At 63.4% G+C, this 55,250-nt stretch carries 58 protein-coding genes and 1 tRNA gene (2 of these 59 cut by a window edge); 35 read left to right on the top strand and 24 right to left on the bottom strand.

The features are described 5' to 3' along the window. The 4 genes from KRZ98_RS09695 to xth all read left to right on the top strand — a co-directional run. A protein-coding gene (locus tag KRZ98_RS09695; protein WP_217673355.1) for a ferritin-like domain-containing protein crosses the window boundary here: on the top strand, window positions 1-781 show its 3' portion. It extends 20 nt beyond the left edge of the window; 781 of the gene's 801 nt are visible here — the last part of the coding sequence; its start codon lies beyond the left edge, outside the window; it ends in the stop codon at window positions 779-781. Window positions 782-887: 106 nt separating this feature from the next. Beyond that, window positions 888-1,616, top strand: a complete 729-nt coding sequence (locus tag KRZ98_RS09690) for a M23 family metallopeptidase (protein ID WP_217673354.1) — start codon at window positions 888-890, stop codon at window positions 1,614-1,616. Window positions 1,617-1,696: 80 nt separating this feature from the next. Next, on the top strand, window positions 1,697-2,023 hold the full coding sequence (gene erpA / locus KRZ98_RS09685) for an iron-sulfur cluster insertion protein ErpA (protein ID WP_217673353.1): 327 nt from the start codon (window positions 1,697-1,699) through the stop codon (window positions 2,021-2,023). A 50-nt stretch (window positions 2,024-2,073) separates the two neighbouring features. Beyond that, window positions 2,074-2,847: an exodeoxyribonuclease III gene (gene xth / locus KRZ98_RS09680; RefSeq protein WP_217673352.1), complete on the top strand. Its 774-nt coding sequence runs from the start codon at window positions 2,074-2,076 to the stop codon at window positions 2,845-2,847. A 497-nt stretch (window positions 2,848-3,344) separates the two neighbouring features. Here the strand turns inward: xth and KRZ98_RS09675 are convergent, their stop codons facing one another. Then, window positions 3,345-4,313 carry a diacylglycerol kinase family protein gene (locus tag KRZ98_RS09675; protein WP_006963431.1) on the bottom strand — a complete coding sequence of 323 codons (969 nt, stop codon included), beginning with the start codon at window positions 4,311-4,313 and terminating at the stop codon, window positions 3,345-3,347. A 9-nt stretch (window positions 4,314-4,322) separates the two neighbouring features. Next, window positions 4,323-4,817 carry a DUF2141 domain-containing protein gene (locus KRZ98_RS09670; protein WP_217673351.1) on the bottom strand — a complete coding sequence of 165 codons (495 nt, stop codon included), beginning with the start codon at window positions 4,815-4,817 and terminating at the stop codon, window positions 4,323-4,325. A gap of 130 nt (window positions 4,818-4,947) precedes the next feature. Between KRZ98_RS09670 and lptF the strand changes: the two genes are divergently transcribed. After that, window positions 4,948-6,159: an LPS export ABC transporter permease LptF gene (gene lptF, locus KRZ98_RS09665; protein ID WP_217673350.1), complete on the top strand. Its 1,212-nt coding sequence runs from the start codon at window positions 4,948-4,950 to the stop codon at window positions 6,157-6,159. A 3-nt stretch (window positions 6,160-6,162) separates the two neighbouring features. Next, window positions 6,163-7,263 carry an LPS export ABC transporter permease LptG gene (gene lptG, locus KRZ98_RS09660; RefSeq protein ID WP_217673349.1) on the top strand — a complete coding sequence of 367 codons (1,101 nt, stop codon included), beginning with the start codon at window positions 6,163-6,165 and terminating at the stop codon, window positions 7,261-7,263. A gap of 1 nt (window position 7,264) precedes the next feature. Here lptG and KRZ98_RS09655 read toward each other — a convergent pair whose 3' ends face one another. Beyond that, the gene (locus KRZ98_RS09655) at window positions 7,265-8,332 is read right to left on the bottom strand and encodes a fatty acid desaturase (RefSeq protein WP_217673348.1); all 1,068 of its coding nucleotides are present in this window, start codon (window positions 8,330-8,332) and stop codon (window positions 7,265-7,267) included. Window positions 8,333-8,476: 144 nt separating this feature from the next. Here KRZ98_RS09655 and KRZ98_RS09650 point away from each other — a divergent pair, with 144 nt between their 5' ends. Next, window positions 8,477-9,634: an N-acetyltransferase gene (locus KRZ98_RS09650; RefSeq protein ID WP_217673347.1), complete on the top strand. Its 1,158-nt coding sequence runs from the start codon at window positions 8,477-8,479 to the stop codon at window positions 9,632-9,634. Here KRZ98_RS09650 and KRZ98_RS09645 read toward each other — a convergent pair whose 3' ends face one another. Further along, on the bottom strand, window positions 9,635-10,555 hold the full coding sequence (locus KRZ98_RS09645; RefSeq protein WP_217673346.1) for a diacylglycerol kinase family protein: 921 nt from the start codon (window positions 10,553-10,555) through the stop codon (window positions 9,635-9,637). 68 nt (window positions 10,556-10,623) lie between these two features. Between KRZ98_RS09645 and KRZ98_RS09640 the strand changes: the two genes are divergently transcribed. Further along, window positions 10,624-11,487, top strand: coding sequence for a metallophosphoesterase (locus tag KRZ98_RS09640; RefSeq protein ID WP_217673345.1), 864 nt, complete (start codon window positions 10,624-10,626; stop codon window positions 11,485-11,487). A gap of 75 nt (window positions 11,488-11,562) precedes the next feature. Further along, window positions 11,563-12,345 (top strand): DUF4019 domain-containing protein, encoded by a 783-nt coding sequence (locus KRZ98_RS09635; protein ID WP_254798225.1) that lies wholly within the window; start codon window positions 11,563-11,565, stop codon window positions 12,343-12,345. Window positions 12,346-12,366: 21 nt separating this feature from the next. On the opposite strand, the gene KRZ98_RS09630 is transcribed toward KRZ98_RS09635, so the two are convergent. Beyond that, entirely contained in the window at window positions 12,367-13,233 is an 867-nt protein-coding gene (locus KRZ98_RS09630; protein ID WP_217673344.1) for a class I SAM-dependent methyltransferase, read from the bottom strand. Window positions 13,234-13,274: 41 nt separating this feature from the next. Here KRZ98_RS09630 and KRZ98_RS09625 point away from each other — a divergent pair, with 41 nt between their 5' ends. The 5 genes from KRZ98_RS09625 to KRZ98_RS09605 all read left to right on the top strand — a co-directional run bounded on the left by KRZ98_RS09625 (window position 13,275) and on the right by KRZ98_RS09605 (window position 15,758). After that, entirely contained in the window at window positions 13,275-14,024 is a 750-nt protein-coding gene (locus KRZ98_RS09625) for a ComF family protein (RefSeq protein WP_217673343.1), read from the top strand. Between the two features lie 51 nt (window positions 14,025-14,075). After that, window positions 14,076-14,333, top strand: coding sequence for a glutaredoxin 3 (gene grxC / locus KRZ98_RS09620; protein ID WP_217673342.1), 258 nt, complete (start codon window positions 14,076-14,078; stop codon window positions 14,331-14,333). A 5-nt stretch (window positions 14,334-14,338) separates the two neighbouring features. Continuing rightward, window positions 14,339-15,169 (top strand): carbon-nitrogen hydrolase family protein, encoded by an 831-nt coding sequence (locus KRZ98_RS09615; RefSeq protein WP_217673680.1) that lies wholly within the window; start codon window positions 14,339-14,341, stop codon window positions 15,167-15,169. Continuing rightward, complete coding sequence (locus KRZ98_RS09610) at window positions 15,166-15,645, top strand: DUF1178 family protein (protein WP_217673341.1); 480 nt, start codon at window positions 15,166-15,168, stop codon at window positions 15,643-15,645. The genes KRZ98_RS09615 and KRZ98_RS09610 overlap by 4 nt, the downstream gene beginning before the upstream one ends. Before the next feature lie 36 nt (window positions 15,646-15,681). Then, a tRNA-Arg gene (locus KRZ98_RS09605) sits at window positions 15,682-15,758 on the top strand. 10 nt (window positions 15,759-15,768) lie between these two features. On the opposite strand, the gene KRZ98_RS09600 is transcribed toward KRZ98_RS09605, so the two are convergent. Genes KRZ98_RS09600 through KRZ98_RS09580 form a run of 5 tightly spaced genes read right to left on the bottom strand, consistent with a single transcriptional unit; the run spans window position 15,769 to window position 18,623 of the window. After that, window positions 15,769-16,872, bottom strand: coding sequence for a tyrosine-type recombinase/integrase (locus tag KRZ98_RS09600; protein ID WP_217673340.1), 1,104 nt, complete (start codon window positions 16,870-16,872; stop codon window positions 15,769-15,771). Then, window positions 16,869-17,051: a hypothetical protein gene (locus KRZ98_RS09595; RefSeq protein WP_217673339.1), complete on the bottom strand. Its 183-nt coding sequence runs from the start codon at window positions 17,049-17,051 to the stop codon at window positions 16,869-16,871. The genes KRZ98_RS09600 and KRZ98_RS09595 overlap by 4 nt, the downstream gene beginning before the upstream one ends. A 2-nt stretch (window positions 17,052-17,053) precedes the next feature. Beyond that, the gene (locus KRZ98_RS09590; RefSeq protein ID WP_217673338.1) at window positions 17,054-17,734 is read right to left on the bottom strand and encodes a hypothetical protein; all 681 of its coding nucleotides are present in this window, start codon (window positions 17,732-17,734) and stop codon (window positions 17,054-17,056) included. Then, window positions 17,734-18,147: a hypothetical protein gene (locus tag KRZ98_RS09585; RefSeq protein WP_217673337.1), complete on the bottom strand. Its 414-nt coding sequence runs from the start codon at window positions 18,145-18,147 to the stop codon at window positions 17,734-17,736. The genes KRZ98_RS09590 and KRZ98_RS09585 overlap by 1 nt, the downstream gene beginning before the upstream one ends. Beyond that, entirely contained in the window at window positions 18,144-18,623 is a 480-nt protein-coding gene (locus KRZ98_RS09580) for a hypothetical protein (protein WP_217673336.1), read from the bottom strand. The genes KRZ98_RS09585 and KRZ98_RS09580 overlap by 4 nt, the downstream gene beginning before the upstream one ends. Before the next feature lie 433 nt (window positions 18,624-19,056). On the opposite strand from KRZ98_RS09580, the gene KRZ98_RS09575 reads away from it, so the two are divergent. Then, on the top strand, window positions 19,057-19,680 hold the full coding sequence (locus KRZ98_RS09575; protein WP_254798224.1) for a DUF4145 domain-containing protein: 624 nt from the start codon (window positions 19,057-19,059) through the stop codon (window positions 19,678-19,680). A 139-nt stretch (window positions 19,681-19,819) separates the two neighbouring features. On the opposite strand, the gene KRZ98_RS09570 is transcribed toward KRZ98_RS09575, so the two are convergent. The 8 genes from KRZ98_RS09570 to KRZ98_RS09535 form a co-directional block, all read right to left on the bottom strand. Further along, window positions 19,820-21,040, bottom strand: coding sequence for a phage major capsid protein (locus tag KRZ98_RS09570; RefSeq protein ID WP_217673335.1), 1,221 nt, complete (start codon window positions 21,038-21,040; stop codon window positions 19,820-19,822). A 2-nt stretch (window positions 21,041-21,042) separates the two neighbouring features. Beyond that, on the bottom strand, window positions 21,043-21,708 hold the full coding sequence (locus tag KRZ98_RS09565) for an HK97 family phage prohead protease (RefSeq protein ID WP_217673334.1): 666 nt from the start codon (window positions 21,706-21,708) through the stop codon (window positions 21,043-21,045). A gap of 131 nt (window positions 21,709-21,839) precedes the next feature. After that, a complete protein-coding gene (locus KRZ98_RS09560; protein ID WP_217673333.1) occupies window positions 21,840-22,076 on the bottom strand; it encodes a hypothetical protein in 237 nt (78 codons plus the stop codon). Continuing rightward, window positions 22,069-22,488 carry a hypothetical protein gene (locus KRZ98_RS09555; protein ID WP_217673332.1) on the bottom strand — a complete coding sequence of 140 codons (420 nt, stop codon included), beginning with the start codon at window positions 22,486-22,488 and terminating at the stop codon, window positions 22,069-22,071. The genes KRZ98_RS09560 and KRZ98_RS09555 overlap by 8 nt, the downstream gene beginning before the upstream one ends. 128 nt (window positions 22,489-22,616) lie before the next feature. Next, a complete protein-coding gene (locus KRZ98_RS09550; RefSeq protein WP_157742299.1) occupies window positions 22,617-22,775 on the bottom strand; it encodes a hypothetical protein in 159 nt (52 codons plus the stop codon). A 282-nt stretch (window positions 22,776-23,057) separates the two neighbouring features. Further along, entirely contained in the window at window positions 23,058-25,634 is a 2,577-nt protein-coding gene (locus KRZ98_RS09545) for a phage/plasmid primase, P4 family (RefSeq protein ID WP_217673331.1), read from the bottom strand. A 294-nt stretch (window positions 25,635-25,928) separates the two neighbouring features. Further along, window positions 25,929-26,150, bottom strand: coding sequence for a hypothetical protein (locus tag KRZ98_RS09540; RefSeq protein ID WP_217673330.1), 222 nt, complete (start codon window positions 26,148-26,150; stop codon window positions 25,929-25,931). Next, window positions 26,141-27,109 (bottom strand): magnesium and cobalt transport protein CorA, encoded by a 969-nt coding sequence (locus tag KRZ98_RS09535; protein WP_217673329.1) that lies wholly within the window; start codon window positions 27,107-27,109, stop codon window positions 26,141-26,143. The genes KRZ98_RS09540 and KRZ98_RS09535 overlap by 10 nt, the downstream gene beginning before the upstream one ends. Before the next feature lie 183 nt (window positions 27,110-27,292). Here KRZ98_RS09535 and KRZ98_RS09530 point away from each other — a divergent pair, with 183 nt between their 5' ends. The 8 genes from KRZ98_RS09530 (at window position 27,293) to epsC (ending at window position 35,433) form a co-directional block, all read left to right on the top strand. Further along, window positions 27,293-27,820 carry a hypothetical protein gene (locus tag KRZ98_RS09530; protein ID WP_217673328.1) on the top strand — a complete coding sequence of 176 codons (528 nt, stop codon included), beginning with the start codon at window positions 27,293-27,295 and terminating at the stop codon, window positions 27,818-27,820. A 138-nt stretch (window positions 27,821-27,958) separates the two neighbouring features. Continuing rightward, the gene (locus KRZ98_RS09525; RefSeq protein WP_217673327.1) at window positions 27,959-28,675 is read left to right on the top strand and encodes a response regulator; all 717 of its coding nucleotides are present in this window, start codon (window positions 27,959-27,961) and stop codon (window positions 28,673-28,675) included. Window positions 28,676-28,822: 147 nt separating this feature from the next. Continuing rightward, window positions 28,823-29,521: a carbonic anhydrase gene (locus tag KRZ98_RS09520; RefSeq protein ID WP_217673326.1), complete on the top strand. Its 699-nt coding sequence runs from the start codon at window positions 28,823-28,825 to the stop codon at window positions 29,519-29,521. 3 nt (window positions 29,522-29,524) lie between these two features. Beyond that, window positions 29,525-31,021, top strand: a complete 1,497-nt coding sequence (locus KRZ98_RS09515; RefSeq protein WP_217673325.1) for a SulP family inorganic anion transporter — start codon at window positions 29,525-29,527, stop codon at window positions 31,019-31,021. Window positions 31,022-31,288: 267 nt separating this feature from the next. Then, a complete protein-coding gene (locus KRZ98_RS09510) occupies window positions 31,289-32,134 on the top strand; it encodes a TorF family putative porin (protein ID WP_217673324.1) in 846 nt (281 codons plus the stop codon). Between the two features lie 177 nt (window positions 32,135-32,311). After that, on the top strand, window positions 32,312-33,022 hold the full coding sequence (locus KRZ98_RS09505; protein WP_006961535.1) for a response regulator: 711 nt from the start codon (window positions 32,312-32,314) through the stop codon (window positions 33,020-33,022). Beyond that, on the top strand, window positions 33,019-34,341 hold the full coding sequence (locus KRZ98_RS09500; protein WP_217673323.1) for an ATP-binding protein: 1,323 nt from the start codon (window positions 33,019-33,021) through the stop codon (window positions 34,339-34,341). Before KRZ98_RS09505 ends, KRZ98_RS09500 begins: the two co-directional genes overlap by 4 nt. Before the next feature lie 84 nt (window positions 34,342-34,425). After that, window positions 34,426-35,433: a serine O-acetyltransferase EpsC gene (epsC, locus tag KRZ98_RS09495; RefSeq protein ID WP_217673322.1), complete on the top strand. Its 1,008-nt coding sequence runs from the start codon at window positions 34,426-34,428 to the stop codon at window positions 35,431-35,433. A gap of 94 nt (window positions 35,434-35,527) precedes the next feature. Here epsC and KRZ98_RS09490 read toward each other — a convergent pair whose 3' ends face one another. Next, window positions 35,528-37,156, bottom strand: a complete 1,629-nt coding sequence (locus KRZ98_RS09490; protein ID WP_217673321.1) for an alkaline phosphatase family protein — start codon at window positions 37,154-37,156, stop codon at window positions 35,528-35,530. 76 nt (window positions 37,157-37,232) lie between these two features. Here KRZ98_RS09490 and KRZ98_RS09485 point away from each other — a divergent pair, with 76 nt between their 5' ends. From KRZ98_RS09485 to KRZ98_RS09440, 10 genes are all read left to right on the top strand, one after another. Beyond that, window positions 37,233-39,254, top strand: coding sequence for a protein-disulfide reductase DsbD (locus tag KRZ98_RS09485; protein WP_217673320.1), 2,022 nt, complete (start codon window positions 37,233-37,235; stop codon window positions 39,252-39,254). Then, window positions 39,254-39,991, top strand: coding sequence for a TlyA family RNA methyltransferase (locus tag KRZ98_RS09480; RefSeq protein WP_217673319.1), 738 nt, complete (start codon window positions 39,254-39,256; stop codon window positions 39,989-39,991). Before KRZ98_RS09485 ends, KRZ98_RS09480 begins: the two co-directional genes overlap by 1 nt. A gap of 89 nt (window positions 39,992-40,080) precedes the next feature. Then, window positions 40,081-41,124 (top strand): efflux RND transporter periplasmic adaptor subunit, encoded by a 1,044-nt coding sequence (locus tag KRZ98_RS09475; protein ID WP_217673318.1) that lies wholly within the window; start codon window positions 40,081-40,083, stop codon window positions 41,122-41,124. 8 nt (window positions 41,125-41,132) lie between these two features. Next, the gene (locus tag KRZ98_RS09470) at window positions 41,133-44,237 is read left to right on the top strand and encodes an efflux RND transporter permease subunit (RefSeq protein ID WP_217673317.1); all 3,105 of its coding nucleotides are present in this window, start codon (window positions 41,133-41,135) and stop codon (window positions 44,235-44,237) included. A gap of 24 nt (window positions 44,238-44,261) precedes the next feature. Next, a complete protein-coding gene (locus KRZ98_RS09465) occupies window positions 44,262-44,810 on the top strand; it encodes a TspO/MBR family protein (RefSeq protein ID WP_217673316.1) in 549 nt (182 codons plus the stop codon). Between the two features lie 41 nt (window positions 44,811-44,851). Then, window positions 44,852-45,151, top strand: coding sequence for an accessory factor UbiK family protein (locus KRZ98_RS09460; protein WP_217673678.1), 300 nt, complete (start codon window positions 44,852-44,854; stop codon window positions 45,149-45,151). A gap of 42 nt (window positions 45,152-45,193) precedes the next feature. Then, window positions 45,194-45,700, top strand: a complete 507-nt coding sequence (locus tag KRZ98_RS09455) for a YbjN domain-containing protein (RefSeq protein ID WP_006963728.1) — start codon at window positions 45,194-45,196, stop codon at window positions 45,698-45,700. 4 nt (window positions 45,701-45,704) lie between these two features. Then, the gene (locus KRZ98_RS09450; protein WP_217673315.1) at window positions 45,705-46,529 is read left to right on the top strand and encodes a pyrroline-5-carboxylate reductase; all 825 of its coding nucleotides are present in this window, start codon (window positions 45,705-45,707) and stop codon (window positions 46,527-46,529) included. Window positions 46,530-46,548: 19 nt separating this feature from the next. Further along, window positions 46,549-47,052 (top strand): asparaginase domain-containing protein, encoded by a 504-nt coding sequence (locus KRZ98_RS09445; protein ID WP_217673314.1) that lies wholly within the window; start codon window positions 46,549-46,551, stop codon window positions 47,050-47,052. Window positions 47,053-47,128: 76 nt separating this feature from the next. Next, window positions 47,129-47,371: a hypothetical protein gene (locus KRZ98_RS09440; protein ID WP_217673313.1), complete on the top strand. Its 243-nt coding sequence runs from the start codon at window positions 47,129-47,131 to the stop codon at window positions 47,369-47,371. A gap of 71 nt (window positions 47,372-47,442) precedes the next feature. Here the strand turns inward: KRZ98_RS09440 and KRZ98_RS09435 are convergent, their stop codons facing one another. The 4 genes from KRZ98_RS09435 to KRZ98_RS09420 form a co-directional block, all read right to left on the bottom strand. Next, window positions 47,443-47,970 (bottom strand): CarD family transcriptional regulator, encoded by a 528-nt coding sequence (locus KRZ98_RS09435; RefSeq protein ID WP_017182186.1) that lies wholly within the window; start codon window positions 47,968-47,970, stop codon window positions 47,443-47,445. A 245-nt stretch (window positions 47,971-48,215) separates the two neighbouring features. Then, window positions 48,216-48,554 carry a ferredoxin FdxA gene (gene fdxA / locus KRZ98_RS09430; RefSeq protein ID WP_119749816.1) on the bottom strand — a complete coding sequence of 113 codons (339 nt, stop codon included), beginning with the start codon at window positions 48,552-48,554 and terminating at the stop codon, window positions 48,216-48,218. Between the two features lie 95 nt (window positions 48,555-48,649). Continuing rightward, window positions 48,650-48,946 carry an RNA-binding S4 domain-containing protein gene (locus KRZ98_RS09425; protein ID WP_217673312.1) on the bottom strand — a complete coding sequence of 99 codons (297 nt, stop codon included), beginning with the start codon at window positions 48,944-48,946 and terminating at the stop codon, window positions 48,650-48,652. Continuing rightward, on the bottom strand, window positions 48,939-51,545 hold the full coding sequence (locus KRZ98_RS09420; protein WP_217673311.1) for a helicase-related protein: 2,607 nt from the start codon (window positions 51,543-51,545) through the stop codon (window positions 48,939-48,941). The genes KRZ98_RS09425 and KRZ98_RS09420 overlap by 8 nt, the downstream gene beginning before the upstream one ends. 224 nt (window positions 51,546-51,769) lie before the next feature. Between KRZ98_RS09420 and KRZ98_RS09415 the strand changes: the two genes are divergently transcribed. Together KRZ98_RS09415 and KRZ98_RS09410 are read left to right on the top strand one after the other, a co-directional pair. Beyond that, window positions 51,770-53,299, top strand: a complete 1,530-nt coding sequence (locus tag KRZ98_RS09415) for a M23 family metallopeptidase (RefSeq protein WP_217673310.1) — start codon at window positions 51,770-51,772, stop codon at window positions 53,297-53,299. 261 nt (window positions 53,300-53,560) lie between these two features. Next, entirely contained in the window at window positions 53,561-54,352 is a 792-nt protein-coding gene (locus KRZ98_RS09410; protein ID WP_217673309.1) for a nucleotidyltransferase family protein, read from the top strand. A gap of 109 nt (window positions 54,353-54,461) precedes the next feature. On the opposite strand, the gene KRZ98_RS09405 is transcribed toward KRZ98_RS09410, so the two are convergent. Then, window positions 54,462-55,250 carry the 3' portion of a bifunctional diguanylate cyclase/phosphodiesterase gene (locus KRZ98_RS09405; protein WP_217673308.1) on the bottom strand. The gene runs 1,524 nt beyond the window's last position, so the window shows 789 of its 2,313 coding nt (coding positions 1,525-2,313); the start codon falls outside the window, past its right edge; its stop codon occupies window positions 54,462-54,464.

Genomic DNA, 55,250 nt, shown 5'->3' with positions numbered 1-55,250 from the left:
CGGTGCGGCGTGCCGCCATGTTCTGCTGACCGCCGATCCCCATGCCAAGGTCATGGCCGCGCGCGCGGTGGCGCGGGCGTGGCGGCTGGGCCGGTTGGCGCATCGGTTCGATGGGACGATGCCCGACCAGCCAGCGCGCCCAGAAGCGCCGATATTGCTGCATCCCGGCCAAATGCCCCGGCGCGGCAAGATGGGGTCGGAACGGTCCCGCATCGCCATGCTCCACGCGCTCGCCCATATCGAATTTGTCGCGATCGACCTGGCCTTCGACCTGATCGGCCGCTTCGGCGATCAGTTCCCGGCGGCCTTCACGGATGAGTGGATGCAGGTCGGCGCGGAAGAAGCGATGCATTTCGCCCTGCTGGACCGGCGGCTGCGCCAGTGCGGCAGCCATTATGGCGCGCTCCCCGCGCATGACGGATTGTGGCAGGCGGCGGAAGAGACCGCGCATGACGTCCTCGCCCGGCTGGCGATCGTGCCGATGGTGCTGGAAGCCCGCGCGCTCGACATTACGCCTGCGACGGTCGAGCGGTTCGAGGGGGCAGGGGATTTCACCTCCGCCAAATTTTTGCGACGCATCATGGCGGACGAGATTCGCCATGTCGCCGCTGGGACGACATGGTTCCTCGCGGCGACGAACCGATTGGGCCTATCCGCCCCAAATCATTACCAAATGCTTGTGAAAAGGCATTTTCGTGGTTCGGTTAAGCCTCCGTTCAACGACTCAGCGCGTCGACAGGCCGGTTTAACGCGGGAATTCTACGCCGCGCTTGCAACATGACCGGCGATTTGCAGTCTGCGTAACTGCGGGGGCGATCCAAGTCGCCAAAAAGTAACACGGGAAGCTCCGAGGGGCATAAGCCTCCGGTGACACAGTCGGGGTCGGCATGTTTGAACTTGATATGATCAATACTCGTGGTGCGCGTTTGTTCCATTCTGCCTTCAAGGCGACACAGATTTTTGCAGGACTGGGCATTGCAGGCGCGCTCTGCGCCGCTGCCCCGGCCCATGCGACCGAAACAGACGATCCCTATGGCGATGCGTCGGAAATCAACACCAGCGCCCTTGGGCCGCAGGATGTCGGTTTCTCCAATCTCTTCTCCAGCCTCCAGCGCCTGGACGGCAATGCCAAGACCGCAGCCTATATCCCGTCGGGCCGCCCGGTCGAAAAACTGTCGCTGACCTCCAATTTCGGCGTCCGGTCCGATCCCTTCAACGGCGGCGCACGGATGCACAAGGGGATCGATATTCCCGGTCCCACCGGCACCCCGATCCATGCCACTGCCGACGGCATCGTCAACCGCGCAGGCTGGGCCAGTGGCTATGGCAACCTCGTCCAGATCTCGCATGGCAGCGGCATGGAAACGCGCTATGGCCATATGTCCAAGCTGCTCGTGCCAGCCAACAGCTTCGTCAAGCGCGGCCAGATCATCGGCCTGATGGGCTCGACCGGCCGCTCGACCGGCAGCCACCTCCATTATGAAGTCCGTGTCGACGGCGCCGCGATCAACCCGCTGCCCTTCGTCGCCGGTCCCGATTATCTGGTGGCGATGAACAGCAAGCCGCCGATCGCCATGGGCGGCCCGACCAAGGCGGAGGAAAAGAGCGTCGACTGATCGCGCTTTTATCGACATTCGCAAAAGCCCCGGCACCCCATGGGTTGCCGGGGCTTTTGCGTCATCCTATCTAGGGTGCCATGACCGATATTGATCTCACCCCATCTGCCGCTGCCCGTGTCGCCGCGATTGCCGCCAAACAGGGCAAGCCTGCGATCCTGCGGCTGGCGGTGGAGGGTGGCGGCTGTTCGGGCTTCCAATATCGTTTCGGTCTGGCCGACAGCATCGAGGCGGACGACCTGTCGGTCGAGCGCGATGGCGTGACTCTGGTGGTGGATGACGTCAGCCTGGACCTGGTGCGCGGATCGGCGGTGGATTTCGTCTCCGACCTTGGCGGCGCAGCGTTCAAGGTGACCAATCCTAACGCCACCGCAGGCTGTGGTTGCGGCACCAGCTTCTCGGTCTGATAGCCAAAAGCGGTTCTTCCCATTAGGGACATGGGCGAGGAGAATCGTCCATGCGTATCGCCACCTTCAACATCAACGGCACCAAGGCCCGCCTGCCGCGCCTGCTGGAATGGCTGGACGAAACGCGGCCCGACATTGCCTGCCTGCAGGAAATCAAGACATCGGACGAAACCTTCCCGGCCAAGGATATCGAGGACGCAGGCTACGGCGTCATCTGGCACGGGCAGAAGGGGTTTAACGGCGTCGCCATCCTTGCGCGCGGCGAAACCCCGGTAGAGGTGCGGCGCGGTCTGGATGGTGAGCCGGACGATGAGCATAGCCGCTATCTGGAAGCCGATGTGAAGGGCGTGCGCGTCGCCAGCATCTATCTGCCCAACGGCAATCCGCAGCCCGGCCCCAAATTCGATTACAAGCTGCGCTGGATGAAGCGCCTGCGCGCCCGCGCGGCGGAAATTTGGGCGGAGGAAATCCCCGCGATCCTGGCGGGCGACTATAATGTCATCCCGCGCGACGATGACGTCTATTCGGTCAAGGCGATGGCCAGTGACGCGCTGATGCAGCCCGAAAGCCGCGCAGCCTATCGCCGCCTGCTGGCCGATGGCTGGACCGACGCGCTGCGCAGCCGCCATCCGGCGGGCGGGGTGTGGACATATTGGGACTATCAGATGAATGCTTGGCCCCGCGACGCGGGTTTCCGCATCGACCATCTGCTGCTCAGCCCCGCCGCCGCCGACCGGCTGGTCGATGCGCAGGTGGACAAGGAGTTCCGCGGCAGAGAGAAGGCCAGCGACCATGCGCCGACCTGGGTGGAATTGCGGGGGTGAGGGGTGAGGGCGGAAACGGGTGGTTTGGGGGAATGGCAGTTTTCGCTACGTCGGATCGTTAACTTTCGAACCTGTGACGACCACGATCCTACTCTTCCTACCGGTAGCGGAACGCCATTCTGGGCCGAAGGTGACCCGAACGTAGGCAGCATCATTCACGATTTGATCGAACAACGACCCGGTCCAAGCGCCGTCGGCATCTTTGGTATTCAGCGCATTGCGGCAATATGATGGGTTATCGCGTTCGAACTGCGCGAGGGTCGAGGCGAGTCGGCGATATTCTGATCGGATCACATATTGAGCAGCGGCAACGCATGTTGGTCGCGACCTAATATACTGATCTGTGCCTCCAAATGCCGGCATCGTGAACAATGACAAAATGCACAGCAAGCTAAGGCCAACTATGCCTGGCAAAGCAATCCCCCACGCGCTTCGAAATGATGCCGTCATGTGGCACGTCTATCGCGCAGGCAAGTGTCCGCCATTGGTTTCTTGCCCTAAGCCGCCAGTCGCAGGAACGGCACCGGCTGGGTCGAACGTAGCACGATCGGCTTGCCCTCGGACGCTTCGAACAGTTCGCCGTCCAGAATGACGCTGCTGTGATTGCCCTCGATGCGGATGGTGTCGCCCTGTTCCAGATGGATGCCCTGCATCTGGCTCTTGCCGACCCGCTTGAAGATGCTCGCGAAGATCAGGCGCAGCAGGGCGGGCAAATTCTGCTCGACCGCCATCAGCTTCATGTTGCCGCGACGGCTGTCGCCCGGCTGGACGCCCAGCAGCAGCCGCTCCAGCGTGGTGACGATCAGCACGGAGAAGCGCCCGGCCAGCTGCCCGTCACGAATCAGCGAGATGCTGACCGGCTTGCTTGACGGCGGCAGGAATTTCGCCCGGATGCCGAAGATCAGCGAGACCAGCACCGCCATCGCCGTCAGGAAATGGCTAAGGCCATTGGACAGGCCCAGCGGATAGATCTGGTTGCGGCAATAGAGCATATAATCGGCCAGCCCCGCTCCCCCTAAAAACATGCCCAGCACCGGCCGGCTGCCGACCTTGCCATCCGACAGGGCGATCAGTTCGCGCGCGACGACATGGTCGTCCACGCCGGCCTTGGCCAGCGCGACGATCCGCTCCAGCGCCTTGATCGGATCGCCATGAATGCCAAGGTCGAGCGCGATCAGGTTGGTCTTGCCATTGGGCAGCACCGCGATCGGCGGCACCCGACCCTTGAAATGTTCGCCCTGATACAGCTCGGTCAGCGCCGCCTGCACCGTGCCGTCGCCGCCATTGATGACGATGACGACGGGATCGACACGGGCGATCGTCTGGAGCGCGCGGCCAATCTGGTCGACATGCTCCACTTCATAATGGAAGATGTCCGGGTTGCTGGCGCAATAGCTGCGCACGCGCGGCAGGGTCTGGCGGTTGCCCGTGGATTTGGGATTGGACAGGAGCGCGACGCAGACCATGGCTTTTGATCACATATATTTGAGGGTGATAGTGATTTTCGTCACGCCGGGACCGGCATAGAAAGCGGCCTTCTCGACGCCGGGCTTGCCCAGGTTGAAGATGCTGATCGACGGATTGTTGGAAAAACCACCGCCGTCCCGGCTGATGTCCGTTTTGCCATTGCCGTCGCGATCGTGGCGCACGGCAATGCCATATTTGCCCGCCTGCGGCACCGGCACGCAAAAGCGCATCGCGCCATTGGCCGGGCGAACCGGGCTGTCGATACGATTGAGCCATTCGCCCTTGGTCAGCCAGGCGGATTTGGTGGCGGGATAGGACTGAACGCGAACCTTGCCGGTCGCGGCCGCAAAGCCGCGCACATCGACCAGCACGGCGGGGCCATTCCCGCTGCTGGCGCAGCGTTCGAGATCGTTGGCGATTTCCTGGCCATGGGCCATTGCCGGGACGGCTGCGATCATCGCTGCCACCGACATCAGACCCACTGCAACTTTTACCATGACCATTAGACTCCTGGAAGCTATAGCCGCCCGACCGGGTCGGACGGACAGCCCCTGTTCGCCCCGCTACTTTCCCTGATTCCGATATGGGATGGGTTTGCGGCCAAAACATGGTGATGGGACGACGACTTAGAGAATGCTGACCGCCACCGACCGTTATCTCGCCCGCCTGATCGCGGTGCCCATGCTGGGAACACTGGTGATCGCCGCGATGCTGCTGGTGCTCGACAAGATGCTCAGCCTGTTCGATTTCGTCGCGGCGGAAGGCGGACCGGTCAGCGTCGTATGGCGGATGCTGGCCAACATGCTGCCCGAATATCTCTCGCTCGGCATCCCGATCGGCCTGATGCTGGGCATATTGCTGGCCTTCCGCAAACTGGCGCTATCGTCGGAACTGGACGTGATGCGTGGCGTCGGCCTTTCCTACGGACGCCTGCTGCGGGTGCCGTACATGTATGCGATCGCGCTGGCGCTGCTCAATTTCGGCATTGTCGGCTTCGTCCAGCCTTTGTCCCGCCACGCCTATGAGGCGTTGCGATTCGAGCTGCGATCGGGCGCGCTGGGGGCGTCGATCAAGGTCGGCGAATTCACCAGTTTGGGCAAGCGGATGACAATGCGGATCGAACGCAGCCTGGACGAAGGGCGCAATCTGCAAGGGATTTTCGTGCGCGCCGTCAGCCGCGACGGGCAGTCGGTTGCGGTCACCGCAGCGCAGGGCATGTTCCTGGCGACGGACGATCCCGACACGATCATCTTCCGCCTGCGCGATGGCGTGCTGGTCAATGACGCACCCAAATATAAAACGCCGCGAATCCTGTCCTTTTCCAGCCATGACCTGCCGATCGACCTGCCGCAGATCGAAAATTTCCGCGGGCGCGACGTGGACCGGGAAAAGACGATTCCCGAGTTGGTAGTGATCGGCCGTAACCCGGCGACCCCGGAAAAATTGCGCGACGAAGTGCGCGCCAATTTCCACTTCCGCATGGTGGAGGTGGTGATGATGATGCTGTTGCCGCTGGCGGCGCTTGCCTTTGCGATCCCGCCCAAGCGATCGACATCGGCGCTCGGCGTGTTCCTTTCGATCATCTTCATCGTCACCTATCACAAGATCAACCAATATGGCGAAAGCGTCGGTGCGCTGGGCAAGGTGGACCCGATCATCGCTTTGTGGGGGCCGTTCCTGCTGGTGGCGGGCCTGATCTTCTGGATGTATCACGTCATTGCGCACCGCCCCGGCGGCCAGCCGATCGGCGCGCTGGAAGTCGCCTTCGCCAAGATCGGCAAGCAGATCGTGCGCCTGTTGCGGCTGGGCCGCCGACGCCCGCCCGTGGCGGAAGGAGCCGCCTGACCCATGCAATTTGCTTTCTTCCCCTCGCGCCAGATCAGTTGGTATATGGCGCGCCTGTTCCTCACCCGGACACTGGCGGTGCTGGCGCTGCTGGTGCTGGTGTTGCAGACGCTGGACCTGCTGGGCCAGTCGGGCGACATCCTTGCCTATCCCGGCAATGGCGACGCGCAATTATGGCATTATGTCGGCCTGCGCGTGCCGCAGATCGTCGCCCGCTTCCTGCCTTTCTCGGTGCTGCTCGGCACGCTGGTGATGCTGGCGACGCTCAACCAGAATAGCGAGATTATCTCGATGAAGGCGGCGGGCCTGTCCGCGCACCAGATATTGGCGCCGCTCGTGGTGGCGGCGCTGGGCGTGGCGGTGATCAGCTATGCCTTCAACGAACGCATCGTCGCGCGATCCACTGCGGCGCTCAGCGCCTGGCAGGCGGTCGATTATGGCCCGATCCCGCGCGACAGCGGGGTCAAGAGTAACCCCTGGGTGCGCGATGGCAATAATCTGGTCAACGCCGCGATCGTGGCGGGGCGCGGCACGCAGGTGCAGTTGCGCAAGGTCGAGATTTTCAACCGCATCAATAACAGCCTGACCACCATCGTCCAGGCACCGCGCGGCCATTATGACGCGGCGAACAAGAGCTGGCTACTGGAAGATGCGCGCCAGTTCGACGTGGCACGTGGCACGGTGGCCAATGTGGGCACCGTCCGCTTTGGCCGCGACATTCGCCCCGACCAGTTCACCCTGGCGAAGGTCGATCCTGATGCTTTGACCTTTAGCCAGCTTCAGGCGGCGATTTCAGACCTGCATGATGCCGGGCGACCTACGGCGGAGTTGGAGGCCAATTTGTGGCACAAGCTGTCGGGGCCGCTGTCTGCGCTGCTGATGCCGATATTGGGTTCGGTCGCCGCCTTCGGCCTCGCGCGATCCGGCCAGCTCTTCGTCCGCGCCGTCATGGGCATGGCGCTGGGCTTTGCCTATTTCGTCGCCGACAATTTCTCGCTCGCCATGGGCAGCCTTGGCGCTTATCCGCCATTTCTGGCGGCTTGGGCGCCTTTCTTCCTATTCCTGCTGGTCGGGGAAACCGTGCTGTTCAGGACAGAGGAATAGCTTAGCGCGCCGCCATCGTGCTGCGCGCGATCTTGCCGACCAATGGCATCATCCCGCGATAATTGCCGCGATGATAGGGTGATTGCGGGTCGAGCGTGGCGATCAGCTTGCGGTGCGCGGCGGCCAGATTGTGGTAAGGCACGCTGGGCAACAGGTGGTGCAGCGCATGGTAGCGCAGGCCGACCGGCGCCCACAAAGCAGGCAGGCTGCCGGGCGGCGGCACATTGACCGAATCGAGATATTGCGCGGTCACGGTCATCGGATCGCCCTCATTCTCCCACAGATGCGCGACCAGGGTGCGCAACTGATTGATGACGGTCATTGCCGAATGGATCGCCATATAGACAAGCAGCGGCTTCCACCCGAACAGGAACACGCTGCCGACCAGCGCCAGAGCGAACAGGCACGCGCCAGCCTCCTGCCACGCCCACATCCGTGCAAAGGCGCCTTCAGGCGCGCGACGACGATAGGCGGGATTGATCGACAGGGCCGACAATTCCGCCACCACCTTCGCGCGCAGCGGCGGGATGATCAGCGACAGCGGCGTCAGCACGCCAAAGCGCAGGATCAGGCCGACCGGGGCCAGCGAGGCTACAAGGATGAACAGCGGCAGCGACCAGGGCTTCATCAGCGCCAGCGGCAGATATTCCGGGTCCTCCGCCGTGCCGTACCGGGTGCGGGCATGATGCTGGGTATGGACGCCTTCATAGAGGAAGGACGGGATCATCAGCGGGATGCCGACGATCAGGTTCCAGCCCGCCCGGAAACCGGGCAGCGCACCAGCGCGGATATGGGTGAGTTCGTGGATGAAGCTCGCCGCCCGATAGAGCGCCAGCATCGCCACGACGCCGCAGGCGATGGCCAGCGGCACATAGTCGATCAGGATCGCACCCGCCAGCGCACCCCAGCCGATCAGCGCGGACGCCAGCATATCGGGCCAGTAGATGCGCGCATCGGCGGTGGACAGGTCGCGGGTGAGTTCCGCCGCCGCGCGCAGCATCGCCACGTCATCGGGGATGGTCGCCCGCGCGCGCTGCGCGGCGGCAAGTATGGGATCATGCACAGTCATGGCAGGCGTCCTAATCTCCAAATGCGCTGATATCGTGGCAGCACGATGACATTATCTGCCCGATAGCGGGCTGGCGGCGGCCTGTGATTGACAATCCGCAAACAAGCGGCGAACTGCTCCCCTCTTTTGGTGAAAGCGGCAGCCGTGGCACAGAATGATCTGGTGATTACCCCCGTTTCGGGCAAGGGCGACCTCGAGGCCTTTATCGACCTGCCCTGGTCGATCTACGCCAACGACCCTAACTGGGTGCCGCCGCTGAAGGCGGAAATGCACGAGCTGCTGACGCCGGGCAAGAACCCGTTTTTTGAACATGCCAAGGCGCAATATTTCCTCGCCCGCCGCAATGGCCGCGTCGTCGGCCGCATTTCGGCCCATTATGACGAGCTGGCGCTTGCAATGCCGCCGGAACAGGGGATGGGGCCGGGAACGGGCAATTTCGGTCTGTTCGAGGCGGAGGATTCGGCGGTCGGCGCGGCGCTGATCGCACACGCCGAGCAATGGCTGCGCGAACAGGGCATGACCCGTGTGGTCGGGCCGATCTCGCTTTCGATCTGGGAAGAGCCGGGCCTGTTGATTGCCGGGCATGATCATCCCCCGACGGTGATGATGGGGCATGACAGCCCGGCTTATCAGGCGATGGTCGAGGGCGCGGGCTATCAGCCGGTCAAGACGCTCAACTGCTTCGAACTGGACATCACCAAAAGCTTTCCCCCGCTGATCCAGCGGATCGTCGCGTCGGGCCACAAAAATGACCGCATCCGCATCCGCAAGGTCGACAAGTCGAAATTCGACGCAGAAGCGGCGATCATCCTCAATATCCTCAACGATGCCTGGGGCCGCAACTGGGGCTTTGTCCCGATCACCGATTCGGAAATCGCGCATACCGGCAAGAAGCTGAAACCCATCGTGTTCGAGGATCTGATCATGATCGCGGAGGTCGATGGTGAGCCGGTCGCCTTCATGATGACGCTGCCGGACCTGAATGAGGCGATCAAGCCGCTCAATGGCGCGCTGTTCCCCTTCGGCTGGGCCAAGCTGCTCTGGTGGCTGCGCAAGCCCAGGGTGCGGACGATGCGGGTGCCGTTGATGGGCGTGCTGCAACGGTTGCAGGCGTCGCGGCTGGCCAGTCAGCTGGCCTTCATGATGATCGAGACGATCCGGCTGGAAGCGCTGGCCCAATATGGAGCGACGCGCGGCGAGATCAGCTGGGTGCTGGACGATAATCAGGGCATGAACGCGATTGCCGAGGCGATCGGCAGCAAGATCAATAAGGTCTATCAGCTCTACGAAAAGCCTCTCTGATCAATCATCCGCTGGGACTGCGACCTCGATCGCGCCCGGCGCGACTTTTGCCACCACCGGGGTTTTCGCCAGCACTTCGCCGTCGATCGATATGCGCTGGCGCGGGTGGGTGGTCAGGGTGAAGGCCTTGCCGTGAAACTCCTCGGTATGGGCGTCGCGGTCGCGCAGCTTGAAGAATTTGGCGTACCAGTCCCATGCCAGCCGCGGCTTGCTGCGCCCGACGACCGCCTGGATGACGATTTCGCCGGTATCGACATCGGCATTGTCGGACAGCTCAACCCCGCCATGATAAGGGCCGTTGAGGATACGCACTTCAGTCGACCATAGCCGCCATTCCTGCTGCCCGTCGTCAATGGTCAGGCGGAAGGCACGGAACCCCACCGAACATTTGACCGCCCATAGCAGATAGCCGATCCGCCCCAGATAGCGTTTGAGCTTGTGCGGCACCGTCTGGCCGATCATCGGCGAGAGGCCGAGCGAGGCGGCGTTGACGAAATAATCCTTGTCGATCATGCCCAGATCCACCCGGCGGCGGCGTCCGTTGGCAATCGTCGCGACCGCACCGTCCAGATCGAGCGGCAGGCCGAGCGTCCGCGCGAAGCTGTTGGCGGTGCCGAGCGGCAGGACCGCGAACACGCAATCCTTGCCCACCAGCTGATCGACCGTGCCGGACATGGATCCATCGCCACCACCCACAATCACCATCGGCGCACCGTCGGCAATCGCCTTGGCCACGGTTTCTTCCATCAGTTCGGGGTTTTTGATCGCATGAGCGGCGAGCAGCTCGACCCCAGCCTGCTCCAGTTTTGCCTTGGCTTCAGCAAACAGCGCCTCTCCCTTGCGGCTATGGGCGTTGACGATCAGCGCGGCCTGACGCGGCAGAGGGCGGGCATTGGTGCGGGTCGGGGATTTCGTTTCCATGGCACAACAACTCGCGAGAGGCGGTTCGGGTCCGGGGAAACCATATCGCGCCGGATCGTTATCGGATCATGGCCCGTATCGCTCACCTGTCCGACATTCATTTCGGCGCGCATGATCCCAAGATCGTTGACGCTGCCACCGCCTGGCTGGAGGAACGACGGCCCGATCTAGTCATCATCAGCGGGGACCTGACCCAGCGGGCGCGGGTGGAACAGTTCCGCGCTGCATCGGCCTGGCTCAACCGGCTGCGCGCGGCGGGGCTGAAGCTGCTGGTGATCCCCGGCAATCATGACATTCCGCTCTATGACGTGATGCGGCGCTTCGCCGCGCCGCTCGACCGCTACAAACGCTATATCAGCCCGGACCTGTGCCCCTGGTATGAGGATGATGAGGTTGCGATCCTGGGCCTCAACACCGCCCGGTCACTGACGATCAAGGACGGGCGGATCAACCATGACCAGATGGACATGCTGCGCGAACGCTTTGCATCGGTCGCCAGCGCCAAGACGCGCATATTAGTGACCCATCATCCCTTGTTCGCCATGCCGATCGGCCGGGGCGGGGAGCTAAGCGAGGCGGTCGGCCAGCATGATGATGCCGTGCAGGCGGCGCGCGAGGCGGGCGTGCATCTGGCGCTCGCGGGCCATTTCCATCGCACCTATGCGCAGGCCGCGCGCAAGATGGTGGAGAAGGCGGGCGGCGCGCTGATCATACAGGCAGGCACCGCGACATCGACCCGCCTGCGCAACGCCGAACCGCAAAGCTTCAACTGGCTGCATGTACTGCGGCATGACGAGATGGAGTTGCAGGTGATCGTGTGGGACGGCGCAGGGTTTCAGCGGGCCAGCCATGTTGAATATCGGCATGACGGGGCGGACTGGACGTCACGAGACTTGGCGGATGGGCCGACGATCGGTGAGGTCGTGGCGTGAAGGACTGCGTCCCGATTACGATACAAATTTTTCGGGGTAGCTGCTACCGTTGGCCTGACCTAGTCCGTGGACATTATGGACACGCAGAGGACGGATATGGGCTGGGCGCTGACCGAGAAGGAGAAGCAGACGCTGCGTCTGATCGTTCGCGGTCATGACGCGAAATCAGTCGCTCGGAATTTGGGCCTTTCCGTCCATACGATCAACGAGCGGTTGCGCGATGCGCGGCGGAAAATGGCGGTATCGAGCAGCCGGGAAGCGGCCCGACTGCTGCTAGAGGCAGAGGGCGGCGGTGCGGGGCCATCCCCCGATTATCTGGGGGACAAGGAAATCCGGGCAGACGCGCCGGATAGTTCGATGGATCAAGACAGCGCGCCGATCAGCGGCGCGGGGCGGCTCACCCGTCCTTTCTGGATCATCATCGGAGTAGCTCTCATGACGCTTGCCCTTGGCCTGTTGGCGCTCACCGCCATTCCGCAATTCGCATCTGCCCCTTCGTCACAGGCACCGGTCGCCGCCAGCACTGCGCGGAACCCGGCGGTGGTGGATGCGGCGCGTCGATGGCTGGCGCTGGTGGACGAGGGGCGTTGGGACGAAAGCTATCGTGGCACCACTACGTCCTTTCGCCAGTTGAACACGGCAAAGGTCTGGGCCGACACCTCGGAAAAGGTGCGCGTGCCTTTGGGCGCGGCACTATCGCGTATTTTGGTCAGTCAGGAAAATCTGCCTGCGCCGCCCGCTGGTTATGAAGTGGTGAAATTCCGCACCCGCTTCGCCAACAAGGCGGAGGCGATTGAGACGGTCAGTCTGGATCGGGAGGATGGCGGCTGGCGCGTGGCAGGCGTCACGATCGAGTGAAGCGGCGCGGGAGGGCGGGCGTTACCCCGCCTTCCCCTTCAACGCTGCGGCCAGCGATACCGTCGCGCTGCCGCGTCGGGCTGGCGCCGCCTGGCTGGGGTCGGGTTTCCAGCCGGAGAGATAGACGATCGCGATCTGCTCCGCCGTGCGGCCATCCGGGTCGGCGGCATCGGCAAAATGGGCGGCGGCACTGATCAGCGCGTCGCGGCGCAATGCGGGCGGGCGGGCCGTCAGTATATTGCCCGCGCCCATGCCGCGCAGGTCGTGCATCAGGCGCAGCAGGTCGCCATAGCGCACGCTGAGTGTTTCGCCGTCCGCCACCGGCATCGCGAAACCGGCGCGGCTGAGCAAGTCGCCAGCCGATCGCACATCGACCTGCGGGTGGATATGCTGGCCCGGCCGGTCGCCTTCGCCCGCCATCAGCGCGGCGCGCAGCCGGGGCAGGCTGCCTGCGCCGGTGAAGGCCGCGAGCATCAGTCCGTCGGGGCGCAGCACCCGCCGCATCAGGATCAGCGCGCCGGGCAGGTCATTGACGCTGTCGAGCGTGCCGCAGGCGATCACCAGATCGAAACTGTTATCGGCAAAGGGCAGGGCATCCTCATCCCCCTGCACCCCGCCCCCCTGGACCCCGCCATTTGCGCGTGCGGCAAGGAAACCGGGGTCGATGCAGGCGACCCGCTTGCCCATCGCTTCCAGCGCTCCCCTGGCGCTGCCATCGGGGCAGCCGATCACCAGCGCTTCGGGCAAATCGCGCTGTACATCGCCCAACCGGTCGAGCAGTTCGTCGAGCATGGCGCGATAGAGAAAGTCATGGGCGGCGAAATCGGTCAGCATCCGGTCCCGCCGGATGCTGCGCAAGGATCGGTCGAAGATGTCGGGGCTGCTCATGCCGGGCCTTGTGCAACGGGCGGGAAGGGGGAACAAGGCAGATGATGCCTTTCCTGCCGCTTCTCAAGAGCGCGATCCGCCCCGCGCTCGATTATGGGTTGCCGCCGCGTTGCCCCGGTTGCGGGGCGATCGTGGGGGAGGATCATGGTTTCTGCCTGTCTTGCTGGGGCGGCATGGAATTTTTGGGCGAACCTTGCTGCGCGCGTTGCGGGATCCCCTTTCCGCATGACATGGGGGATGGGTCGGCGTGCGGCGCGTGCCTGGCCGATCCGCCGCCCTTCGACAGCGCGCGGGCGGTGCTGGCCTATGGCGATGTGGCGCGCACGGTGGCGCTGCGGCTGAAATATGGGCGGCGCATCGGTCTTGCCCGGCTGGTCGCGCGGCAGATGCTGCGCCATGTGCCGGTGGCGGGCGATGACCCGCCGCTGATCGTGCCGGTGCCGCTGCATCGCTGGCGATTATGGGGGCGGGGGTTCAACCAGTCGGCGCTGATCGCGGAACATCTGGGGCGGCTGACAGGACTGGCGGTGGACAAGCACAGCCTGTTGCGGGTCAAACGGACGGTGCCTTTGCGCGGTATGCATCCGGGCCAAAGGGCCAAGGCAGTGCGCGGGGCGTTTGCGCTGGCGGACGGGCATGGGCTGAAGGGGCGGCGCATCCTGCTGATCGACGATGTGCATACCAGCGGCGCGACGGCGGCGGCCTGCACCCGCGTTCTGAAGCGCGGCGGGGCGGGCGAGGTGCGGCTGCTCTGCTGGGCGCGCGCCTTGCCCCGCGAAGGCGTCGATTGACAAAGCCGCGATAAGCCCCAATTTCAGGGAATAAGGAGTGACGACGGACAGATGGCAAAGGTCGAAATCTACACCAAGGCATTTTGCGGCTATTGCGCGCGGGCAAAAGCGTTGCTGACCGACAAGGGCGTCGCGTTCGAGGAATATGACATTAGCATGGGCGGGCCGAAACGCACCGAAATGCTGGAGCGCAGCCGGGGCGGCAGCACCGTGCCGCAGATTTTCATCGACGGCCAGCATATCGGCGGCAGCGATGACATGGCGGCGCTGAACCGGCAGGGCAAGCTCGACCCGCTGCTGGGCCTGTGACCGCCATGCGCGCTGCGCTGTTCCAGATGACCAGCGGCATCGACCCTGCCGCCAATGCCGCCGCGATTGTCGAGATGGTGGAGCGGGCCAAGGGCGAGGGGGCGGACATGCTCTTCACCCCGGAAATGGCGGGCTATCTGGACCGCGACCGCCGCCGCGCCGCCGCGACTTTGCGGTCGCAGGCGGACGATGGCGTGCTGGCCGCCGTGCGCGAGGCCGCGGCGAGACATGGCCTGTGGGTCCATATCGGATCGCTGCCGCTGAAGGACGAACGCACCGACGGCCGCTGGGCCAATCGCAGCTTTTTGATCGATGATACAGGCGCGATACGGGCGAGTTATGACAAGATCCACCTGTTCGACGTCGATCTGGCGACGGGAGAAAGCTGGCGCGAATCGTCGGTCTATGGGCCGGGCGAGCAGGTGGTCGCGGCCGATACGCCATGGGGGCGGATGGGCTTTTCGATCTGCTACGACATGCGCTTTCCCGACCTGTATCGCGCATTGACCAATGCCGGGGCGACGATCCTGCTGGCGCCAGCCGCCTTCACCGTGCCGACGGGTCAGGCGCATTGGCACGTCCTGCTGCGCGCCCGCGCGATCGAGGCGGGTTGCTTCGTGATCGCGACCGCACAGGTCGGCGCCCATGCGGACGGGCGCGTCACTTATGGCCATAGCGTAGTGATCGACCCGTGGGGCGAAGTGCTGCTGGATATGGGCGATACGGCAGGGCTGGGGCTTGTCGATATCGACCTGACGCGGCTAGGGGATGTGCGGGCGCGCGTGCCCGCCATCGCCAACCGCCGTGTCATTCCGCAGGAAGTGCAAATTTCGTGATCGTGTTCGACCTGAAATGTGAAGGACAGGGCCATGTGTTCGAAGCCTGGTTCGGCTCCAGCGCGGACTATGTCGACCAGCAGGCGCGGGGCCTTCTGACCTGCCCGATCTGCGGTGACGCCCAAGTGGTCAAGGCGGTAATGGCTCCCGCCGTCGCGGCCAAGGGCAACAGTCGGGCAGTCGCGGTGCAGGATGCGCCGACGCCCGACGTTCCCGTCGCAATCAGCGCGGGCGACGCGGCCAAGATGCGCGCGATGGTCGATGCGCTGGCGCAGGCGCAGAAAAAGGCGCTGGAAGGCTCCACCTGGGTCGGGCGCGGCTTTGCCGAACAGGCGCGCGCCATGCATTATGGCGAACAAGCCAATAGCAGCATCCATGGCGAGGTCGCCCCGGCGGAGGCGAAGGCACTGATGGAAGAAGGCGTCCCGGTCGCGCCGCTGCCTTTTCCGGTCATCCCCCCCGAAGCGAAGAATTGACCGCGTCGCCCGCCCATAATAGAGGCCAATCCGTGGGCACCCGTAGCTCAGCAGGATAGAGCATCAGATTCCTAATCTGAGGGCCATGGGTTCGAATCCCGTCGGGTGCACCACCTTTTTCATTTATGCCTCCTTTTTCAATGGCTTGCCGCTCTGATTGGCTAACCGTTTGCGAAGGTTAGCCATCAACATCGCGCCAGCTTCGTCCGAAAGTGACTTTTGATCAGCCGCCGCTGTGTAGCGCGCGACCTCGCTATCGGTCGTGTGACCGGTCCAAGATTTGATTTGCTGATTGGAGCAACCCGCCTCCGCGAAGCGTCGCGCAGCTGCCTTGCGAAGGCCGTGGGCGCTGCATTCGGTTAGACCGGCATCGTCGCACCACTCGCGGATTTTGTTGCCAAACCCCTTGCGCGTGAAGGGGCGACCGAAGCCGTTGACGATGAATACCATCGCGCGGGAAGGGGTCGCCAGGATCGACGCGGCCAGCGGCGGCAGAATGGGCAGACTGACCGTCACGCCGGTCTTTTCCTGTGTGAGGGTTATGCGCTTGTCGCGGACATGCCCCGGTCCCAGCAAGCGAACGTCGCCGCCGCGCTGGCCGGTGAACAGCAGCAGGTCGAACGCAAGGCGCGCCATCGTGCCGATCTGGTGCGTCGCCTCATAGGCGGCAATCTCTGCCTCGCTCCAGGTATGAAAGCCGCCCCCTTCGACCTTGAAGGGGCGCGTAGCATCGACGGGATTGGTTTTCGCCAAGCCCTGCCGAATCGCGAATTGCATGAGTGCCTTTAGGCGCTTGCGGAGCATGTTTGCCGATGTCCGGTGCGGAAGCATGTCGGCCATCATCTTCTCGACGTGACGCGCCTGCAGGTCTCGCACCAGCGCCTCGCCATAGCGCCTGCCGCTGGACGGCTTTTGCTGCCGCCAGCGCTCCAGCACCCCGCGATACACGGTCCGCGTGCGTTCGCCAGGATCGAGAAAGTCGGGCGACCGGTAATAACGGGCTATCAGGTCGTCAAAAGTGCCGGGCATCGCCCTATCAGCGCCAGGATCGACCGCAGGCGCGGCTATGCCCTCGAGGCAGGCCGCATATTCTTGCCGGAATGCTTCTGTCCCCGGCGCGGCCTTGAAGGCATAGGTAACGAAGCCCTTGCGACGAAAGCGATAGCGCGGCTTCCCGTGCCGGTCGCGATACTCGCTAACCCATTCAGGAAGCCAACGCCGTTTCATGTGCCTTGGATCTCATCGAATGAATTGGTGGTTGCGGCGCGTGCCTGGCCGTCAAACAGAACTTCGATCAAGCCAGCCGGGTCAAAACGAACGCCGGTTGGCTTCAATCCGGCCGCGACAGCTGCCTTTAAGGCGCGTGTCGCGTCGGCTTGTTTGAATGTAGCGCGGCGTGCGGCCATGTTCAGCGCGCCCCCGCTGCATCCCACGCGATCGCGCAGATATTCTCCCACTGAAACACCACAACGGAGGCGGCGGGCATGCGCTCATCCTGCGGCAAACTGTCTTGTGCGAGCCATTTCCCAGTGCTGTCTTGCCAAACCATCATTATGCCGGTGGCGTTGCAAAATCCGTATCCCAATCGCCAGTCAGGCCAGCGGTCAAAAGGAAATATTTCGGCTGCCTTCGTCGCGCGCGCCTTTAGATCGGGCGCGCGCGATTGCCACTCAGGCTGGCTGTCATAAGCTTCAAAGACTTCCTGCGCTGGCAAGCCATAGCGAAGGCCATCAGCATGTAACAATTCATCGAAGCTGAAGGAAAAATCTTCAAACAAGGCTACGCAATCACGGATTTTCATCGTCAAAGCACGCATCGCCGCGACATTCAGATGGCAATTCCGTGCCTCGCGTAAAAATGCGGTCAGCATGACCTCGATCCTAGGAAAACGACGATGCTTGCGGTCACCTACTTCGATGCTTCGTATCAATCCATCGCGCAGCCAAGACCCCAAAAGGATCGTATCAACACCTGCAAGAGTGCATGTTTGTCCCCGGCTGAAAAGTGCGCGCTCAGTCATGATGATTGAATTAGAGCACACTTCTCCATTTGTAAATAGAGCAATGCGCTCTAATTCTGTCAGGGGCATCACCGGCACCCCATATCCCTGCGCCGCTGGCGCTCAGCGTCGATCTCGTTAAGCGGCCCCAATGTCTGATCGACGCCATAGACCGGCAAAAGGCGATAATAGTCCTGTCCCTCTGCCGCCTGCGGTTCGTCCTCGACATTGCCGCCAGGCCAGTCGTCCTCTTCATCATCGCTGTCGGGTTCGGCGTCGGGGTCGTGTAACGGAATGTCATATCCGATCCGACCTAGCGAAAACATGCGCGCGCAGTCGTCCCATGCGGCGCAGCAATCTTCATCGTCATCCTCCCGATCGGGGTCGCCATCCGCCGCGTCGAGCATGGCGATCAGAAATTCAATCTGATCCTCGATCGCGCGACGATTCGCGGGCGACCAAGGCAGGGGCGATGCTACGGGGAAAGGGAAATGCATGCTCATCGGGCAGCCTCCCACATGCTAATAAGGTGATCAGCGTCACGCAAAACTAGATCGATGACCGCTGGATATTCATCATCACCATCCAGCACGTCCATTTCGCCTGTTTTGATGTAGGTGAGCTTGGCCCGTAGTGCTGTCAGGGTGGCAATAGGCGCAGCCATCATGGCCCGCTCTGCCTCCCTATGAAGCGCGCCCCAATCATTCATTTCCTCATCCGACATGTCAGATGACGTCGTTTTGAAACTCGCCTCCCATGCCGCATCGATCTTGATCCTGTGCGCGTGCAGCTGCCAAAAATGCGCGTCCGCTTCATCTGTGCGAGCAAAGAGAGGTTTCCGCCCTTCCGAAATGGAAGGGGATAGCGCGTGAACGGAGGGCACTGCCGCAATTTGGGAAATGGCCAAGGCAGCGAGTGCCTGGCGGCGGCTGATAGGGTTGGCATAGGCGGATTCCGCCCGTAGAGGGGAGTGAGCCACGATCGATCTCCTGGATCGGTTGACGGTTAGAGCCGGGCGGAAGTTGGTAGCTTCCGTTCGGCTCGCCTTTCTGGTACGCGTTAACCATGACAGATGCAATAGCTGGTACGCGAAAAAGGGGCAGACCGCCGACCGGCTCTGTTTCGATCCATCTTCGGCTTGAACCCGACCAACTAGCTGCACTGGACGCTTGGATTAAGCGCCAAGAGGGCGGGCAGCTGTCACGGCCGGAAGCGATCCGTCAAATACTAGATATTCAAATGAAAGATAAACAGTGAGTAACTGGGTTTGCTCATATTGCCAACGCGCGCAAGTGGCTGTTGGTCAAAACATATCGATTTCCGATTCCGAGATAGACATACGTGGTCTCGATATTGGAAGAGTAGGTTTGTCTTTTATTGCTATAGGCTGTGCCAATGCTGAGTGTAGGAAATTGACACTTTCCGTTTCAGTTAAAACTGCCGCATTTGATGGTTACGGACAGTATAATAAAGTTGTCGGTGATCCGATATATTTTTGGAACTTGTTGCCGGAAAACAATGCTAAGCCGCAGCCTGCCTATATTCCAGAACCAATTGTTGAGGATTATGTCGAGGCATGCAGAATTCGAAACCTAAGCCCGAAAGCATCGGCAACACTGTCTCGCCGGTGCCTTCAGGGCATGATCCGGGATTTCTGCGGTATTTCCAAGGCACGACTAATAGACGAGATAAACGAGTTAAAGCGTCGGGTGGACGAAGGGAAAGCTGCTCCCGGCGTTAATTTCGAAGCGGTCGAAGCGATCGATCAGGTGAGGGGCATCGGCAATATCGGTGCACACATGGAAAAAGACATCAACCTGATCATTCCGGTTGATGCCGATGAAGCCCAACTTCTAATTCAATTGATCGAAATGCTGTTCGAGGAATGGTATGTTGCTCGCCACAGCCGCCAGCAGCGCCTTGCACGCATTGCCAGCGTGAGTGATGAAAAGAAGGCAGCGATCGCTAACGCTCGCGCCGGACAGAATGCCCTTGCTCCGCCGACGGTCAATCCTTCCGAAAACGCACCTGAATAAGCATAGGAGGGACAGACTTTCGCCTGCCCCTCCTACTGCCGTGCTGCGCGATTGAACCAATCAGCCCACGCTAGGCATCCGCCAGGCATCGCACTTATCGCTATCGGCCGCACGGCGTCGGCCTCGGGAGTCGGCGGACTTATTCGGCGGAGACCCGCAGCAACTTGATAGCTTCACTGTTCAGAACGGAGCCATGAACCCGTTTGCGGAAATACCATTTGATGATCCCCTTCGTGGTGTAAGGGTCGCGCAGCACATTCAGCTTAGTGCGGTCGCCGATCACGTAGCCGCGTTGCCAATTGCCAAAGGCGAGCGGCGTAGCGTCCGCAACAACCGGGTCCATATGTTCCGCCTCCAGCACAGGATAGCCCAACAGCGTTCCTGGCACACCATCGGTCAATGACGGGATGAAGAGCGGGCGGCCAAGTTCATCCCTGAGCTGGGTCAGATAGGAAATCATCTCGGTTGCGGCGAGCCATGCCACGCCAGGCGCCTGTCGGTAACCGGCCTTCATGCTGAAAATCATCTTCACCAAGAGCGAGATCATGTCAGTGGAAAGGGACGCAGGGTTTCCGGTCGGGATATATTGCAGGGTGCCCACTGGACGCGCGCCGTCGGCCTGCGTCGTGGGGATGCGATCCGGTGCAAGGAAACCGGCTGGTTTCTTAATCCCGTTGCCCCGGATGAACGCTTCGCTCTCGCTTTCCGCGAAAGCGTCGACCACGTTTTCCTCCAGGAACTGGTCCATGTTGATGATCGCATCCTCTACCACTTCTTCGCTCGCAGCGGGTAGGGCGTAGAGGGTGCCACCCGGCGGATTGACGGTCGCCAGTTCAGGCGTCTCTGTTTCAGTGCGATCCTCGGTTTCACCGACCCATCCGGCCGTCGCACCCCGCGCGTTTACGGGCAGTACGACCTTGGGGCTGGATATGAAATCAACCACCCGACAAATGCGGCGCAAAGGCGACTGGCGCAGCACTAGGGTCTCGATCTGCGCTGCTATGACCTCCGGCACCAGATAGCCTCCATCGGGGTCGCTATTTTCACGCATGGCCGAAGTCACCACGCCTCGCATGATGTTGGCCAGGCTGTCGCGGGCATCGCCGCTGCAACTCAGGTTCCGCATATCCGCCATGCCGAAGCTCGAAGGGGCGATGCCGTCGACGCTGCCTGCCTGCTGGTGACCAGGGCGGGATATGCTGCCGCCACGCGCTACGGCGGTTCGTATTGGCTGCTGGCTTTGCGAGCGCTGGAGCGCCTGCACGGCGTCGTTGATGGTGGTAATCTGTCCCTCGAAGCCGGAAAGTGCCGCGTCAACGCTATCGGTATGCCTGCGCAGCAGTTCTTCAATTTCGCTCATGTTCAGTCCTTTTTGAAACGGGCCAGTCTGCTGCTGGCGGTGGTAAGGATGGTGGAGAGGGCTTCATCGGCCTGTCCGTCGCTGGTATTGATCGCGCGCCAAGCGGCGCTGGCGGCAATTTTTGCTTTGCGCCCGGACATGCCTGTGTCGCGGAACAGCTCTTCAATCTCGCGTGGTCCATCAAGCGAATTGACCTGAAGGATGGTCGTGCCTTTGTTCGCCGGGACGCTTACAAGGCTGATCTCGACAAGATCCGCCTCCGTGATGACCTCGCCCGCAACGTCGCCGGCGGATCGTCCAGTCGGGCGGACAACCTGGCTTTTGATGTGAATTGCACCAGTCGATAGGCTCTGGATCGCCTTAGCTTTGACAAGGGCATAGGCCTCTGCACCGTCGCGGGTCGATCGCTCGATCGTTCCTTGCACGTACATCTTGTTGCCCTGCGACTGGATCGACCTCCATGCACCGACCGGGCGATTCAAGTCGTGATGTAACAACATGGCGGGCATCGTCCCGGCCGCCATATGTGTCGCTACAGACTTGTCGAAGGCTCCGGCTGCATAACGCCGCCGGTTTCGGTTCAACTCACCGTCGTCGAACGCGGCAATGCCCATCAGGGTGCCAGCATCATCAAGACTTGAAATTGTAATTGGGAAATTCATGCGCATAGTCCGACAGCTCGCCCAAATGGGCGTTTCAGGAAGCCGTCGCCTTGCGCGATCCTCGCGGTTGGCAGAGGGTCAGAAACACGGACACCCGCGTTTTGACCTTCACGGCATAGCAAAGGAAAGACCTGGGATCAAGCGCTCCCAGTTTGGCGCGCCGCGGTGTCCAGATGATCCATGCGGTCCACGCGGTCGGCTTCGGTGCGAAGGGCATTGGAAAGCACGCGGCGCGCACCAAACCGTCGGAATAGCTCGACCGTAGCAACAACGGCTCCAGCAAGAACGAGATGCCGGGGATGTTGGGCAAGCGCTTCGTCCAGCACCGTAGTAACGCGCTGCACTACGGCGTTAGCATGATCCAGTTCATTCACTTTCGGTTCCTTTGCGTTTGGAGAGAAGTTCGTCCGCGTAGGCTCGGCGCAACGTCGGTTGGGAGATGCCCAGCGCCATCGCGATCGTCATCTTGCATGCTCCGGCTTGGCGCATGCGGGCGGCCAAGGCGCGGTTCGCATCGGACGGGACATGTTGGGGCCGTCCGCGCCGGACTGAGCCGACACCAAGCTCAGAAAAATAAATGGCGTAAAGGGTGGACTGTGCGACGCCGATTGCCCGCGCTATCTCAGGTCGCGTCTTGCCGATTGATACTAAGCCACTGACAAGCAATGCTTTTTCAGGTGTTTTGTCGTGGGGTGGTATGCCGCCGCGCCGGGGTGAGGCATCACACGCCGAAACCGCGCTCTGAAAATCGCTTTCGGCTAAAAAAAAGTCTGCCGATGGGGTCACAGGGGGTCCAGACCCCCCGGACCTTGTGGACTTCTGACCACCCCCCTGGCCCCTGTTTGCTAGTGGTGCATCACACCCTGCATCAGCAGACATGTGATTTTCCACACCGTCTCGCTGTCCCTCTTCCTTCATCGTCCAGCCTCCATGTCGGTGGCGAGCGCTGCGATCTCCCGGCGCAGTTCGTCGCGCCGCTCGAAATAGCGTTCGGGGTTTTGCCAATCGGGATGCAGGCGGCCGACTTCACGGGCGAGCGAGCGCAGCCGGGATGAAGGGGAAACCCGCCTCATAACGCCGACCCTTGCACCAAAAGCTGCGAGCCTTGCACACCCTTGCGCGCACTGGAGAGGTGGAATGGTGGAAAACCGCCATTCTCTTTGAGAGAATGCAACACTTGCAAGACTAGCAAGGCTTTTGTGTAACTCTCGCGCATGCGCGCAGACACGCGCCCGCGCGCACACGCATGAGAACAACTATGCACATGACCCTTGCAAGTGTTGCAAAGGCGCAGAAAACCGCGCCTAAAGCCTTGCATCAGGTGTTGCACTACCGTTGCACGAAGCCTTGCAAGCCTAGATTGGCAAGTCATCATCATCCTCCCAGGGGCGACGGGGCGCTTCAAATCCGGGCACGAAGTCATCGGCCATGTCATCGCTCGCCAGGTCGTCGGCCGTGCGTGTCGTCTCCAGGTCGAGCCACCGCATGCCGTGGCTTTCGATCTTGCGATAACCGCGATCGAGCATCGCCTTGCTGAAGCCCATCTGTGTCCATTCCCGTTCACCGGCCGCGCGCGCCCATGCCAGGAACAAAGCGTAGAGCTTGGATGACTGGACCCGCTGCCCATCGGCAGGGCGCGTGCAGGCGGCCAGGAAGCGTCCAAGCGGGTCGCTCTGCTCCCGATAGTCGGCCGTCGCACCGCGCACGCTGGCTGGTTCCTGAAGGCCGCGAAGCCGCCAGTCGAGTAGTCCTGTCAAAAGCCGATTGAGTATCCCGCTGGCCTCATCCCGCAGCTTGGCGACCAACTGCCGGTCTTTCTCCGCGTCGGGGATTTGGACGTCCCACGGCACCAACATCACGCGCCGCCAGATGCCATCGTCCACCCCGCTGATCGACGGGCGATGATTGCCCGATATGATCATCTTGAAGGCAGGATGAAGGTCGAACGGATCGCGGTTCAAACGCCGCACCGGCATAGGCTCGCCGCCCGTCGCCAATTTGATCAGCGCTTCCGCCAGCTTCGATCCCTTTTCAGGTTCGGACGTGCGCAGCAGGCGAACGCCCACAAGCGCCGCCAGGTCCGGGGAAGCCTCTGACCCTTTCCGCTTTCGACCCTGATCAAGGAACGTCTCGATCGGCACGGTCCCGGCATAGTCGCCCGCGATCGTCGCCCATGTGTCCACCAGCGTCGATTTGCCGTTTGCGCCCTTGCCATAGAAGAACGCCAGCTTTTGCTCGCTCACGTCGCCTGTCAGAGACAACCCGCCCCATCGATGCAGAAAGGCCCGCATTTCGTCCGAGGGCTGCACCCTCTCCAGAAAGCGATCATAGCGCTCGCACGTCGCGCCTGGCCGATACTCTACCGGCACAAGCCGCGTGATCAGGTCGCACGGATCATGCGCGCGCAGCCGCAGCTGCGCCCAAGGTTCCGGCGCATCCGGTTCATGGACAAGCTCTAGCGTGCCGTTGGCGCAATTGATCAGGAACGGATTGCGATCGAGCTGTTCAGGCTGGACCGTCAGGCCATAGCCTTCGAGCTGGCGCGCAATACCAGCAATACATGCAAGCTTTGCCGCGCTCTCCGAAGCCTTGGCCCAAGCCGCGAGCTTATCCGACAACAGCACTTCATCGCCGTTGCGCTTTGTCTCCATCAAGTCGTCCAGCGCGCCGGGTTCGCCCCGATCGCGACGGCCGCTATCACGCATGACGCGGGCTTCGTGCCGGATTGCCCGCACGGTCGCATGCACCCACCCGCCGATCAGCGCTTCTGCGCCGTCATGAATAAAGCGCCGACCGTCATGGGCGATCCAGCCCCACTTATCGACATAGCGCACGCGATCACCGAACCGTGCGGCAAATCGCTCCGCATTGCCCAGGTCGGTCAGTGGCACCATGCACAAGCGGCGGTGAATCGCATCGTCATCCGGGGCGTTGTCATTTGCCTCCGTTGGTCTGGCCCGCCCCTCATTCTGGCGACGTGGTGCCCGCCGGTCCGCAATGGCTGCAAGGTCGCGTGGCTTGCCGAGGCCCGCCAACCAACCGCTGTCAATGGTGGCCGTCAGTTGCGCCTCGCTGTCCCTTCCCGGATTCTTCGCGGCCGACTGTTCCAGCGCTGCGCGCGCCATCCCTTCCGGCAAAGCGCCCGCCGCGACCAGCTGAGCAATATTGAACGCTGCGCGGTTAAGGCTGTCCTGCCTGCCGCCCGTTCCTGCGGTTTCCACTTCGGCGCACTCGCGCTGGAGTGCGGTCAGTGCATAACGCTCCGCCGCCGCGTCACCCTTTCCCTTGCCCACAGGAGGCGACCCATTGGCCTTGCTGGCCTTGCGCGGACGAAGGATCGACAGCAGCGCGTCTGGCGCATCCACAATCGGCGCGGCGCTATCATCGCGCAGCCAACGATAAACGCCACCGGCGGCATTGCGCCCAGGCGGTGCGATCACATAGCCGCCATCGCCGCGCACATCGACATGCTCGGGCAGCGCATTGCTGTTTCGGATCGGATCGTCGTCAGGCTGGCGAAAATAGACATGGACCCCGCCCGAGGGGGTCCGGACGGCGAGCGACGGCGGCAGGGCGCAGCCCATCTGGGCCTCTAATTCCGTCTTCAGTCGATCAAGCGTCCATTCCTCGCCCGTGTCAGCGTCGATTCGCGGATCGAAGTCGAGTGCGAAAAAACCGCTCTTTCCCGTCGCGATGCCGATCAGCGCGTGCGGCCAGCGCTTCCACCAGGCGCGCACCGTCTCCGCGTCGCAACTGGCCTTGGACAGGCCTCCACTCTTGGGGACCGGCTTTCCGTCTACAACGTCGCGCTGTACGAGCGGACGCTTGTCGCGCGGATTGCAGGGCAACACCGGCCAACCCCGCGCGGCATAGGCCAGGGCGGTGGGAAGTATTTTTTGGTCGATCGCAGGGGGGCTAGGCTCAGTCGCCATGAACCGAACCGAAACATAGCCGCGCCGCCTTAGAGAGGCGCAAAAGTGGCTTCGTTCGGTTCGCCAACGCGTTCGTAACGCATTGAACTTGCTTGGTAGCTGTTAGCCGGGTTCGCCAGCCTAAGTCATTGTAAATCCGAGAAACAAGCACCCCCGTCGGGTGCACCATTTTTTTGCCTCAGTCGCCGGCGCGGGCCTCCGCCCGCTTGGCTATCCTCGCATAAGCTCGGGCGGCCGTTCGGCCTTGCGAACCCTGACGGGTTCGAAGTCGATCTTGCCAGTTCCCCTGTTTTCTCAATCCTCAGCCAGCATCGCGTCGATGACCGCCTGCCAGACGGCAAGCGCTGGCCCGTCCATCGGCACGCCCGGATCGCGGATCGTGGCCAGCACGACACGGGCGTTTTCGCGATACATGCGCCGCATTGGTTCCGCATCGGGATCGGCCCAGTCCCAGTCGGGCGCGATATTGGCGTACATGGCGCGGGCGGCGCGTTCCAAGGCTTCTGTCACAGCCATTTGAGTTTCCTGAAGCGGGCATAGAGCAGGGTGCAGACGATGCTGATCACGCCCAGCACCACGAAATAGCCGTAGCGGGTGCGCAGTTCGGGCATATGGTCGAAATTCATGCCGTAAATACCTGCGATGGCCGTCGGCACCGCCAGGATCGCGGCCCAGGCGGCCAGCTGGCGGGTGATGACGCCGGTGCGCTGCTGTTCCAGCAAATTGCTGAATTCAAACACAGAGGTCAGGATTTCGCGCAGATCCTCCACCATTGTCTGGACCCGACGGACATGGTCGCGCACGTCGCTGAAATAGGGACGGGCTTCGGGGTCGATGCAGGGCAGTTCCTGCTTGACGAATTTGGTTGCCACCTCGTGCATCGGGGTCAGGATGCGCTGGAAGCGCAGCAGCTGGCGACGCAGGTTGAAGATGCGGGTGATGTCGTCGCGGCCAAGGAATGTATCGACCGTATGCTGCTCCATCGCCAGCACCTCTTCTTCTATCCCCTCGATAATCGGCAGATAGCCATCGACGACGAAATCCAGGATGGCGTGGAGGACATAATCGACCCCTTGGGCGAGGCGCGCGGGCACTGCCTCCAGATCCTGCCGCAGCGCTAGATGGGCGCGCGCCGATCCGTGGCGAACGGTGATGATATGGCTGTGGCCCACGAAGATCGCGGTTTCGCCATAGCAGATGCTGCCATCCTCGACATGGGCGGTGCGCGCGACGACGAACAGCTGGTCGCCATAGAGATCGACCTTGGGCAGCTGGTTGGCCTTGATCGCATCCTCGACCGCCAGCGGGTGCAGATCATAGGCGCGCTGGAGCGCCTGCATCTCAGCCAGCGTCGGGTCGGCGACGCCGATCCAGACAAATTCTGACTTGTCATGGGCGCAGTCGATTCGCTCGTCGATCGACACCGCCCGGACGCGGGCACCATTGCGATAGAGATAGGCAGCAACGACGGTCATGGACAGGTCCGGTTATGGGCAGGGAAAAGCCGATTAGCAGATGGGTGATGCGGCGTCCTATCCCAGTCGCCACACGACTTGCATGATTTTTCGTCAAGAGGGTGGCGGCTGACTTTGGCGTGACATAGTTGGGGGCGACAGGGGGGCATAGACAAGCGCGCGAAAGCGGAGACGGTTCTGCCCATGTTTGCTATAGATTTTGAGGCGTCCTGCCTGCCGCGCCATGGACGGTCCTTTCCGATCGAGGTCGGACTGGCGGGCAGGGACGGTGCGCGCAGCTGGCTGATCCGGCCGCACCCTGACTGGTCGGGGTGGGACTGGACAGCGGAGGCGGAGGCCTTGCACGGGTTGAGCCGGGCGCGGATTGAACGGGACGGCCTGCCTGCCCATGTCGTGCTGGACCAGTTGGCCAATGCTGTGGGCGGGCAACGGGTGGTCGCCGACAGCCTGATCGATCCCTATTGGCTGGACACCCTTGCGGCAGCCGCTGGACGGGAGGCTCCCTTTGCGATTGATCATGTCGCGACGCTGATGGATGAGCGGCAGGTCGATGAAGCGCAGATCAGCGTGGCGGTGCGGATCGCAGACCAGCGCTGCCCAATGCGACACCGGGCAGGCAGCGATGCCTTGTGGCTGGCAAGCGTGATGGCGCAGCTATGGCCCGATGTGGCCGGCTATCCCGCCACCCGGATGCCGCTGATGTCCCGGTAGCAACAATTTGTTACGTCCGGCAAATTTCGGAGACATTCGCCGTCCCTAATTCGGGCGCTCGGTTCCACAGGGATCGGATGCTTTCGCCTGAGCAGGAGTTGCGATGATGACGGACAATGCCGCGCCGAACGGCCAGCGATGCCGGTAACCGCGCCGCTGATCATGGTCGCCGAGACGCAGCCGGACCTGCGCCGGACGATCCGCGAATTTCTGGAGGAGAGCGGCTTTCGCGTCCTGCCGGTCAAATCCTCCGATGATATATTCCAGGCGCTGGGCACGATGCCGGTCGGTGTCGTCGTGCTGGATTCGGCGTTGCGCGGGGCGGACGGGCTGGACCTGTGCCGCGATGTGCGCGAACGCAGCGATGTGCCGGTCATCCTGGTCGGGGCCAACAGCAGCGAGGTTGACCGAGTGGTCGGGCTGGAGCTGGGGGCGGACGATTATATGGCCAAGCCCTATTCGGGCCGCGAACTGGCCGCACGGGTGCGGGCGGTGCTGCGCCGTGGGCGGACCGAACGGGCGCTGGGGCTGAACCGCCAGACCGAAGCGTTCTTCGACGGTTGGGTGGTGCATTTCGGGCGGCGGGAGGTGCTCGATCCGGCTGGCACACCAGTCAATCTGACGGCAGCGGAATTTACATTGCTGGCTGTGTTGCTCGATCATCCGCAGACGGTGATTGCGCGGGCGCGGCTGATGGAACTGGCCGGGGTGCGGGATGCGCCATCGTCCGATCGCAGCATCGATGTGTTGATCAGCCGCCTGCGCCGCAAGCTGCGCCATGGCGACCGGCCCGCGCCGATCGTGACCGCGCGGGGCGTCGGCTATATGTTGAGTGCGACGGTCGATCGCCGCTGAAATCGGGCTTTGTCGCGCTGGCGTATCAATTCAACGTCCAGACATACTATTTAACAAAGCCGCTGCGACGCAGCAAAACCGCTCTCCTATCTAAGCTGGCAGGCCGGTCCGCCCCCAGACCGGCAAAGCAACAAAAGGATAGACTCCATGAACGAGCTTATCGGTCGCGTTTTCAACTTCGAAAAGCACACTTTTCCGAATGAAAGCGCGCTTTACAATCGACTCGCCAGTGACGGCCAGAGCCCCAAGGCGCTGATGATCTCCTGCGCCGATTCGCGGATCGTGCCCGAACATATCATGCAGGCGCAGCCCGGCGATCTGTTCGTATGCCGCAATGCGGGTAATATCGTTCCGCCGCACGCGACGCAAAATGGCGGCGTGACCTCCACGGTCGAATATGCCGTCATGGTGCTGGGCGTGCGCGACATCATCGTGTGTGGCCATAGCGATTGCGGCGCGATGAAGGCGCTGTCCACCGAGGCCGACCTGACCAACATGCCCAATGTGGCCGCTTGGCTGCGGCACAGCCACGCCGCGCAACAGGTGTGCAAGGCCAGCTATCCCGCCGATCTGAGCGATGCTGAAAAGCTGCGCAACATGGCGCTGGAAAATGTCGTCGCGCAACTCGCACACCTGCGCACCCATCCCTCGGTCGCATCCGGCATCGCGCGTGGCGAGATCGCCCTGCACGGTTGGTATGTCGACATCCATGCCGGTCTGGTGATGGGCCTTGATGGCGAAACCGGACGCTTCTCGCCGTTGCGCGAAGGGCAGCCCATGCCCGTCGCGCTGCCCCACGCCCGTCGCCTCGCCGGCGAAGGCGAATATGCCCTAGCGGCGGAGTAAGCCATGTTGAAAGCCTTTTCCGGCGGCACATTCAGCCGCGATTTCGTAGCGTCGATCGTTGTCTTCCTGGTGGCGATGCCGCTGTGCATGGGCATTGCGGTTGCATCTGGCGTGCCGCCGGAAAAAGGCCTGATCACCGGAATCATCGGCGGCATCGTCGTGGGTTTGCTGGCAGGTTCGCCGTTGCAAGTCAGCGGTCCTGCGGCTGGTCTGGCGGTCATCGTCTTTGAAATCGTCCGCGAACAGGGGTTGTCCGCCCTTGGCCCCATCCTGATCCTGGCGGGCGCGATCCAGGTTGTTGCCGGCCTGCTGCGGGTTGGCGGCTGGTTCCGTGCCATTTCGCCGGCGGTCGTCCATGGGATGCTCGCGGGCATCGGCGTGCTGATCGTGGTCGGCCAGTTCCATGTGCTGTTCGATGACAAGCCGCTGTCGAGCGGTTTGCAGAATCTGATCGCGATGCCGGGCCAGATTTTCGGGCTGAGCAATGGCGATGCGGCGACGGCCTTTGCGGTCGGCCTCGTCACCATCTTTGGCATGTTGGGTTGGGAGAAATTCCGCCCCGCCTCGCTCAAGCTGGTGCCTGGCGCGCTGGTCGGCGTGGTTGCTGCCACGCTGATCGCGTTCCTGCTCGGCCTGCCGGTCGCGCGTGTCACTGTGCCTGAATCGATTGTCGGCGCGATTGCGCTGCCCGAAGGCGGGCTTTTGGCGCAATTGCTCAACCCGGCAATCTTTACCACAGCGATTGCGATTGCCTTCATCGCCAGTGCCGAAACTTTGCTGTCGGCCGCAGCGGTCGACCGGATGCATGATGGTGTGCGCACCGACTATAACCGGGAACTGAGCGCCCAGGGCGTCGGCAATCTGCTTTGCGGCTTTGCCGGGGCGCTGCCGATGACCGGCGTTATCGTCCGTAGCTCCGCCAACGTGCAGGCGGGGGCCAAGACCCGGATGTCGACCGTGCTGCATGGCATCTGGATTTTGGGCTTCGTCGCGCTGCTGCCATGGTTGCTGCGTGAAATCCCGATGGCTGCGTTGGCGGGCATCCTCGTCGTCACCGGCGTCCGTCTGGTCAGCGTCGATCATGTTCGCCATCTGCTCCATCGCTATGGCCCATTGCCTGCGGTGGTATGGGCTGCGACGCTGATCTGCGTTGTCGCGACCGACCTGTTGACCGGGGTGCTGGTCGGCATCGGCCTGTCTATGCTGGAACTGGTGCCGCACCTTAGCCGTCTGCGGCTCAGGATGGAGGAAGAAAGCCGAGGCGACGCACATGAAGTGGCGCTGCGCGGGTCTGCGACCTTCCTCAACCTGCCCAAGCTGTCGGCCAAGCTCGACTCGCTGCCGACCGCTGGCCTCGTCATCCTGAATGTCGAGCGGCTGGGGCATATCGACCATACGTGCGCGGAAATGGTGCGCGAATGGGTCGATCGCCGTCGCGGTGCAGGGTCGCCTGTAGAACTGTTTGGCGCAACCGGACGGATGCGCCAGCTCGTCGCCTGATCATCCCCCCTCGACCAGGTGACAAAAAGTGCCGCCGTGTCTCCCCGACACGGCGGCATTTTTATGTCTTGGGACCACATTGTACCGACAATGAATAGTTACTTTTATGTCACAGCGATTAGCATCATCTCGCATCTGCGAGAAAATCCTGTTTGCCTGATCGGCATTTGAGAATTAGGCAGACCACGACCACCGATACTGGAAGCGCAAGCAACAGACTTTCGGATCAGAGTGGACGCAGGACGGAACATTCTTTCGTAAAGGGGAATGTTCATGAAGTATAAGATCGCTACTGTCGCCCTCGCGCTTATGTCCAGCGTACCGGCTTTCGCGCAGGAAGAACCTGCCAGCCCCGTCACCGTCACGGGCAGCGTTGGCCTCGTTTCCGACTATCGCTTCCGTGGCGTGTCGCAGAGCGACAAGGGCATGGCCGTTCAGGGTGGCATCACCGCCACGCATGAAAGCGGCGCCTATGTCGGCACCTGGGCATCGAACCTGGGCGGCTGGGGCCGTTTTGGTGGTTCCAACATGGAACTCGACCTGTTTGCCGGTTACGCCATTCCGCTGGGCGGCGCGACGCTGGACGTCGGTCTGACCTGGTACATGTATCCGTCGGGTGCCGACATCACTGATTTCGCTGAGCCCTATGTCAAGCTGTCCAGCACGATCGGCCCGGTCAAGGGTCTGGTTGGCGTTGCTTACGCGCCCAAGCAGGAAGCCCTGGGCAACTGGTGCAGCGATGCGGCTTGCACCATCTTCAACCCCGGCGACAAGGAAGATAACCTGTACGTCTGGGCTGACGTGAGCGGTGCGGTTCCCAACACGCCTGTCACGCTGAAGGCGCATCTGGGCTATTCGAACGGTAACCCCGGCCTTGGCCCGAACGGCACGTCGATTGCCCCGACCGGCAAATATGTCGACTGGCTGGTTGGTGCGGATGTTGCCATCCCCGGCACCCCGCTGACCCTGGGCGTCGCCTATGTCGACACCGACATTGCCCGCGTCGAGGAAAACTACCTGCGTCCCAACTTCGCCGTTTCGGGCGACAGCAAGGACGTCGGCAAGTCGATCGCGCGCAGCCAGGTCGTTTTCTCGCTGACCGCCGCTTTCTGATCCAAAGCGCCGGGCCTGTTCGTACAGGCCCGGCGCACCTTTGCCTGCCGCGATGGCGCTGGCATGACAAATTGTTGCTGCTGCCGCTGCGGAACGTTTCGCAAGCCGCTCATGGTTGACCCCTGTTAAGGGCGACCCTATCCCTGCTGACATGACCAACGCTCTGTCGTCCCCATCATGACTGCCCCCACCATCATCCTGGTCGAGGATGACCCGCCGCTGCGCACCCTGACCGCGCGGGCGTTGCAGGAACATGGCTATCAGGTTCGCCCTGCCTCTTCGGGACCGGAAATGTGGGTGGCGTTCGATGCCGGCCCGGTCGATCTGGTCGTGCTGGACGTCATGCTGCCGGGCACTAACGGGATAGACCTGTGCCGCCAGATCCGGCGCAAGAGCGACGTTCCCATCATCTTCATCAGCGCCAAGGGCAGTGAGACCGACCGGATCGTCGGGCTGGAACTGGGCGCGGACGATTATCTGCCAAAGCCGTTCGGCACCCGCGAGCTGATCGCCCGCATCCGCGCCATATTGCGTCGGGTGGGGCTGGAGCGCGGGCCGGACGATCATCGCGAAAATGAAGCGCGGTTCGATGATTGGGTGGTGAATTTTCCCCGCCGCGAACTGCGATCGCCCACGGGCGCGATCGTTGACCTGACCGGCGCGGAATTTGATCTGCTGGGCAGCTTCCTCAGCCATCCGCAGCGCGTGATCGCGCGGGAGCGACTGATCGAACTGTCGCGCACCCGCATGGGGGACAGCAGCGACCGCAGCATCGATGTGCTGGTCAGCCGCCTCCGCCGCAAGCTGACCACCGAAGATCGCCCTGCGCCGATCACCACGGTGCGCGGCGTCGGTTATATGTTCAATGCCGAGGTCAGCCGCGCTTGAAACGGCATTTCAAAGGATCGCTGGGGCTGGTCGGCCGCATTTTTGCGATCCTGTTGCTGACGGTGATGCTGGAATTTGCGGTCGGCACGTTGATGTACGAACGCGCCAGCCAGCTATCCCTGCAGGATGACGAGGCGCGGCGGCTGGCCGAGCATCTGGTGATCGCGCGCAAGCTGCTGACCGAGCAGCCGGTCGAGGAACGGCGCACCATGGGCGTGCAACTGACCACGGATCGGTACGATGTCCACTGGTCCCCCGCTGCGCCGCCGCCGCCGCCGCTATCGCCGGAACTGGAGCGGATGCGGCAGCAGATCATCGCCTGGGAACCCAGTCTGGAACGATCGCGGCTGTGGCTGCGGTTGGCGTCGCCCGGTCGCCATTCGGAGATTAACGGCGGGCTGCAATTGCCCGACGGCAGCTGGCTCTATTTCGGGATGCATCATGGCGGGGGCAAATGGGCCTTTACCATTGGCAGGTTGGGGATGGCACTCATCCCGGTATTGGCGCTGCTGATCGCGGGCTGGGCGCTGATCCGCAAGACGCTGGCTCCGCTGCGCGACCTGACCCGCGCGACCGAGCAGATCGGCCTGGGACGGGAAGTCATCCTGCCTGAAGCAGGCACCAATGACGTGCGCAACCTGATCCGCGCCTTCAACGTGATGCAGACCCGCATCCATCGCCTGATCGACGAGCGGACGGAGACGCTGGCGGCGGTCGGCCATGACATGCGCACGCCGCTCGCCCGACTGCAATTGCGGCTGGAGACGGTGCCGGATGGCGAGACGCGCGCGGCGATGGACGGCGACCTGGAGGAAATGGGGCAGATGATCGAATCGCTGCTCGATTTTCTGGGTGGCGAGAAAGATCCAGAACCCGCCGTGCGCACCGACCTGGCCGTCACGGTGGCAACGATTGTCGATGCGTTTCAGGACCATGGCCATGATGTCGATTATGCCGGGCCGGACCATCTGGAAATGGCGGTGCGGGCGCTCTCGCTCCGCCGGGCGGTGCGCAACCTCATTGAAAACGCGCTTCATTATGGCAAGCGCGCGCGCGTGACAGTGGAGCGCAAGGGGAATGAGGTGCTGATCCGGGTCGATGACGATGGTCCCGGCATTCCGCGCGATCAACTGGACGCGGTCCTCAAACCCTTCGCCCGGCTCGACACCGCGCGCCAGCGTAATACAAGCGGGCTGGGGCTGGGCCTGGCGATCGTGCAGAAGGCGGTCGATGCCGAAGGGGGCAAGCTGACGCTGGCCAACCGGCCCGAAGGGGGCTTGCGCGCCGAAATCTGCCTGTTCCTGCCCGCCAGCAAATGAGAAACTGTCCGGCTACAAGCAAAACTCGTTTATCGCCGCGCCCCTGCACAGGCTAAGCCTGCGCCATCAAGGAACGAGGCGCATATGACGGCGGACGTGGATAAGCCAAACAGCGAGGTTGACGGTTACTGGGATCTGGATCGGCTGGTCGCCGATCTGGGCGCGGTGCGCGGCCGTTGGCGGCGCGACCAGCAGCATCATGCCGAATATGGCGCGGAGGGCTTCCCCTCGCGTGCCAATCTGACGAAGATCATGCAGGCGCTGTGCGGCGCGCTGTTCCCGCTGCGGCTTGGCCCCGATTTCGTGCGGCTGCATAATGAGAACAGTTTCGTCGCCGAGACGCTCCAGACTGTGCTGAGTCGCCTCTACGGCCAGATCAGGCTGGAACTGATCTATGCGCTGAAGGACGAACCGGCGACCGCGATTGACGCGCAGGCGGCGCGGATCATCAGCGGCTTTGCGCAAGCGCTGCCCGGTTTGCGCGAACTGCTCGATACCGATGTGGAGGCTGCGTTTCTGGGTGATCCCGCCGCGCGCAGCGTGGATGAGGTGCTGATCTGCTACCCTTCGATGCTGGCGATCATCCATCACCGGCTGGCGCATCGGCTGCATGAACTGGGTGCGCCGCTGGTGGCGCGGATCATCTCCGAAATCGCCCATAGCAAGACCGGGATAGACATTCACCCCGGCGCGAAGATCGGTCCCAGCTTCTTTATCGATCATGGCACCGGCGTCGTTATCGGCGAAACCGCGATCGTGGGACAGCGGGTGCGACTCTACCAGGGCGTGACGCTGGGCGCGCGCAGTTTCCCGGCGGACGAGAAGGGGACGCTGGAAAAGGCGCTGCCGCGCCATCCGATTATCGAGGATGATGTCGTCATCTATGCCGGTGCCACGGTGCTGGGGCGGATCATCGTCGGCAGCCGGTCGGTCATTGGCGGCAATGTCTGGTTGACCGACAGCGTCCCGGCCGATTCCAATGTGCGTCAGGCCAAGGCGCAGTATGAAGTCACCAGCCGCGTCGACGTATCCGCCCCGCACCGCGTCCATGCATTGGTGGAGAGCACCGACGGGGTGGGGGAGAATATTTGATCCACCACCTGTTCGTTTCGAGCGTGTCGAGAAACGCTGGCAGAGGTTTCTCGACTTCGCTCGAAACGAACGGAGGTAGGGTGTTTGATCGGATTTATTGCGCCGGGCAGCTGGTTCCTTCGCCCGCCACCAGATCCAGGCAACGGCCGTCAATCTCGCTCTTGGCAACCGGCAGGGCGATCAGCGCCGCCAGGGTGGGCATGATGTCCACCGTCTCCACGCCCAGCGGCTGTTCGAAATGGGTCAGCCCCTTGCGCCAGAAGAGGATGGGGACGCGGCGGTCATAGTCCCATGGGCTGCCATGGGTCGCGACATAGCCCTTGGTCGGATCGACGATCGGCGTGATGCGGGGCTTGAGCAGCAGCAATATGTCGCCCGACCGTTGGGCGTCGAAGCTGGCGCGCGCTTCCTGAAGCAGGGTCCAGCTTTCCGGCGGGCCGGAGGGGGAGGGGACCGCGGCGATCTGCGGCTTGGTATAGGCGGCCTCGACCTGCGGATGGGCGCGTAGCAATGTGAGCGTTTCGGCCTCTACCTTCGCGCGCTGAGCGGCGGTCAGCCCCTTGTCGAAATACAGGTCACCCGCCGGGCCGTCGCCCCATATCAGCTTCTTGCCGGTCAGGCCGGTCTTTGCCCCGATGGTCGCGGTCAGCGCCTTGGGCGTCAGCGCCTCATCGGCGCGGCTTTCCATCGGCATGGCATTTTCGCGGTGGCGTTCGGGCAGGTCGTGGCCGCCATGGTCGGCAGTCAGCACCACGGCATAGTCGATGCCGTCCTTGTCGAGTCGATCGAAGAAAGCGCCCAGTTCGCGGTCGAGCCGGTCGATCTGGATGCAGCTTTCGGTGCCTTCGGTGCCGTAAGTGTGGCCGACATAATCGGTCGCCGACAGGCCGATCGAGATGATGTCGGTCTGCGCCTGCTTGCCCAGCCCCATGCTTTCGATCGCACCGGCGGCCAGCACCAGCGTCATCGCATCCTGTTCGGGCGAGGCGCGGAAGGCTTTGAAATCGCCAGCGGCGCGTGCGAAGCGGCCTGTGCCGACACTTTTGCCAGCGCCGATCGCGACGGGGAAATCCTTGGCCACGCATTGCTGCGGCAGGTCGAAGCCCGCATTGGGCTGGGTCAGACGCTGGGCGAAGGCTTCGTTGATTTTCGCGACCAGCGGCGGGGTGGCGACGCCCTTATAGCTGACAAAGCCCTGCGCGCCGCCGATCCACCAGGTCTGGTCGGCGGTCGGCCCGCCCATCATGATCGCGGCGCGATCCTTCCCCGCGACGGACACGACGCGAGTGGCGGGATTGGCGATCTTCATCCGGCCGCCCAGGGTCGGGACTTTGAGGTGAATGGGGGAAGCGACATAATCGCCGCTGTTGCTGCCGGACACGCTTTCATCCTCGGCGCAATAGATCGCCTTGTCCTCCCGCGCGATCGACAGGTCGAACCAGGTGTTGGCGATGATGCCGGTGCGCGACGGGCGGCTGCCGGTCAGGATGGTCGAATGGCCGGGGCAGGTTTCGGTCGCCGCATGGCTTTGATAGCCTTTGGGGAACACGACGCCCTGCGTCAGCCGCTTTAGACCGCCGCTATAATATTGCCGGTATTCGCTGAACAGGTCGGCCGAAAACTGGTCGACCGAGATCGCGACGATCAGCTTGGGCGGCGTCGTTTGTGCGGTAGCGGGGATTGCGGTGGCGAGCAGCAGGGCGGCGGCGACTTTTCTCAACATCTACTGTACCTTCTCCAGCCTTGACGGCGAACGCCACCGGACCTAGCCCGCTGACATCCACCCGACCAGAGGCCCGATGCGGATTTTTCATGTCATACTGATGACGCTGGCGTTGCTGGCGGGGGTTTCAGGCGCGCAGGCGCAGGGGGCGTTCGGGGGCGCCGCGCCGCATATCGCCGCGCGACTGGTGGCCGAAAGCGCCACGCCCGCGCCGGGCAAATCGACCAGCATTGCCTTTGCCATGGTGCCGGAGGCGGGCTGGCACGGCTATTGGGAAAATCCGGGCGACGCGGGCCTGGGCATGACAGTGAGCTGGACATTGCCAAAGGGCGTCACGGTGGGGCGTCTGCGCTATCCGGTGCCGGAAACGCTGCTGATTTCGGGCCTGATGAACCATGTCTATGAAGGCCCCTATGGCGTGCTGGCGACCCTGACGGTCGCGCCCGACGTCGCGGCTGGCACGCGCCTGCCGGTGCGGGTCAAAGCGCAGTGGCTGGCCTGCACGGACAAGGTCTGCGTGCCCGAAAGTGGCGAGATGGCGCTGGATCTTGTTGCGGGCGACGGACGGGTTGTAGTGGCAGATCGTGCGCGGTTCGATGCGTGGCGCAGCCACCTGGCCCGTCCGCTGGGGTCGGAGGCGACCTATGCGATTGCGGGTGGCAAGCTGCGCCTGTCGGTGCCGTTCCCCGCCGATGCGCAGGTGAGCAATGTGCATCTTTTCCCGCTTGCCGAAGGGCTGGCGCGCTATGCCGCGCCGCAGAGCGTGACCCGCGATGGCGACCGGCTGCTGGTCGAAACCGACGCGGGCGAGGGTGGCAAGGGCGGCGCAGTGCAGGCGGTGCTGGCGACCGGGGACCATGTCGGCTTTCTGCTGACCGCCCGCCCCGGCGCGGTCGCGGCGTCGGGCGGCACGATGCAGGCGATCCTGATCGCGCTGGGTGGCGCTCTGCTCGGTGGATTGCTGCTCAACATCATGCCCTGCGTGTTCCCGATATTGGGGCTGAAAGCCATGAAGCTGGCCAAGGCTGGCGGCGATGAACCCACGGTCCGGCGCGAGGCGCTGGCCTATGCCGCCGGGGTGATCGCCACCTGTCTGGCGCTGGGCGCGGCGCTACTGGCGTTGCGGGCAGTCGGCGCGGCGGTGGGCTGGGCGTTCCAGTTGCAGGACCCGCGCATCATCCTGTCGCTGCTGCTGCTGGTCAGCGCCATCGCCTTCAATCTGGCGGGGCTGTTTGAACTGCGGGCGGTCGGCGGCGGCGAGGGGCTGGCGGGCAAGGGCGGTATGGCGGGTGCCTTCTGGACCGGGGCGCTGGTCGCCTTCGTCGCGACGCCCTGCACCGGGCCGTTCATGGGCGCGGCGATGGGCGCGGCGATGGTGCTGCCGCTGGCAGCCGCGCTGGCAGTGTTTGCCGGGCTGGGGCTGGGGCTGGCGCTGCCCTTCCTGCTGCTGGCCTATATCCCGGCGCTGCGCACACGGTTGCCCCGCCCCGGACCATGGATGGGGCGCTTCCAGAAGATATTGGCGATCCCGATGTTCCTGACCGCGCTGGGGCTGGCCTGGTTGCTGGGGCAACAGCGCGGCGTTGTGGGCATGACCATTGGTTTGGCTGCCATGCTGGCCTTTGTCCTGCTGCTCTGGTGGCTGGGCAGTCGGCAGCGGGCCGGGCGCGGTGGTGGCTGGATCGTCGCGCTGGCGGGGCTGGCCGTGCTGGGCGGGGCGGTTGCGCTGCTGCCGTCGCGCGCGCCTGCTGCGGCGGCTCAGGAAGGCGCGGCGCTCCCCTTCGACGAAGCGAAACTGGCTAGTCTGCGGGCATCCGACAAGCCAGTATTTCTCTATTTCACCGCCGACTGGTGCCTGACCTGCAAGGCCAATGAAGCCGCCGCGATCGACCGTGCCGAAACCCGCGCGGCGTTCGACAAGGGTGGCGTCACGGTCATGGTCGGCGACTGGACCAATGCCGACCCGGCGATCACCCGCTTTCTGGAAGGGCAGGGGCGGTCGGGCGTGCCGCTGTACCTCTGGTATGCGCCGGGCAGGGAGGCGCAGACTTTGCCGCAATTGCTGACGCCAGCCACGCTGACGGCGCTGGTGCGCTGATGGCGAAAATTCGCGCTGATCAGTTGCTGGTCGACAATGGCCTGGCGGAAAGCCGGGCGCGGGCGCAGGCGCTGATCCTGGCGGGCCTGGTCTTTTTGGGCGATCGGAAGATCGACAAGGCCGGGCAGCAGGTCGCGCTGGACGCGGAACTGGACGTGCGGGGCCGGGACCATCCCTGGGTGTCGCGCGGCGGCATCAAGCTGGCTCATGCCTTGGCCGAATATGCGATTCCCGTGACCGGCATGGTGGGGCTGGACGTGGGTAGCTCGACCGGCGGCTTTACTGACGTGCTGCTGACCAATGGCGCGATCCGAGTCTATGCGGTGGACAGCGGCACCAACCAGCTGGCGTGGAAATTGCGCAGCGACGATCGCGTCATCGTCCATGAACAGACGAGCGCGCGCATCCTGACAGCGGCGCACATCCCCGAACCGATCGACATCATCGTGTGCGACGCCAGCTTCATATCGCTGGCCAAGGTGCTGGAACGACCGCTGAGCTTCGCGCGCCCCGGCGCGGCGCTGGTGGCGCTCATCAAGCCGCAGTTCGAGGCGGGGCGTGAGGAAGTCGGCAAGGGCGGGGTGGTGCGCGATCCAGACATCCACGAACGGGTTTGTGAAGAGGTGGGCGCATGGATACAGGCGCAGGGATGGACCGTTATCGGCATCACGCCCAGTCCGATCACCGGACCGCAGGGCAATGTCGAATTTCTGCTCCATGCCCGGCTTGGTGGATAAACGCCTTATGTTCGTTATTTGGGACGTTGTTACATCTTGCGACAAAAGGCCATGTTGTGTCGCACCGAAAGGCCCGATAGCCCTCCACCATGCGTAATTCCCTGTTTCTTTTCACCGCCCTTTGCCTTGCCGGTTGCAGCGGCGACAAGGCGCCCAAGCCGCGCCCGGCTGCGCTGGTCGAGGCGGCGCCGATCGCAACCGCCGATTTCGCCGATACGCTCGACGCTGTCGGCACGGCGCTGGCCAATGAACAGGTTATCCTGTCTGCGCCGGTGACCGAGCGGGTTACGTCGATCAATTTCGCCGATGGCGGCTATGTCGCCAAGGGGCAGGTGATCGCGACCATGTCGATCGCCGAGGAACAGGCGGAACTGGCCGCGGCGCAGGCGCAGGCGTTGCAGGCCGGGCAGCAATTGCAGCGGGTGCAGGCTTTGAAAACGCGCGGGTTCGCGACGGCCGCTTCGCTCGATCAGCAGTTGGCGCTGGCCAATGCGGCCAAGGCGAGCGCCGACCAGAGTCGCGCTGCGATCAGCGACCGGGTGATCCGCGCGCCCTTTGGCGGCTGGGTCAGCCTGCGCACCGTATCGCCCGGCGCGATCGTGACGGCGGGGACGGCGATCGCCACGGTCAGCGACATTTCGCGAATCAAGCTGGACTTCACCGTGCCGGAGACGCGCCTGGCCACCATTCGCGCGGGTCAGGCGATCCGCGCTGTCTCTGCCGCCTGGCCCGACCGGCCCTTTACCGGCACGATCGCAACGATCGACCCGGTGATCGACCCCGCCACCCGCGCCGTGCGCGTGCGCGCGATCCTGCCCAATCCCGATCGTGCGTTGAAGCCTGGCATGTTGCTGACCGTCAGCATCGTGTCGCGCCAGCGCAAGTCGCTTGCGCTGCCCGAACTGGCAGTGGTCGGCGATGGTGAGGAACGCTTCGTGTTCGTGCTGGAGGATCGCAAGGCCAAGCGGGTCAAGGTCGATACCGGCCTGCGCCAGAACGGACTGGTCGAGATTTTGGGCGGGGTGAAGGCCGGGCAGATGGTCGTTACCGATGGCGTCGTCAAGCTGAGCGATGGCGCGCCGGTGCGACTGGCAGGGGATAAGCCCGCGCCATCAGCCAAGCCCGCAGGCTAAGCAACGCCATGCAGCTGTCCGACCTGTCCGTCCGCCGCCCGGTTTTCTCCGCCGTCGTCGCGGTGCTGCTCTGCATCGTCGGGGTGGTGGGCTATCTCAGCCTGTCGGTTCGCGAATATCCCGACACCGATCCGCCGGTCGTGTCGGTCGAGACCAATTATACCGGCGCTGCGGCTTCGGTCGTGGAAACCCGCATCACCCAGCTGATCGAGGATGCGGTCGCGGGCGTGCAGGGCATCCGCACGATTACATCGACGTCGCAGGACGGTACGTCCAACATCAGCATCGAATTCGATCCCTCGCGCGACATAGACACCGCCGCCAACGATGTGCGCGACCGGGTGGGGTCAGTGGTGGAGGATCTGCCGGAGGATGCGCTGGCGCCTGAAATCCGCAAGGTCGATGCGGATGCGCGGCCGATCCTGTTCCTGGCCTTCTCCCGCCCCGGCTGGAGCGCGATCCAGCTGAGCGATTATATCGACCGCAATATTGCCGACCGTTTCTCCGCGATCGACGGGGTAGCGCGCGTCACGATCGGCGGGGAGGCGCGGCCATCGACCCGCGTGTGGATGAATGCGGAGCGGCTAGCCGCCTTTGGCCTGACGCCGGCCGATGTCGAAAATGCATTGCGTGCGCAGAATGTCGAACTGCCCGCCGGGCGGTTTGAATCGAAGGATCAGAACCAGACGCTGCGTGTGGATCGCCCGTTCGCCACGCCGGAGCAATTTGCCCAGTTGGTCGTTGGCCGGGGCGACAATGGCTATCAGGTCAAGCTGGGCGATGTCGCGCGGATCGAGGAAGGGCCGGAAAACCCCTATAGCAGCTTCCGCTCCAATGCCGGGACCGCGATCGGCCTTGGCATCGTGCGGCAGTCGGGCGCGAACACGCTGGAGGTGGCGGACAAGGCCAAGGCGCTGGCCGAACAGTTGCGCCCGACCCTGCCGCAGGGGATGCGGGTGGCGGTTGGTTCCGACGAATCGCTGTTCATCAGCCGCGCGATCGAAAATGTCTATGACACGCTGCTTGAAGCGGCGCTGCTCGTCATCCTCGTCATCTTCCTGTTCCTAGGGTCGGTGCGCGCGACGATCGTGCCCGCCATCACCGTGCCGATCTGCCTGCTGGCGACCTGCGCGGTCATGTGGCTGCTTGGCCTGTCCATCAACCTGCTGACCTTGCTCGCCTTCGTGCTGGCGATCGGGCTGGTGGTGGATGACGCGATCGTCGTGCTGGAGAATGTCTATCATCGGATCGAGCAGGGAGAAGACCCGCTGGTCGCCTCTTATCTCGGTACGCGGCAGGTGGGTTTTGCGATCATTTCCACCACATTGGTCGTTTGCGCGGTGTTCGTGCCGGTGATGTTCCTGGCGGGGCAGACCGGACTGCTGTTCCGCGAACTGGCGGTCGCGATGATCGCCGCCATCGCTTTTTCGGGCTTCATATCGCTCAGCCTGGCCCCGATGCTCTGTTCCAAGCTGCTCAACAATGCCGAACGCGGGCGGCTGGCGCGCTGGGTCGATGCCCGGTTCCAGCGGCTGGAGGGCGGCTATGCCCGCTGGCTGGACCATGTCCTGCGCAAGCCGCTGCTGCCGCTGATCGGGGTTGGTCTATTTCTGGCGCTTGCGGGGGGGATGTTCACCCTGCTGCCGAGCGAACTGGCACCTGCCGAGGATACCGGCGTGGTCGACAGCCAGATCAGCGCGCCGGAGGGGGCGGGCTTTGACCGGATGCTGGCCTACATGCGCAAGATCGAAAATGAGCTGGCCCCGTTGCGGAAAGACGGAACGCTCCAGAATCTGATTGTCCGTGCGCCGGCAGGTTTCGGGACGTCGGATGATTTCAACAGCGGCAATGTCATCGCCTTCCTGCGCCCATGGGAGGACCGCACGATCACGACGGCGGAAGTCGCGACCATTATCAACAAGGTGATTGCCGACCAGCCCGGCGTGCGCGGCAATGCGGCACCGCGATCGGGGCTGGGGCGTGGGCGCGGCCTGCCGGTCAATATCGTGCTGGCCGGATCGACCTATGAAGGGCTGGTGGTGGCGCGCGATCGGATCATTGCCGCCGCGGCCAGCTATCCGGGGCTGATCAACCTGGACAGCGACTATAAGGAAACCAAGCCGCAGATGCGGATCGACGTCAACCAGCAGCGCGCGGGTGACCTGGGCGTGTCGGTCAACGACATCAGCCAGGCCTTGCAAAGCCTGTTGGGGTCGCGGCGCGTGACCACCTATGTCGACCGGGGCGAGGAATATCGCGTGCTGGTGCAGGCGGAACAGGAGGGGCGGCAGACGCTGGCCGATCTGGAACGGATACAGGTGCGCGCGACCAATGGTGCTCTGGTCCCGCTGTCGGCGTTGGTCACGGTACGCGAAGTGGCCGGGCCGCGCCAGCTCAACCGTTACAACAAGCTGCGCGCCATCACGCTGACCGCTGCGCTGGCCCCCGGCACGTCGCTGGGACAGGCGCTCGCCTTTCTGGAGACGGAAGCGCGCCAGTCGCCCGAAGTGCTGGCGATCGGCTATCGCGGCGAAAGCCAGTCGCTGCGCGAAACCGGCGGGTCGATCTGGCTAATTTTTGGCCTCACCATCCTGATCGTCTATCTGCTGCTGGCAGCGCAATTCGAGAGTTTCATTCATCCCGGCGTCATCATAGCAACGGTGCCGCTGGCGGTGGCGGGTGGCGTGCTGGGGCTGATTGTCACGGGCGGGTCGATCAACCTTTACAGCCAGATCGGCATCGTCATGCTGGTGGGGCTGGCGGCCAAGAATGGCATCCTGATCGTCGAGTTCGCCAACCAGTTGCGCGACGAGGGGCTGGAGGTGGCGGAGGCCATTCGGGAGGCCGCGACCCGCCGCCTGCGGCCGATCCTGATGACGTCGATCGCGACCGTCATCGGCGCGGTGCCACTGGTGATTCGCGGCGGCGCTGGCGCGGCGGCGCGCAACTCGATCGGCGTGGTCATCGTCTTTGGCGTCAGTCTGGCGACGCTGATCACCCTGTTCCTGATCCCCATATTCTATTCGCGTGTTGCGAAGCGGACCGTTTCTCCGCAAACCGTTGGTCGCAAGCTGGATTCGGCGTTGAAGGATTCGCCCGATCCGGCCGAATAGGATGAGCGTGGAGAAGCGTTGCCGATGAACGAAATCGCGTCCCCCGGCCAATTGCGCCTTGCCTATCTGCGCTGGGCGCTGGTGACCGTGCCGGTCATCGTCCTGTTGGGTTTCCTGTCGGGGCAGTTCGCCAATAGCGGCTTTGGCAATCGCTGGTTCGACGCGCTGGTAAAGCCCGCGCTGATGCCGCCGGGCTGGGCATTTGGCGTCGCCTGGACCATTCTCTACATTGCGATGGCACTGGCGCTGGCGATCGTGCTGCACGCGCGCGGGGCGAAGGGGCGGGGCCTGGCCATCACCCTGTTTCTGGTCCAGTTTGTCATGAACCTTGCCTGGTCGCCGCTCTTTTTCCGCGCGCATCAGGTCGGCAGCGCGCTGGTGCTGATCCTCGTCCTGTTCGTGCTGGTGACGGTAACGGCCTGGCTGTTCAGCCGTATCCGCCGCGTCGCAGGCTGGTTGCTGCTGCCCTATCTGGCCTGGCTGGCCTTCGCCTCCTTCCTCAATTATGAGATTAATCGCCTGAACCCGGACGCGCAAACCCTTGTCGCGCCCGCGCTTCAGACCCAGATATGATTTTTGGCGCGGTTGCCGCGCCCGTTGAGAGGATGAGCATCATGCAGAGCGAGAACCGCTTTTTCGACGATCTGGCCAAGCTGGTGAATGGCGCGGCCGGGACCGTGGCGGGCATGAGCCGCGAGTTTGAGGCCAATGCGCGCGAGAAGGCCAAGGAATGGATGGGCGGCGCGGACTTCGTGTCGCGTGAGGAGTTTGACGCGGTCAAGGCGCTGGCGGCGGCGGCGCGCGAAGAGGTGGAATTGCTCAAGGCCCGCATCGACGCGCTGGAAGGCAAGACGTCCGAACCGGTCAAAAAGACGGTCAAGGCGACCAAGACCAAGCCCGTTGAAGCGGACTGATCCAGTCTGTCCTTTCGCCGTTCGCGGTGTTAAGGCGCGCCGATGATGGATAGTGACGAGTTTGAGCATGGCGGCCAGGAAGCCGCGCCGATCGACATGCTGGCGGCCTTTTTCGAGGCGCATGGCTGGACCTACGAGCAGGTTGGCGAGGATGAGATCGTCGCCAATACGCAAGGCAGCTGGGCGCAATATGAGCTGCGCGGCATCTGGCGCGACGAGGATCAGGTGCTGCAACTGCTGGCGCTGCCAGATATTCGCGTCACCGATGAAAAGCGCGGCACGATCTACGAGACGCTGGGGCTGATTAACGAACAACTGTGGCTGGGCCATTTTGAGCTATGGTCGTCGAGCGGCATCATTTTGTTCCGCCATGGCGCGCTGCTGGGCGCAGGCGGCACGCTGACGCTGGATCAGGCGCAATTGCTGGTCGAGACCGCGATCGACGAATGCGAGCGTTTCTATCCGGTGTTCCAGTTCGTGTTGTGGGGCGGCAAGAGCCCGACCGAGGCGATTGCCGCCAGCCTGATCGAAACCCGCGGCGAGGCCTGAGCGCGTGGCGATCCGTTGGCCCGATCATTTGTTCCTTATCGGCTGCGGCAATATGGCCGGGCAGATGCTGGCACGCTGGCTGGATTGCGGCCTGGATCCCGCACGGGTGACGGTGCTGCGTCCAAGCGGGCGTCCGGTCGCGGATGGCGTGACGGTGGTCACTGACTATCCGGCCACGCTGCCCGCCGGGACGACCGTGTTGCTGGGGATGAAGCCCTATCAGATTGCCGATGTTGCAGCGGCGATTGCGCCTTTGTGCGGGGCGGACATGCGGGTCGTCTCGATCCTCGCTGGCACCTTGCTCGCTGATTTGCGGGCGCGTTTTCCGGCGGTGCGGGATATGGTGCGGGCAATGCCCAATCTGCCCGTGGGGCTGGGCGAGGGGGTTACGGCGCTATTCGCCGATGACAGGACATCGGCGCAGGCAAAGGCGGATGTTGCTGCGTTGATCGCGCCGTTGGGCCTGGCCGAATGGATTGGCGATGAAGCACTGTTCAATCAGGTGACGGCGCTGTCGGGTTGTGGACCCGCCTTCCTTTTCCGCTTCATCGACGCGCTGGCACGGGCGGGTGAGGCGCTGGGCATCCCCGCCGATCAGGCCGCGCGCATGGCGCTGGCGACGGTGCAGGGTTCGGCCAATATGGCTGCGCGGGCGAGTGCCCGCACCGGCGACAGTCCGGGCGTGCTGGCCAATCGCGTCGCCAGCCCCGGCGGCATGACGCGCGAGGGAATGAATGTGCTGGACGCCGACGACCGGCTGCTGGCATTGCTCACCGACACGCTGACCGCCGCCCGCGATCGTGGTGAAGCGATGGCGCGCGGAGCGTAATCTTCATCGGAGCCTTGTCATGTTGTCCCCCGAAACGCCCATCCTGATCCTGACGACCGGTGGCACGATCGACAAAATCTATTTCGATGCCCTGTCCGACTATCAGGTCGGTGAAACGGTGATGGCCCGGCTGCTGGATGTGGCGCGGGTAAAGCGGCCCTTCCGGATCGAGGAGGTTGTGCGCAAGGATAGTCTGGAACTGGACGATGCCGACCGCGCGCTGATCTATGCCCGCGTCGCTGCTGCGCCGGAAAGCCATATCGTTATCACCCATGGCACCGACACGATGACCGACACGGCCAAGGCATTGGCGGATATTCCCGGCAAGACGGTGGTGCTGGTCGGCGCGTTGGCCCCGGCACGCTTTGGCGAAAGCGACGCGAGCTTCAATCTGGGCATGGCCTTTGCGACGGCGCAGGTGGCGCAGCCCGGCATCTATATCACGATGAGCGGTTCGGTGTTCCGCGCCGATGCGGTGGTCAAGGATCGCGCCAAGGGGGCGTTCGTGCCATTGGACGAGTGAGCCGCCGTCACCGCCCGGAACCGTCCCAACCCGTCGTGCATTATCCGCCCGTCTGAACGATGAGGAGGAGAGTTTCATGGCAGACTATCAGGAGCGTCCGGCAACGACGACGACCACGGTGATCGAAAAGCGCAGTGGCGGGGGCATGACCTTTGCAATCCTGCTGCTGGTAATCGTGGTGGCAGTTGCCGCCTTCTTCCTGGTCAGCAGCGAGACGAGCAATGATAATGCCGTTACCAGCGCTGCAACAGAAGTCGGGCAGGCTGCCAGCGATGTCGGTGATGCGGCCAAGGATGCGGTCGACACCAAGGGCGAATAAGCCCGCGCATCGCTGCACGAAAAAGGGCGCGCCTTTCGCAAGGCGCGCCCTTTTCGCGTCAATGGCTGATGTCAGCCTTCGACCTTGGCATATTTCGGCGCGGCTTCATTGAGGATCGCGAGGATCTTCTTGAGCGCGGCGGGTTCGTCCGTCTCTTCCATCGCCGCCAGTTCGCGGGCGAGGCGGCTGGACGCGGCCTCGAAAATCTGGCGTTCGGAATAGCTTTGTTCGGGCTGGTCGTCGGCGCGGAACAGGTCACGGGTCACTTCGGCGATCGACACCAGATCGCCCGAATTGATCTTCGCTTCATATTCCTGCGCGCGGCGCGACCACATGGTGCGCTTGACCTTGGGCTTGCCCTTCAATGTTTCCATCGATTCTTCCAGCGTCTTGTTGGACGAGAGCTTGCGCATCCCGACGCCTTCAGCTTTGTTGGTCGGCACGCGGAGCGTCATCCGCTCTTTTTCGAAGCGGAGCACATATAGCTCCAGCTCCATGCCGGCGATCTGCTCCTTTTGCAGTTCGATCACACGGCCCACGCCATGCTTGGGGTAAACGACATAATCACCAACGTCAAAGGACAGCGCCTTGGCAGCCATTTGGAACCTTTCCAATCAACCGGGGAACGGGGCCGTCGCGGAACATATGCGCTAGGGGCATATGCATGGGGGGTCCACGGCGCCACCGTCAGAACATGAAGCTAATTCTCCAGGGACGGACAGGAGGGTGTCCGACCGTTAAAAAGTGACATAGCAGATTCGTAACAAAATTACCACCCCCGGACATAATCGCCGGGAGTGCAAGGCAAAACGGACAGGGAGGGGGCGGCGCAGGGCCGCCCGGATCAGTCGCCGGAACCGGGTTCGGGCGAGAAAAACTTTTCTAGCTTGCCTTCCACGCCCTTCATGGCGTCGGCGTCGGCAGGCGCTTCGCCCTTGACTGTGATGTTGGGCCATTCAGCCGAATATTTGGTGTTAAGTTCCAGCCATTTTTCCAGGCCATTCTCGGTATCGGGCAGGATAGCCTCGGCCGGGCATTCCGGTTCGCACACGCCGCAATCGATACATTCGCTCGGATTGATGACCAGCATATTCTCGCCCTCGTAGAAACAGTCCACGGGGCAGACCTCGACGCAATCCATATATTTGCAGCGGATGCAGTTGTCGGTCACGACATAGGTCATTGTCAGGGCACTCTTGGTTGGAAAAGCGCGGTCCTGCTATGCGCAGCCACGCGCAAGGTCAATGAGGATAATGTTGGCCGCCTACAGCTTGCACTTCACTCCCCTACCGTCAGTTCCTCATAACAGCCCTGTGCCTCGACCGCCGGTCCGCGCCTGACCGGGAGTTGAGCTACCCGCACCACGCGCACACCCTGGCCATGGGGGAAGGTGATGAGGTCGCCCACGCGGATGGCGGCATGGGCGCGTTCGATGCGGCGGCCATTGACGCGGACATGGCCGTCCTCGGCCAGTTTCTGCGCGCTCGACCGGCTGGGGCATAGCCGGACGAACCACAGATATTTGTCGATGCGCAGTGTCGGGCCATGGCCGCCCACCGCGACCGGATCAGCCATTGCGGCCGAGCAGCGCGGCAAGACCGGCAAAGGCGTTGTTGGCGGGGGCCGCAGGCGCTCTGGCGGGGGTGGCGGCAGCGGGCCGCGGCGCGGGCTTGCCGCGTGGTTTGCCGTCGCGCGCCGGGGCGGTCTGCTGCGGTGGGCGCGCCTTTTGCCGTCCCTTGAACACCCAGTTGGACTTGCCCTCCTCTGCGCCTTCCACGGCACGGAAACCCGCGGCGCGCATCAGGGCGAGAAATGCGGCTTCGGACAGGCCGAGCGAGACGATCTGCGGGCTGGTGGTGGTGAAGGCTTCGCCCTTGGCAATAGTTTCATGCGCGGTGCGGGCCATGCGTTCGGCCAGGTCGATACGCAGCATCTGTTCGCCAAAGGTGCGGAAGCCTGCGATCCGCGCGCCCATCTGGTCGAATTTCTCGCCCGCCGGGATCAGGGTGAGGCCGGGCAGGGGCAAAGGCAGGCAGGGCTTGCCGATCCGCGCCGCGAGCAATGCGCCACGCCAGCGCGCCGCACCGGGCTTGAGCAGGCCCGGATGATAAATGTCCAGCACGCCGATATCGATGCCCGCCCGGCGCAGCAAATGGCGCTGGTCCTTGTCCAGATGGCCGAGGGCCGAATCGAGATCGGTGCGGGGGCTGACCCCGCCTGCGTCTCCCAGCTGCGCAAATACGGCGCGCACCACAGGTGGCACCTGCGGGTCGGCGGCGCTTTCGGCCATCTTGACCAGAGGCAAAAAATGCTTCTGCTTTTGCGCATCGACCCAGTTGGTCAGGCGCGATGTTATCTGTTTCTGCACATCCTGATCCAGCGCCAAAATCGCGCGATCCAGCCGGATTTCGGGCGTCAGCAGGGTCGGCCCCGCCAGCAATGCGGCGACCGGCGTACCGTTCCACGCGATGCCGGGCGCGTCGCCCGCTGCGTCCAGAAGCGCGAAATCCACGTCCGCCGCGCCGATCAATTCGTCTGCCTTCACCCGTAATACCTTTCCAAGGCGCCTTTCCGCCGCAGCCAACAGCAATTTCCTGTCCTGATGGCGCGTAGCGGGATCGACCGAGAATCGGAAGCCGTCAAGTCGCCCGATCGTTTCGCCATCTACACAGACGTTGCCCTCGGCTTCTACCGTCACGGGTAACTGGTTCACATTCTGGCCGATGTCGCGCAACAGCACAGTGGTGCGCCGGTCGACGAAGCGCTGCGTCAGCGCGGCGTGCAGGGCGTCGGACAGTTTTTCCTCCAGCGTGCGGGTCCGTTCGGCCATTTCGGCGGGATCGGCCAGCCAGTCGGCGCGATGGGCGATATAGGCCCATGTCCGCGCCGCCGCGATTCGGCCCGACAGCGTGTCGATATCTCCCTGCACCGAATCGAGCCGGGCGAGTTGCTGCGCGAACCAGTCGCGCGGGATATGACCGGTCCCCTCCGAAAGGAAATGCCAGATGCGGCTGACAGTGCGGGCATGATGGTCCGCGCCCAGTTTCTGGAAATCGGGCAGGCCGCAGGCGTCCCAGAGCCGCGCGACCTGCCGTTGGCCGCGCACCCGGTCGATGACGGTAGGGTCGGCGGCCATGCGCTTCAGGACAGCGAGATCGACCGCTTCGGGGGCGGCGCGCAGTTCGGGGCGGTCGGGCCGTTCCTCCAGATCGGCGATCAGGGTCGCCAGACTGTCCAGCCGGGGTGCGCCATCGCGCCAGTAGAGATGCTCGATAGGCGGAAAGCGGTGCGCCTCGATCGCTTCGATTTCTTCAGGGGTGAAGGCGGCATTGCCATCCTCGCCGCCCAGACTGCCGAAGGTGCCGTCCTTGTGATGGCGGCCTGCGCGCCCGGCGATCTGCGCCATTTCCGCGACGGTCAGGCGACGGCTGCGACGGCCATCGAACTTGCGCAGCGAGGCGAAGGCGACATGGGCGACGTCCAGGTTCAACCCCATGCCGATCGCGTCGGTGGCGACGAGATAATCGACCTCGCCGTTCAGGAACATCTGCACCTGCGCATTGCGGGTGCGGGGGGAAAGCGCACCCATCACCACCGCCGCGCCGCCGCGGAAACGCCGCAGCATTTCGGCCACCGCATAGACTTCTTCGGCGGAGAAAGCGACGATGGCGGAGCGTTTGGGCAGGCGGGACAGCTTCTTTGCGCCCGCATAGGAGAGGGTGGAAAAGCGCGGGCGGCCGATAATGTCGACATCGGGGATCAGCGATTTGACCAGCCGGGTGATGCTGGCCGATCCCAGGATCATCGTTTCCTCGCGCCCCCGTGCGCGGAGCAGCCGGTCGGTGAAAATATGGCCGCGTTCCGGGTCCGCGCCGATCTGCGCCTCGTCCAAAGCGACAAAGGCGTAATCGGACTGGAGGGGCATGGATTCGGCGGTGCAGAGGAAATAGCGGGCCTGTGGCGGCACGATCTTTTCCTCGCCGGTGATCAGCGCGACTTGGGCCGGTCCTTTGATCGCCACCACCCGGTCATAGACTTCGCGGGCCAGCAGGCGCAGCGGAAATCCCATCATGCCGCTGCTATGGCCGCACATGCGTTCGACGGCCAGATGGGTCTTGCCGGTATTGGTCGGACCCAGAACGGCGGTGACGGGCGAACGGGTGAACTGGACCATGGTCCATTCTGTCGGGCAGGACGGGGCCGGGGGCAAGCGGATTTAGCGGTTCCCTAGCTAGCCGCAATCCTGTCGGACCGCTGGCACTGTTCGTCGCACGGCCAAGTGTCACAGGGCCGTCTTAAATTGACTTTAACCTTGGGGGTTCACAACAGAGAGGCTCGACGCACGGCGCGCGGGGCCGTTGCGGACGCAATGACAAAAATGCCCTGGGGGTCGCGGGTTTGTTTCAGGAAAGCCAGTTCGGTTCGCAACAGGGCGGCGCGTCCATGTCGCTGTGGCTGGCCGATTCGCTCGCCCGGACGCCGGTAGCACCGCCACCGCAGGACTGGCGCGCGCGGTTGCGCGAATGGTCGGACGAGGTGGAACTGGTCCCCGATCTTGGCCAGCGCGTCGGCAGCCTGACATGGTTTCGTGGCCTTGCCACCTGTATCGGCCTGTGCGCCACCGCCCTCTATCTCTCGCCCGGTTTTCAGCCGGTGCCTGGTGCGCCCGGCGCGCTGCTGGGCGACAAGCAGTTTGACGAAGTACGCAGCCAGATGATCACGCCACTGGCGCTGGGAGCGGACAGTGGTCATCGCATGGGATCGACCGATGCGGTGCAGCCGCTGCGCCAGACGCCCGAACGGCCGCAGATTGAATTGAATGCACAGGTTGGCAGCAGCGATACGCTGTCCCGCGCCTTGTCGCGCGCTGGCGTCAGCGGCGGTGACGTCGCGACGATCAACGCGCTGGTCGGCGGGGACATTGCCGGCGGGGTGAAGCCCGGCACGCGGCTCGACATCATATTGGGCCGCCGCGCCAGTCGCGACCGGCCCCGGCCACTCGACCGGCTGGCGTTCCGCGCCCGGCTCGACCTGGGGCTGGAACTGACGCGGGCCGGTGGCGTGCTGTCGGTCAAGCGCATCCCCATCCGCGTCGATGATACGCCATTGCGGATTCAGGGCGTGGTCGGCGACAGCATCTATCGCTCCGCCCGCGCCGCCGGTGCGCCGCCCAAGGCAGTGCAGGCGTTCCTGCGGGTGATTGCGGGGCAGGTAGATCTGGGCGGGATCGGGGCCGGTGATCGCTACGACATCGTCACCGCCTATCGCCGCGCCGAGACCGGCGACGTCGAGGTGGGCGATCTTCTCTATGCAGGTCTGAAGCGCGCCAGCGGCAAGTCGGTCGACATGCTGCGCTGGACCAAGGATGGCCGCACCGAATGGTTCGAGGCATCGGGCGTAGGCGAACGGCGCGGCGTGCTGTCGTCGCCGGTCGCGGGACGCATGACGTCGGGCTATGGCCAGCGTCGACACCCGATCCTGGGCTATACGCGGATGCACGCGGGTATCGATTTCGCCGCGCGCTACGGATCGCCCATCTATGCCGTGACCGATGGCATTGTCGCTTTTGCCGGGCGGCATGGCGGGCATGGCAATTATGTCCGCATCCAGCATGGCGGCGGTCTTGCCACCGGTTACGCCCATATGAGCCGCATCGCTGCTGCGCCGGGGCAGCGGGTCCGCCGGGGCCAGGTGATCGGCTATGTCGGCTCCACCGGCCTGTCGACCGGTCCGCATCTCCATTATGAACTCTATCGCAATGGCGCGACGATCAACCCGCTGTCGGTGAAATTCACCACCACCGCGCAACTGGCAGACGCGGAACTGGCAGCGTTCCGCGCGAAGCTGGTGCAGTATAAGGGGCTGCAAGTCGGCCAGCAGGACCGCTTCGCGCAAAAGGTGGTGGCGCCGGTGGCGAGCGGGAAATAATCACATTTATCAATTCCTCACCTTTAAGGGCAGGGGAATTGCACATGACTTTTCGTTATCCCTACAACGTCATCCTGAATTTATTTCAGGATCCATCGTGCCCCAAAAACCGCCGCTGGAGACGCGAAATGGATGCTGAAACAAGTTCAGCATGACGATGAAGGTGAGGGCAGTTCAATATGCGATAGCCCTGCCCTTGCAGGGGAGGACTTCCTCAACAACCCGCTTTGCGCGCCGCGCTCCCTTGGCTAGAGGGCAGACATGACCGTGCCCATTACCGCCATCCTGCTCGCCGGATCACGGCCGACGCCCGATCCGCTGGCAGTAGCCGCAGGGGTGGCGATCAAGCCGCTGGTGCCGGTGGCGGGCGAGCCGATGATCAACCATCCTGCACACACGCTTCTGGCGCATCCGGCGGTGGGGCAGGTCATCATCCTGACCCAGTCTGCTGATCCCTTTGCTGCCGATCCTGCGACGGCGTGGTTGCTGACACACCCCCATGTCCGGTTCGAGCAGAGCGGCGTGGGGATTGCTTCCTCGCTGCTGGCGCTGCTGGAGCGGGGTGATGTGCCGTTTCCGATTTTGCTCACCACCGCCGACCATGTGCTGCTCGATAGCGCGATGCTTGACCAGTTCACGCGCGAGGCGGCGGGGGCGGACATTGCCGTCGCCATGGTGGAGCGGCGCACATTGCTGGCGCGTTATCCGGGGTCGCGTCGCACCTGGCTCAAATTTCGCGATGGCTGGTGGTCGGGAGCCAATATCTTCTGGTTCGGCAGTGACCGGGCGCGGCCCGTCATCGCTTTGTGGCAGGAGGTCGAGCAGGATCGCAAGAAGGGGTGGAAGATCGTGTCGGCCTTTGGTCCCGTCGCGCTGATCGGCACCTTGCTGCGCCTATTGACACTGCGCGGTGGCATCGCGCGGATCGGGCGGCGCTTTGGGCTGGTGGCACGGTTGGTCGCGATGGAGAAGGCCGAAGCCTGCATCGATGCGGACAAGGTGGACGATGTGGTGCTGATCGAACGGATCGTCGCCGCGCGAATAAGCACCTAGCCCCCTAATCTCCGTTCGTTTCGAGCGAAGTCGAGAAACCTGTGTGTGACGTTTCTCGACTTCGCTCGAAACGAACGGCGGTGGAGTTTCAGCCAAGAGCGACGATGCGCTAAGCCGCCTTGCGCGCGCCGTCGAGCTTGTCCAGCAACGCCTCAACATCTTGCGCCGGGATCGGGCGGCTGAAAAGATAGCCCTGGATTTGGCCGCATCCTTCGGCGCGCAATATGTCGAGCTGTTCGCTATGCTCCACGCCCTCAGCGGTGGTTTCGATCCCCAGCGCGTCGGCCAGCGTCGTGATCGCGCGGATGATCGCGGTTGCGCCCTTATGCTCCAGCAGATCGACGATGAAGCTGCGGTCGATCTTGAGCTTGTCGAAGGGGAAGCTGCGCAAATAGCTGAGCGAGCTGTAGCCGGTGCCGAAATCGTCGAGCGCCACCCGAACGCCCAGCGCGCGCAGACTGTGGAGCGAGGAGAGCGTCGCCTCCACATTGTCGATGAACAGGCTTTCGGTGATTTCCAGTTCCAGCCGGTTGGCCGCGATGCCGGACCGCGCCAGCGCCTGTAGCACCACCGCAGCCAGATTGGGGCTGCGAAACTGGATCGGCGATATGTTGACAGCAACACGGATATGGTCGGGCCAGGTCGCGGCAATGCGGCAGGCTTCGTGCAGCGCCCATTCGCCGATGGGGATGATCAGGCCGGTTTCCTCCGCCAGCGGGATGAAATGGACCGGCGACACCATGCCGCGCGTGGGATGTTGCCAGCGCAGCAGCGCTTCGAACGCGGTCACGCGATTTTGCGACAGGCCAAAGAGCGGCTGGAAATGCAGCGCCAGCTCGCCGTTGCGCAGCGCGTCGTGCAGGTCCGTTTCCAGCGCACGGCGCGCCTGCGCCTCGGC

The organism is Sphingobium sp. AS12 (assembly GCF_019097845.1).
Taxonomy (GTDB): domain Bacteria; phylum Pseudomonadota; class Alphaproteobacteria; order Sphingomonadales; family Sphingomonadaceae; genus Sphingobium.
The sequence above is the reverse complement of the archived record's forward strand: the minus strand, read 5'-3'. Positions and strand labels throughout refer to the sequence as shown.

Excerpts from the sequence above, each read along its gene's own strand:
- KRZ98_RS09585 (WP_217673337.1), bottom strand. The coding sequence starts at position 18,147 with ATGAGCATGCATTTCCCTTTCCCCGTAGCATCGCCCCTGCCTTGGTCG.
- KRZ98_RS09590 (WP_217673338.1), bottom strand. The coding sequence starts at position 17,734 with ATGCCCCTGACAGAATTAGAGCGCATTGCTCTATTTACAAATGGAGAA.
- KRZ98_RS09510 (WP_217673324.1), top strand. The coding sequence starts at position 31,289 with ATGTTCATGAAGTATAAGATCGCTACTGTCGCCCTCGCGCTTATGTCC.
- KRZ98_RS09600 (WP_217673340.1), bottom strand. The coding sequence starts at position 16,872 with ATGAAACGGCGTTGGCTTCCTGAATGGGTTAGCGAGTATCGCGACCGG.
- KRZ98_RS09630 (WP_217673344.1), bottom strand. The coding sequence starts at position 13,233 with ATGAGCAGCCCCGACATCTTCGACCGATCCTTGCGCAGCATCCGGCGG.
- lptF (WP_217673350.1), top strand. The coding sequence starts at position 4,948 with ATGCTGACCGCCACCGACCGTTATCTCGCCCGCCTGATCGCGGTGCCC.
- KRZ98_RS09435 (WP_017182186.1), bottom strand. The coding sequence starts at position 47,970 with ATGGCTGCCAAGGCGCTGTCCTTTGACGTTGGTGATTATGTCGTTTAC.
- KRZ98_RS09635 (WP_254798225.1), top strand. The coding sequence starts at position 11,563 with ATGGACACGCAGAGGACGGATATGGGCTGGGCGCTGACCGAGAAGGAG.
- erpA (WP_217673353.1), top strand. The coding sequence starts at position 1,697 with ATGACCGATATTGATCTCACCCCATCTGCCGCTGCCCGTGTCGCCGCG.
- KRZ98_RS09545 (WP_217673331.1), bottom strand. The coding sequence starts at position 25,634 with ATGGCGACTGAGCCTAGCCCCCCTGCGATCGACCAAAAAATACTTCCC.
- KRZ98_RS09480 (WP_217673319.1), top strand. The coding sequence starts at position 39,254 with ATGGCGAAAATTCGCGCTGATCAGTTGCTGGTCGACAATGGCCTGGCG.
- KRZ98_RS09535 (WP_217673329.1), bottom strand. The coding sequence starts at position 27,109 with ATGACCGTCGTTGCTGCCTATCTCTATCGCAATGGTGCCCGCGTCCGG.
- KRZ98_RS09465 (WP_217673316.1), top strand. The coding sequence starts at position 44,262 with ATGAACGAAATCGCGTCCCCCGGCCAATTGCGCCTTGCCTATCTGCGC.
- KRZ98_RS09625 (WP_217673343.1), top strand. The coding sequence starts at position 13,275 with ATGATGCCTTTCCTGCCGCTTCTCAAGAGCGCGATCCGCCCCGCGCTC.
- fdxA (WP_119749816.1), bottom strand. The coding sequence starts at position 48,554 with ATGACCTATGTCGTGACCGACAACTGCATCCGCTGCAAATATATGGAT.
- KRZ98_RS09455 (WP_006963728.1), top strand. The coding sequence starts at position 45,194 with ATGATGGATAGTGACGAGTTTGAGCATGGCGGCCAGGAAGCCGCGCCG.
- KRZ98_RS09460 (WP_217673678.1), top strand. The coding sequence starts at position 44,852 with ATGCAGAGCGAGAACCGCTTTTTCGACGATCTGGCCAAGCTGGTGAAT.
- KRZ98_RS09490 (WP_217673321.1), bottom strand. The coding sequence starts at position 37,156 with ATGTTGAGAAAAGTCGCCGCCGCCCTGCTGCTCGCCACCGCAATCCCC.
- xth (WP_217673352.1), top strand. The coding sequence starts at position 2,074 with ATGCGTATCGCCACCTTCAACATCAACGGCACCAAGGCCCGCCTGCCG.
- KRZ98_RS09440 (WP_217673313.1), top strand. The coding sequence starts at position 47,129 with ATGGCAGACTATCAGGAGCGTCCGGCAACGACGACGACCACGGTGATC.
- KRZ98_RS09485 (WP_217673320.1), top strand. The coding sequence starts at position 37,233 with ATGCGGATTTTTCATGTCATACTGATGACGCTGGCGTTGCTGGCGGGG.
- KRZ98_RS09675 (WP_006963431.1), bottom strand. The coding sequence starts at position 4,313 with ATGGTCTGCGTCGCGCTCCTGTCCAATCCCAAATCCACGGGCAACCGC.
- KRZ98_RS09520 (WP_217673326.1), top strand. The coding sequence starts at position 28,823 with ATGAACGAGCTTATCGGTCGCGTTTTCAACTTCGAAAAGCACACTTTT.
- KRZ98_RS09670 (WP_217673351.1), bottom strand. The coding sequence starts at position 4,817 with ATGGTCATGGTAAAAGTTGCAGTGGGTCTGATGTCGGTGGCAGCGATG.
- KRZ98_RS09640 (WP_217673345.1), top strand. The coding sequence starts at position 10,624 with ATGGCCCGTATCGCTCACCTGTCCGACATTCATTTCGGCGCGCATGAT.
- KRZ98_RS09475 (WP_217673318.1), top strand. The coding sequence starts at position 40,081 with ATGCGTAATTCCCTGTTTCTTTTCACCGCCCTTTGCCTTGCCGGTTGC.
- KRZ98_RS09655 (WP_217673348.1), bottom strand. The coding sequence starts at position 8,332 with ATGACTGTGCATGATCCCATACTTGCCGCCGCGCAGCGCGCGCGGGCG.
- grxC (WP_217673342.1), top strand. The coding sequence starts at position 14,076 with ATGGCAAAGGTCGAAATCTACACCAAGGCATTTTGCGGCTATTGCGCG.
- KRZ98_RS09515 (WP_217673325.1), top strand. The coding sequence starts at position 29,525 with ATGTTGAAAGCCTTTTCCGGCGGCACATTCAGCCGCGATTTCGTAGCG.
- KRZ98_RS09570 (WP_217673335.1), bottom strand. The coding sequence starts at position 21,040 with ATGAGCGAAATTGAAGAACTGCTGCGCAGGCATACCGATAGCGTTGAC.
- epsC (WP_217673322.1), top strand. The coding sequence starts at position 34,426 with ATGACGGCGGACGTGGATAAGCCAAACAGCGAGGTTGACGGTTACTGG.
- KRZ98_RS09445 (WP_217673314.1), top strand. The coding sequence starts at position 46,549 with ATGTTGTCCCCCGAAACGCCCATCCTGATCCTGACGACCGGTGGCACG.
- KRZ98_RS09645 (WP_217673346.1), bottom strand. The coding sequence starts at position 10,555 with ATGGAAACGAAATCCCCGACCCGCACCAATGCCCGCCCTCTGCCGCGT.
- KRZ98_RS09595 (WP_217673339.1), bottom strand. The coding sequence starts at position 17,051 with ATGGCCGCACGCCGCGCTACATTCAAACAAGCCGACGCGACACGCGCC.
- KRZ98_RS09505 (WP_006961535.1), top strand. The coding sequence starts at position 32,312 with ATGACTGCCCCCACCATCATCCTGGTCGAGGATGACCCGCCGCTGCGC.
- KRZ98_RS09525 (WP_217673327.1), top strand. The coding sequence starts at position 27,959 with ATGCCGGTAACCGCGCCGCTGATCATGGTCGCCGAGACGCAGCCGGAC.
- KRZ98_RS09615 (WP_217673680.1), top strand. The coding sequence starts at position 14,339 with ATGCGCGCTGCGCTGTTCCAGATGACCAGCGGCATCGACCCTGCCGCC.
- KRZ98_RS09470 (WP_217673317.1), top strand. The coding sequence starts at position 41,133 with ATGCAGCTGTCCGACCTGTCCGTCCGCCGCCCGGTTTTCTCCGCCGTC.
- KRZ98_RS09690 (WP_217673354.1), top strand. The coding sequence starts at position 888 with ATGTTTGAACTTGATATGATCAATACTCGTGGTGCGCGTTTGTTCCAT.
- KRZ98_RS09540 (WP_217673330.1), bottom strand. The coding sequence starts at position 26,150 with ATGGCTGTGACAGAAGCCTTGGAACGCGCCGCCCGCGCCATGTACGCC.
- KRZ98_RS09550 (WP_157742299.1), bottom strand. The coding sequence starts at position 22,775 with ATGAGGCGGGTTTCCCCTTCATCCCGGCTGCGCTCGCTCGCCCGTGAA.
- KRZ98_RS09425 (WP_217673312.1), bottom strand. The coding sequence starts at position 48,946 with ATGGCTGATCCGGTCGCGGTGGGCGGCCATGGCCCGACACTGCGCATC.
- KRZ98_RS09410 (WP_217673309.1), top strand. The coding sequence starts at position 53,561 with ATGACCGTGCCCATTACCGCCATCCTGCTCGCCGGATCACGGCCGACG.
- KRZ98_RS09530 (WP_217673328.1), top strand. The coding sequence starts at position 27,293 with ATGTTTGCTATAGATTTTGAGGCGTCCTGCCTGCCGCGCCATGGACGG.
- KRZ98_RS09565 (WP_217673334.1), bottom strand. The coding sequence starts at position 21,708 with ATGCGCATGAATTTCCCAATTACAATTTCAAGTCTTGATGATGCTGGC.
- lptG (WP_217673349.1), top strand. The coding sequence starts at position 6,163 with ATGCAATTTGCTTTCTTCCCCTCGCGCCAGATCAGTTGGTATATGGCG.
- KRZ98_RS09420 (WP_217673311.1), bottom strand. The coding sequence starts at position 51,545 with ATGGTCCAGTTCACCCGTTCGCCCGTCACCGCCGTTCTGGGTCCGACC.